The organism is Segatella maculosa DSM 19339 = JCM 15638, assembly GCF_000382385.1.
Lineage (GTDB): Bacteria > Bacteroidota > Bacteroidia > Bacteroidales > Bacteroidaceae > Prevotella > Prevotella maculosa.
Window position 1 is genome coordinate 64111 of sequence record NZ_KB908323.1, and the last position, 57671, is coordinate 121781.

Annotated in this window: 47 protein-coding genes (2 of these 47 only partly in view); 21 read left to right on the top strand and 26 right to left on the bottom strand. The window is 49.4% G+C overall.

The window, feature by feature from the left end; all coding sequences use genetic code 11:
• Positions 1-105, top strand: the end of a protein-coding gene (gene dinB / locus H164_RS0106320; RefSeq protein ID WP_019967847.1) for a DNA polymerase IV. 981 nt of this gene lie to the left of the window's left edge; the window shows 105 of its 1086 coding nt (coding positions 982-1086); its start codon lies off the left edge, out of view; its stop codon occupies positions 103-105.
• 91 nt (positions 106-196) lie between these two features.
• Here dinB and H164_RS0106325 read toward each other — a convergent pair whose 3' ends face one another.
• From H164_RS0106325 to H164_RS0106340, 4 genes are all read right to left on the bottom strand, one after another.
• The gene (locus tag H164_RS0106325; RefSeq protein ID WP_025829938.1) at positions 197-673 is read right to left on the bottom strand and encodes a porin family protein; all 477 of its coding nucleotides are present in this window, start codon (positions 671-673) and stop codon (positions 197-199) included.
• Between the two features lie 90 nt (positions 674-763).
• Positions 764-1228 (bottom strand): hypothetical protein, encoded by a 465-nt coding sequence (locus tag H164_RS0106330; RefSeq protein ID WP_238315181.1) that lies wholly within the window; start codon positions 1226-1228, stop codon positions 764-766.
• Positions 1229-1554: 326 nt separating this feature from the next.
• Positions 1555-5970 carry a pectinesterase family protein gene (locus tag H164_RS0106335; protein ID WP_019967850.1) on the bottom strand — a complete coding sequence of 1472 codons (4416 nt, stop codon included), beginning with the start codon at positions 5968-5970 and terminating at the stop codon, positions 1555-1557.
• Between the two features lie 549 nt (positions 5971-6519).
• Positions 6520-6690: a 4Fe-4S binding protein gene (locus H164_RS0106340; protein ID WP_019967851.1), complete on the bottom strand. Its 171-nt coding sequence runs from the start codon at positions 6688-6690 to the stop codon at positions 6520-6522.
• Between the two features lie 188 nt (positions 6691-6878).
• Here H164_RS0106340 and porT point away from each other — a divergent pair, with 188 nt between their 5' ends.
• Complete coding sequence (gene porT / locus H164_RS0106345) at positions 6879-7628, top strand: type IX secretion/gliding motility protein PorT/SprT (RefSeq protein ID WP_025829936.1); 750 nt, start codon at positions 6879-6881, stop codon at positions 7626-7628.
• On the opposite strand, the gene H164_RS0106350 is transcribed toward porT, so the two are convergent.
• Together H164_RS0106350 and H164_RS0106355 are read right to left on the bottom strand one after the other, a co-directional pair.
• Positions 7609-8487 carry a bifunctional metallophosphatase/5'-nucleotidase gene (locus tag H164_RS0106350; protein WP_025829934.1) on the bottom strand — a complete coding sequence of 293 codons (879 nt, stop codon included), beginning with the start codon at positions 8485-8487 and terminating at the stop codon, positions 7609-7611. The two genes, porT and H164_RS0106350, sit on opposite strands and share 20 nt — an antisense overlap.
• A gap of 21 nt (positions 8488-8508) precedes the next feature.
• Positions 8509-9270, bottom strand: coding sequence for a 5'-nucleotidase C-terminal domain-containing protein (locus tag H164_RS0106355; protein WP_019967854.1), 762 nt, complete (start codon positions 9268-9270; stop codon positions 8509-8511).
• 207 nt (positions 9271-9477) lie between these two features.
• On the opposite strand from H164_RS0106355, the gene rplS reads away from it, so the two are divergent.
• Positions 9478-9840: a 50S ribosomal protein L19 gene (gene rplS, locus H164_RS0106360; protein ID WP_019967855.1), complete on the top strand. Its 363-nt coding sequence runs from the start codon at positions 9478-9480 to the stop codon at positions 9838-9840.
• 623 nt (positions 9841-10463) lie between these two features.
• Here the strand turns inward: rplS and H164_RS0106365 are convergent.
• The 5 genes from H164_RS0106365 to H164_RS0106385 all read right to left on the bottom strand — a co-directional run bounded on the left by H164_RS0106365 (position 10464) and on the right by H164_RS0106385 (position 15182).
• Positions 10464-11315 (bottom strand): DUF4595 domain-containing protein, encoded by an 852-nt coding sequence (locus H164_RS0106365; protein ID WP_019967856.1) that lies wholly within the window; start codon positions 11313-11315, stop codon positions 10464-10466.
• A 96-nt stretch (positions 11316-11411) separates the two neighbouring features.
• A complete protein-coding gene (gene glf, locus H164_RS0106370) occupies positions 11412-12545 on the bottom strand; it encodes a UDP-galactopyranose mutase (protein WP_019967857.1) in 1134 nt (377 codons plus the stop codon).
• Positions 12546-12556: 11 nt separating this feature from the next.
• A complete protein-coding gene (locus H164_RS0106375; protein ID WP_019967858.1) occupies positions 12557-14026 on the bottom strand; it encodes a hypothetical protein in 1470 nt (489 codons plus the stop codon).
• A gap of 8 nt (positions 14027-14034) precedes the next feature.
• Entirely contained in the window at positions 14035-14757 is a 723-nt protein-coding gene (locus tag H164_RS0106380) for a glycosyltransferase family 2 protein (RefSeq protein ID WP_019967859.1), read from the bottom strand.
• Positions 14757-15182: a GtrA family protein gene (locus H164_RS0106385; RefSeq protein WP_008564739.1), complete on the bottom strand. Its 426-nt coding sequence runs from the start codon at positions 15180-15182 to the stop codon at positions 14757-14759. The genes H164_RS0106380 and H164_RS0106385 overlap by 1 nt, the downstream gene beginning before the upstream one ends.
• 223 nt (positions 15183-15405) lie before the next feature.
• Here H164_RS0106385 and H164_RS15465 point away from each other — a divergent pair, with 223 nt between their 5' ends.
• The 7 genes from H164_RS15465 to H164_RS0106425 all read left to right on the top strand — a co-directional run bounded on the left by H164_RS15465 (position 15406) and on the right by H164_RS0106425 (position 21717).
• Positions 15406-15543, top strand: coding sequence for a hypothetical protein (locus H164_RS15465; protein ID WP_019967860.1), 138 nt, complete (start codon positions 15406-15408; stop codon positions 15541-15543).
• A gap of 492 nt (positions 15544-16035) precedes the next feature.
• Positions 16036-16167, top strand: coding sequence for a hypothetical protein (locus H164_RS16060; protein ID WP_282705205.1), 132 nt, complete (start codon positions 16036-16038; stop codon positions 16165-16167).
• A 378-nt stretch (positions 16168-16545) separates the two neighbouring features.
• Positions 16546-17868, top strand: a complete 1323-nt coding sequence (locus H164_RS0106405; RefSeq protein ID WP_019967862.1) for a YihY/virulence factor BrkB family protein — start codon at positions 16546-16548, stop codon at positions 17866-17868.
• Entirely contained in the window at positions 17858-18730 is an 873-nt protein-coding gene (gene prmC, locus H164_RS0106410; protein ID WP_019967863.1) for a peptide chain release factor N(5)-glutamine methyltransferase, read from the top strand. Before H164_RS0106405 ends, prmC begins: the two co-directional genes overlap by 11 nt.
• A gap of 190 nt (positions 18731-18920) precedes the next feature.
• A complete protein-coding gene (locus H164_RS0106415) occupies positions 18921-20369 on the top strand; it encodes an RNA-binding domain-containing protein (protein WP_019967864.1) in 1449 nt (482 codons plus the stop codon).
• A gap of 159 nt (positions 20370-20528) precedes the next feature.
• The gene (locus H164_RS0106420) at positions 20529-21029 is read left to right on the top strand and encodes a regulatory protein RecX (protein WP_202898928.1); all 501 of its coding nucleotides are present in this window, start codon (positions 20529-20531) and stop codon (positions 21027-21029) included.
• Positions 21022-21717 (top strand): ComF family protein, encoded by a 696-nt coding sequence (locus H164_RS0106425; protein WP_019967866.1) that lies wholly within the window; start codon positions 21022-21024, stop codon positions 21715-21717. Before H164_RS0106420 ends, H164_RS0106425 begins: the two co-directional genes overlap by 8 nt.
• Before the next feature lie 595 nt (positions 21718-22312).
• Here H164_RS0106425 and H164_RS0106430 read toward each other — a convergent pair.
• Positions 22313-26326 (bottom strand): hybrid sensor histidine kinase/response regulator transcription factor, encoded by a 4014-nt coding sequence (locus H164_RS0106430; protein WP_025829928.1) that lies wholly within the window; start codon positions 26324-26326, stop codon positions 22313-22315.
• A gap of 337 nt (positions 26327-26663) precedes the next feature.
• Here H164_RS0106430 and H164_RS0106435 point away from each other — a divergent pair, with 337 nt between their 5' ends.
• Entirely contained in the window at positions 26664-27761 is a 1098-nt protein-coding gene (locus H164_RS0106435) for a phosphotransferase enzyme family protein (protein WP_019967868.1), read from the top strand.
• Between the two features lie 688 nt (positions 27762-28449).
• Here the strand turns inward: H164_RS0106435 and H164_RS0106440 are convergent.
• From H164_RS0106440 to H164_RS0106460, 5 genes are all read right to left on the bottom strand, one after another.
• Positions 28450-30657 (bottom strand): beta-glucosidase, encoded by a 2208-nt coding sequence (locus tag H164_RS0106440; RefSeq protein ID WP_026356266.1) that lies wholly within the window; start codon positions 30655-30657, stop codon positions 28450-28452.
• A gap of 20 nt (positions 30658-30677) precedes the next feature.
• Positions 30678-33023 carry a glycoside hydrolase family 2 TIM barrel-domain containing protein gene (locus H164_RS0106445; protein ID WP_019967870.1) on the bottom strand — a complete coding sequence of 782 codons (2346 nt, stop codon included), beginning with the start codon at positions 33021-33023 and terminating at the stop codon, positions 30678-30680.
• The gene (locus H164_RS0106450) at positions 33020-35989 is read right to left on the bottom strand and encodes a TIM-barrel domain-containing protein (RefSeq protein ID WP_019967871.1); all 2970 of its coding nucleotides are present in this window, start codon (positions 35987-35989) and stop codon (positions 33020-33022) included. Before H164_RS0106450 ends, H164_RS0106445 begins: the two co-directional genes overlap by 4 nt.
• A 645-nt stretch (positions 35990-36634) precedes the next feature.
• Complete coding sequence (locus H164_RS0106455) at positions 36635-37675, bottom strand: DUF4831 family protein (protein ID WP_019967872.1); 1041 nt, start codon at positions 37673-37675, stop codon at positions 36635-36637.
• Between the two features lie 18 nt (positions 37676-37693).
• Positions 37694-39211 carry a bifunctional ADP-dependent NAD(P)H-hydrate dehydratase/NAD(P)H-hydrate epimerase gene (locus H164_RS0106460; RefSeq protein ID WP_019967873.1) on the bottom strand — a complete coding sequence of 506 codons (1518 nt, stop codon included), beginning with the start codon at positions 39209-39211 and terminating at the stop codon, positions 37694-37696.
• Between the two features lie 105 nt (positions 39212-39316).
• Between H164_RS0106460 and hpt the strand changes: the two genes are divergently transcribed.
• The 8 genes from hpt to H164_RS0106500 all read left to right on the top strand — a co-directional run bounded on the left by hpt (position 39317) and on the right by H164_RS0106500 (position 47109).
• Complete coding sequence (hpt, locus tag H164_RS0106465) at positions 39317-39856, top strand: hypoxanthine phosphoribosyltransferase (RefSeq protein WP_008564723.1); 540 nt, start codon at positions 39317-39319, stop codon at positions 39854-39856.
• A 37-nt stretch (positions 39857-39893) separates the two neighbouring features.
• Entirely contained in the window at positions 39894-40466 is a 573-nt protein-coding gene (locus H164_RS0106470) for an adenylate kinase (RefSeq protein WP_008564721.1), read from the top strand.
• A 252-nt stretch (positions 40467-40718) separates the two neighbouring features.
• On the top strand, positions 40719-41885 hold the full coding sequence (gene obgE, locus H164_RS0106475; RefSeq protein WP_019967874.1) for a GTPase ObgE: 1167 nt from the start codon (positions 40719-40721) through the stop codon (positions 41883-41885).
• Positions 41882-42664: a peptidoglycan editing factor PgeF gene (gene pgeF / locus H164_RS0106480; RefSeq protein WP_019967875.1), complete on the top strand. Its 783-nt coding sequence runs from the start codon at positions 41882-41884 to the stop codon at positions 42662-42664. Before obgE ends, pgeF begins: the two co-directional genes overlap by 4 nt.
• A gap of 37 nt (positions 42665-42701) precedes the next feature.
• Positions 42702-43856 (top strand): M23 family metallopeptidase, encoded by a 1155-nt coding sequence (locus tag H164_RS0106485; protein ID WP_019967876.1) that lies wholly within the window; start codon positions 42702-42704, stop codon positions 43854-43856.
• 357 nt (positions 43857-44213) lie between these two features.
• Positions 44214-44519, top strand: coding sequence for a hypothetical protein (locus tag H164_RS0106490; RefSeq protein ID WP_019967877.1), 306 nt, complete (start codon positions 44214-44216; stop codon positions 44517-44519).
• Positions 44520-44618: 99 nt separating this feature from the next.
• A complete protein-coding gene (locus H164_RS0106495; RefSeq protein WP_019967878.1) occupies positions 44619-46292 on the top strand; it encodes a hypothetical protein in 1674 nt (557 codons plus the stop codon).
• A 346-nt stretch (positions 46293-46638) separates the two neighbouring features.
• Entirely contained in the window at positions 46639-47109 is a 471-nt protein-coding gene (locus H164_RS0106500; protein ID WP_019967879.1) for an HU family DNA-binding protein, read from the top strand.
• Positions 47110-47640: 531 nt separating this feature from the next.
• Here the strand turns inward: H164_RS0106500 and H164_RS0106510 are convergent.
• From H164_RS0106510 to H164_RS0106535, 6 genes are all read right to left on the bottom strand, one after another.
• The gene (locus H164_RS0106510) at positions 47641-48063 is read right to left on the bottom strand and encodes a hypothetical protein (protein WP_019967881.1); all 423 of its coding nucleotides are present in this window, start codon (positions 48061-48063) and stop codon (positions 47641-47643) included.
• 156 nt (positions 48064-48219) lie between these two features.
• Positions 48220-48453 (bottom strand): hypothetical protein, encoded by a 234-nt coding sequence (locus tag H164_RS0106515; protein ID WP_019967882.1) that lies wholly within the window; start codon positions 48451-48453, stop codon positions 48220-48222.
• Positions 48440-48928, bottom strand: coding sequence for a DUF3990 domain-containing protein (locus tag H164_RS0106520; RefSeq protein ID WP_019967883.1), 489 nt, complete (start codon positions 48926-48928; stop codon positions 48440-48442). Before H164_RS0106520 ends, H164_RS0106515 begins: the two co-directional genes overlap by 14 nt.
• A 5-nt stretch (positions 48929-48933) precedes the next feature.
• Positions 48934-49158, bottom strand: coding sequence for a DUF3791 domain-containing protein (locus H164_RS0106525; protein ID WP_019967884.1), 225 nt, complete (start codon positions 49156-49158; stop codon positions 48934-48936).
• A gap of 238 nt (positions 49159-49396) precedes the next feature.
• The gene (locus H164_RS0106530) at positions 49397-51739 is read right to left on the bottom strand and encodes a beta-galactosidase (RefSeq protein ID WP_019967885.1); all 2343 of its coding nucleotides are present in this window, start codon (positions 51737-51739) and stop codon (positions 49397-49399) included.
• 159 nt (positions 51740-51898) lie between these two features.
• Entirely contained in the window at positions 51899-52417 is a 519-nt protein-coding gene (locus H164_RS0106535) for an RNA polymerase sigma factor (protein WP_019967886.1), read from the bottom strand.
• A 241-nt stretch (positions 52418-52658) separates the two neighbouring features.
• On the opposite strand from H164_RS0106535, the gene H164_RS0106540 reads away from it, so the two are divergent.
• Entirely contained in the window at positions 52659-53081 is a 423-nt protein-coding gene (locus H164_RS0106540; protein WP_019967887.1) for a hypothetical protein, read from the top strand.
• Between the two features lie 156 nt (positions 53082-53237).
• Positions 53238-53498 carry a hypothetical protein gene (locus H164_RS0106545; RefSeq protein WP_019967888.1) on the top strand — a complete coding sequence of 87 codons (261 nt, stop codon included), beginning with the start codon at positions 53238-53240 and terminating at the stop codon, positions 53496-53498.
• Between the two features lie 302 nt (positions 53499-53800).
• Here the strand turns inward: H164_RS0106545 and H164_RS0106550 are convergent, their stop codons facing one another.
• The 3 genes from H164_RS0106550 to H164_RS0106560 form a co-directional block, all read right to left on the bottom strand.
• Positions 53801-54421, bottom strand: coding sequence for an FKBP-type peptidyl-prolyl cis-trans isomerase (locus tag H164_RS0106550; RefSeq protein ID WP_019967889.1), 621 nt, complete (start codon positions 54419-54421; stop codon positions 53801-53803).
• On the bottom strand, positions 54421-55974 hold the full coding sequence (locus H164_RS0106555) for a glycine--tRNA ligase (protein ID WP_008564696.1): 1554 nt from the start codon (positions 55972-55974) through the stop codon (positions 54421-54423). The genes H164_RS0106550 and H164_RS0106555 overlap by 1 nt, the downstream gene beginning before the upstream one ends.
• Positions 55975-56265: 291 nt before the next feature.
• Positions 56266-57671, bottom strand: the 3' portion of a protein-coding gene (locus H164_RS0106560; RefSeq protein WP_019967890.1) for an aminoacyl-histidine dipeptidase. Its footprint extends 52 nt past the window's final position; only the last 1406 of its 1458 coding nucleotides appear in the window; the start codon falls outside the window, past its right edge; its stop codon occupies positions 56266-56268.

Consider the following 57671-nt stretch of genomic DNA (forward strand, 5'->3'; position numbering starts at 1 on the left):
CATACCATCCGCCTTATGGGACTTTCAGTATCCAATCCGGGCGACGACGGAACCTCAAAGCGGCCGGAATGGATACAATTGGAGCTGGAATTCAAGGAATGGTAAACAGGACTTCTCCGTATTCTGCATGCCAAAAAGCGATAACAGGAGTGAGAAAAGTATCCCACTCCCATCATTCCGCACTCCAGCTTTGCTTTTAAAGCACGTAAACAAGGCTAACGCTCATCACACCGCGCCCGTCGTCGGAGACAAACTGATAGTAGGTCTCAGCATTGAGGTGCAGTTTGTCGGTGAGATTGAACTGCAATCCGCCGCCAAGATTAGCGCCAAGTTTGGTCGAACTCGTGCTGCCTGCGGGGCCATCATAGCTGGCTCCCATGATACCTACACCGCCTAAAGGATAGAGTTTGAAGCGGTCGGTCATGTGGAAAAGGTAATGCAGGTTTGCATTTATATCCCATGCGCTGACATCATTGCCATCTTTCGGATAGAAATTCATCGTCAGTTCCGGACGAAAGTGCTCATCGAAGTTATAACGGGCCACTGCTCCTATTCCGAAATGAGGTGCATCTGTGCCATAATTCAACTTTCCACCCACCTCAAAAGTCTTGGTCTGGGCAAATGCTCCCATGCTCATGAGCACGAGAGACAGGGTAAATAATAACTTTTTCATGTTGTTTTTAATAAGTAAGTATTCTATAATTAAACGTCTATATGTTTCTTTTTAATTCTCTATTCTTGACTTTATGGGGTTCATCTTTTGTCATATCACAAGGTCTCCACCCAACCATTGAAAGGTAAGGTTGTGAGTTTTTCCATCACTTTTCTTGAGTTGAAAGGTCATTTTCCCATCTTTTACCGTGTAAGGTGCAGTGATTTCCTGTTTATCAAAGTGCAAAGTAATCGTTCCTTTGCCTGTTGTATAGGTTCCTCTGTACTTGACATCCCAGTTCTTCCCAATCTTCTTACCACCTGAAGTCGTAGTGCCATTATAGGTATAATAGGCACAAGTGCCATCAGGCAGCAGTTGATAAACATAATAATCTGGCTCTGTTCCGTCGTAATGTCGTACGGTTGCAACGCCGGAAGCATTCAGATAGGCATCTGTCTCAATGCCCCATACGCCGAGAACAGACTGGTCTTCTTCGTCTTTGCTACAACTTGTCAATACGCCAAGTACCAACATTGTCAGCATGATCACAGACATTTTTGAAATAAACTTCTTCATTTTATAACGCTCTAACTATTGGTTTGCCCCGCTTAATGATGCGTCCTGACTTTCAATCTTACACCCATTATGTTTCTTTCCTTGCTATGGTGCATAATGGTCGCCTCATATTAATGTTGCAAAAATAAACTTTTTTATTCACTTTGCCATTCTTTATACGGTTAAAAAGCGTTATCAAGAAAAAGCGGAACAGGCTGAAACGGCTTTGAGAACATGGGGCGAAGCTGTTTTTTTTACGGTATATGACCACGAAAAAGCCCCGTCCCGGTGAGGAGACGAGGCTATAATGATTTCCTTTTACTGCAGCACAAGACTATAGCAAGCGTCTATTTCAGAATCTTTTTGCTGCTTTTCCGGCTGCCGTTTGCCATGGTTTCTACCACAAGCACCACACCTTTGGCTTGTGCATCACAGGCCGTTCCGTCGAGATAAAAGTAATGTGTGCCGACAACGTTACTCTCATTGGCGGCCAGGAGGCTAAGTCCGGTAGTGGTAGATGATGGCGTGGAGGGGCCGAAACCACCCATTTCATTGGCTACCCTTACGGTGTAGGTTGCCCCTTTTACCACCTCTTCGAGTGCATATTGTCGGGCATTGGTAATCGTAAGGAGTTCATCGTTCTTGAAAACCGCATACGATGGCGTGCCAATGCTGCCCGAGGCAGCAGTCCATGAAAGCGTTTTTCCCTTGAGTGTAACAGTAGGTGAGGTTACTTGTGCAGCCAAAACAGCGGGCTTCCAATCGGGGAATACCTTGTCGAGTGTGAACAATGAAACCGAATCAGCACTCATTGTGGTGTCGTAGGTGAAGTTTCCTGTACCGTGAACGAAAGTCACATAGTTGTGAACGGGCGTGAGATTGGCCCCTTGTTCGGTCTTCGAACCAAATTCTTTGAATTGATATGCCGCAACATTCATACCGCCGACGGTAAAGCGCTTGATGGCTTTTCCGTCGTTGAGTGGGGCATCTGTCATCGTTGTTCCTATCCATGCGACTTTCGATTTGCCTCCCCAACTGCGTCCAAGCGAGTAACCTTCTTCGTTAAGATTGGTGATTTTGCAGTCGCGCATCACGTAACCATAGTGGCAATTATCGGCCGGATAAGGGGCCGCTATCACGTCTGTTCCACCTTTATTGCTGCGTGGTTCGTTGACAAAGTTCACTTTGTTGAAGAAAACATCGCCACTTCCGCACACATAGTCAACGGTTCCATGGATTTCTCCTCCCTCAAAATAATACTGTCCGTCGCCATTACTGTAGTAAGTATCCTGATAAGAGAGCAGCCGAACGGCCTTGCAAATGGTGCGATTCCCCTTATCTTGAATGGCAACCGCACGTCCTGCAGACCCGCTATTATAGTAATCGAGTGCGTTCTGAACGGTCAAATCCTGCAGATAAGTGTTGTTTCCTGTAATCAAAAGTGTGGCAGTTGTCGCGATACCTTCATTGGCAACAAGTGGTTTGTTTCGAATGATTGTCTTCTCTGTGCTTGCACCTATGAGCGAGATATTGTTGCCGTTGATGGGTGTGAGTACCGTTTCTCCGAGGTCGTATGTGCCATTTGGAATGAAAATCTTGGTGCGTTTGGCACCTGCTTTGACGTTAGCAATGGTCAAAGTATTGAGCAAATGGTCGGCATCTCCGGCCTTGACGACATAATAACCGGCCTCGTTCTGTGCGATAGGATTGGCCTGTGTATTGGCGATTGTGACGGAATGAAGATAGCAAGCTTTGTCGAAACCGAGGCGAAGCACATCGGCTTCACCACGGTACTCATAGCAGATGAGACCGCCGTCTGTGTCAGTTTTGGCCGCAAGTGAGGCCAGTTGGGCGCCTTTACTGTTCTTGATGATGATGTTACCGGCCGAATATGCACAGCCCGATAAAAGAATATAAGCGTCTCCACCGACAAGAAGTTCAACATTATCCGATGGTCCGAAGACCCAACCATGCTGTCCGTCGTGGAACTTTGCCGTTCCTTTGCTGTTGAAAGCCTCGTGATCTTCGTCGTAGAAATAGCGGTCGGTGAGGTTGAAGACATATCTTTTCGTAGTACTCTTCACCTCTTTTTCGGTGGCAAGGGCATGGAGAGCGAGGTCGGAAGTGACCTTATCTTCGATGTTGAACTTGCGATTCCCGGAGCCCGAGGCAGCTGCAAACCAACCGCGAAAAAGGCTACCCGAAGGCACTGTCACGGCCGAAGCGGAATAGGGAAAGGCCGCAATGGGGGCGTCTTTCTCAACTTTTTGCGTGCCGATAAGGCTACCGTCGGTATTATAATAGGTGAGGGTGAAGTCGGATTTCCATTCAAAGAAAATCACATAATCAGCTGTTGTGCCACCTGCATCGACCCGAATTGTGACCTTTGTTCCTTTCGCTGTGGGTGCATAGGTAACGCCTTTTACCGTTCCGTTCTCGGCAACAACTTCAGTCAAAGGGTTGGTCTGCGACACCATTTGCTGCTTTTTTGAAATGTCAATCGTGGCTTGCAGCGTGCCATCAGCCTGTTCTTTGAAGCGGTCGGCAGCCGTGAAAGCCGTTCCATTTGCCTTGAATGAGCCCAAAACAGGCTTGGAACTCATATCCACTTTGCCATAGATGACGAGTTCAAAAAGATAGGCATTCTGGTTCGTTGTGAGGTTCGTAAAGCGCAATTGACAGTTGGTTTTATTTACATCTACGTCCACATCGGCTCCCGTAATAGGCTCGGCCGGACCGTTACTCAACGTAACCCAATCGGCATCTCCTGCACCTTTCGCCTCTAATTTCCAGCCACGTTGACTGCCCGTTGCACCGTGTTTGAAGTGTACTTTCGTGATATTTTGCAGTGCGGAAAGGGTCACCATGGGCGTCGAACGCTTTGAGGCCATGAGATAACCTCCCTTCCACGACGGAAATTTGCCGGCGTTCTTGTTCGTCGAACTCACCTCCGTATCGACGATGGTGAAGCTGAACGGCTCGTGACTATAACTTGTTTTAGCATTCACGACGCTTGCCGTTGTAGAAGCCTTTGCGTTGGTCCAGTCGCTGAAATCGGTCGTATAAAGTACCTTTTCAACCCCTTTGACGTCTCCCGAAGGGTCAGACGGATTGACAAGTTGCACCGTTCGGCCACTGTAATAGTCGAGCCCTGCGACCTTATTGCACGCAGGATAGTATTCAGAAACGGGTGTCTCGGCCTCCTCGTTCTCCTTTTTCACGAGCGCTTCCACCAAGCTGTTGGCATACACTTCAAGGTTGGTATAGTAGCCATTTGGGTCGATTGACGTTGCAAGGGCATCGTTTGCAGCGTTCGGATTCAGCCCATTTGCGGTCTCCCACACATCGGGAATGCCGTCCAAATCAGTGTCGAACGCATCGGAACGTTTGCCGGTTGGGAAGTTCTTTTCAGTGTAACCATCTACGTCACTCACGATATCTATGATGCCTGCCCGGCCCGTCCTGCTTCCCGAAAAGGTGGCCGTTCCGTCGGTAGCTTCCTTGGAATACCTCACATCTACGTTGTCGCGGAAGAGCGAAGCGCCTGCATAAGCCAGCACTTTTCGATAGGCTTTCTCTGCACTGTGCGTGGTGATGTCTCCCGAAGCGATGGGCGCAGCCAGTTTGATAGGCACATATTGCCGGCCATTATAGGTCTTGTGGGGTACGCCTTGATAGTAGTCTGCACCGTCGAGTGTGTAATGTTCACCATCAATTAGCTGCACACCTTTGTCGAAAGTGACCCCACTCCAATCATAGTTCTGCGCCTTTGTGCCCGCAGCCTCAACGAAATTGCCACGGATGTAATAGCGACTTGCCATGCCAACCATGTCGCCCGTGGTCGAATTTCCAGCCTCTCCGACACTGATTTCCGTTACTCTTCGGGTGTTTTTTGTAGCAGGTCCGGCCTTATAATAGTTGTTAATAATGTTGATTTGTCCCCCTCCGGGACCGCCATAGCAGCCGTTTCCGTTCCCCCAATTATAGAGAACACAGTTGCGAAAGTCCACATTTTCGGCCATGACCGTATTGACCCAATGATACGAAGTGAACTGAAAATTGTTCGAATATCCGTCCCATCGGTAGCGAGCTCCATTGAAACGAGGGGCCCGATTATCGACACTTCCGATGTAATTATGGTGGAAACTGGCCAGCTTTCCGCCCCAAATTCCACCGTAACCATGCGCACCTTTGTCGTGTCCGGCATTGGTTAAGGCCTCGCCAAGCATGCACCATTGCATCGTGAAATTATTATTGTCATAGAACGATGCCAGCTCATCAATGCTCCAACTCACCGAACAATGGTCGATGATAACCCCCGTGAGGTTGCAGTTCCAAAGGGCATCTGCCCCGTCATTGACATTCTTTTCCTGCCCGCGACGAAAGCGAATGAAACGGATAATGTTGTTGGAAGCAGGCCGAACCGTGTAATAGCGCAACGTGATTCCGGGATAAGGAGCCGTTTGTCCCAGTATGGTCGTGTTCTGACCAATCTTAAGTTCCGATGCCAAAGCAATGACACCACCCACGTCGAACACCACAATCTTCTTGGAATTTCCGCTTACTGCCGCCCGAAAAGAGCCCGTTCCGGCATCGTTAAGATTGGTGACATGGACGACTTTTCCGCCACGTCCGCCCGTAACATAGCGTCCGTGACCTTCTGCACCGGGGAAAGCTGGGGCCTGCGCCCATGCAGATTGAATAAAAAAAGCACCGAGAAAGCCGAGTAAAATGACACTCAGACTGCGTTTTGTCTTCTTCATTTGTCAATGATAGTTAATGGATTGTAACGGCAAATTTACGTTATAAAAGTCAAAAGCTCAAATAATCGCGGGATTAATCCTTAAGTTTCCTACGTAAACGTTTTCAGCATCAGCTGCTTTCCTCGCGTTTCCGAGCCGATAAAATGGCAGGAAAGAAGATGTAGGAACACACGGCTCGCACGTCCGCCCAAGTTGAATAGAAACGCAAATACGTGTTCGTTGAAGCGTGAAGCTCAGGCCGCGCGGCTCCACACACATTCAGATTGATAATCAACGACTTATGTCTTGCATTCCAATCTCAGCCATTTTACCGCGCAAAATGGCCCATATTACCGTGCAAAATGGCTGGAATAAGCCTGCAAAATGGCTCATATCGGAATGTTGTTTCAAGCAGTGTTGATATTAACGGGCCAGCAATACCTCGCCTGCCGTTTACACCTTATTATATAGAACCCCTTTCTCTACATTAGACTTTGCCCGCTATAAAGAGGAAAGCGGCATCTTGCAAGGTTGCAAGATACCGCTCATTTATTTTTAAAATCACTCTCCTTATCCAGGAAGGCTGATTGCCTCGTTGGGGCAAACATCAGCACATGTGCCGCATTCGGTGCACATTTCGGGGTTGATAGAATAGATGTCGCCCTCTGAAATAGCTCCCACCGGACATTCATCAATGCATGTACCGCAAGCGATACAGTCGTTACCAATTACGTAAGCCATAACTTTAAAATTTAGATTTCATAATGTTTTTGTACCATGTAGCAAATCTTGTTCCTCAATTTGTACGATGCAAAGGTATAAATAATATTCAGAAATACCTACTTTTAGGTACTGTTTTTTATTCAATTTATACAAATTCTTGATTAAAATCATGCAATATAGTGCGCGGGATGCCGTTTATGGAACAGATGAAGAAGAGATTTCAGCTGTTAATGTTCCTATTGTGGACTGCCGAAATAACGGCCGTTGCACAGCAAAGAACGGTGCAGAACCGTCCTTACACGGACTTGCGGCCCTTTCATTTGGGCATTTCCGTGGGCTTGCATGTGCAGGATTTGGAGTTTGTCAACATCGGAGAGCAAACCGTTGTGGCCGAGGATGGCACGTCAAGCAGGCAGACCCTAACGACCGATCAAGACCGTTTTGACATGGGATTCAACGTGGGTGTGCTCGCTGAAGCAAGGCTTTCGGAGCACTTCCAACTGCGTATTGCCCCCACAATGTACTTCGGTTCGCGTCATATCCTGCTGCACAATTTGAGCGTTCTTGCGCCAAACGGCAGTCCAACGGAGCGCAGACAGACCATGAAAACGGTGTATGTTACGGCCCCGATTGACTTGATTTTCGCGGCACCACGGTTCAATAACCATCGTCCTTACGTGATGGCGGGTCTCACACCGGCCGTCAATCTAAGCGGAAAGGACAACGATTACGTGAAACTGAAACGCTATGACGCCTTCGTTGAAATAGGAATGGGTTGCGATTTCTACCTGCCTTTCTTCAAAATAAGGCCCGAATTGAAGTTCATGTACAGCCTCGTCAACAGCTTAGACAGCAAGCATATCAACCGTATGGAAGACAAAGGAATGCTGCCCTACGCCCGTTCGGTGAGCGATGCACGCGCAAAGTTGATCGTACTTACCTTTTACTTCGAGTGAAACCGAGTTTCAGTTTGCCCACGAAGATCGCGTTCTTGCCCTCGTGGTCCACGGGAACTTCGCGGCCGTCAAGGTCTTTCACGTAGCGAAGTTCTTTGAAAAAGCTGTGCGAATGTCCGCCAAGTACGAGGTCGATTCCACGCGAACCGGCAATCACCATCTGGTCGCCCATGCCCGTTTCTTCCCAACCAAGGTGAGAAATGCAGATAACAAGATTACACTTTTCCTTGCCCCTAAGCACCTTTACCATGTCGTTGGCCACGCGAACGGGGTCGAGATACTTGATGTTTCCATAGTTCTTGGCAGCCACAAGTCCATCAAGTTGCGGGTCAAGAGCAAACACTCCGATGCGGATTCCCTTACGTTTCAGCACGATATATGGCTTGACAAGGCCATCAAGGGCCGTGCCCCGAAAGTCGTAATTGGAGCAAATAATGGGGAAGTTTGCCTGCTTGAAGAGGCGAACCATGTTGTCGATGCCGTAGTCGAACTCGTGGTTTCCGATGGTGCCTGCGTCATAATGCATGCGGTTCATCAGGCCAATCTCTACGTCTCCCTTGAAGAGTGTATAATAAGGTGAGCCTTGTGAGAAGTCGCCGCTGTCGAAAAGCAACAGTTCGGGGTCTTGTTTTCGCTCCTCCTCAAGCATGGCAATGCGACGAATGAAGCCTGCCCGACCGGCAAAAAGCGTGTCGGCAAGGTTCTCGTTCAGCGGGAGAATGCAGCTATGTGTGTCGCTGGTGTGAAGAATAGTGAGCTGCTTTTGAGCATAAAGCGTTAAAGGCATGCACGTCAAAAGCAGGCCGAAGCAGGCCAATCTAAAGGCGTTTCGCTTGTATCTGTATTGAAATTTCTGCATTGTTTTCAGTATTTAGCGTTGTTATTTCACGATGATGCGGCCTTCGACCTCGCGGCTTACGGCCTTTCCTTGGGCCATTTGGTCGCGGAAATAGTTCATGATGATGAAGCGGACATTGTTTTCCTGCGTCTGAGGCGAGACCACATCGGTCCCCGATTTGAAGGCTTCGAGCTTGTCGTTGCCCTGCGCCAGATAGTCGAGCGTAGCCACGCGGTAGGTCTTATTGTCGTCGATGGGCTCGCCATTGAGCCTGCAATCGAGGAGTTTCCGGCCGCTAATGACCAAGTTAACGCCATGACTGACACCCTCACCACCTGTTGATGCTATCTGCTGGAAGAGTTCCTTAACCTTTGTGCCCGTCAATGTGAGGAAGCAAATCTTGTTTTCGAACGGCGCAACGTCCACAACGTCGCCGTAGGTCACGCGGCCTTTGGCGAACGCCGCACGTATGCCACCCATGTTATAGACGGCAAAATCCACGCGCTCTCCATAGCTTTTGCCGCCCCATTGCAGTATATCGGCAAGCAAATTCGACAGCGAACTCTCCGGCTTTCCGGCCGCCATATAGGCCGAAACCTCGCCCACGACGGGGCTCATGATGCTGTCTACCTTGTGTTTGTAGGGCGCAAGGAAAGCTTGAGCCTCCGGTTCCGGACGGGCATCATAGCGTTTATCAATCAAAATACGGCTGCGGCTGACGCTCGTCAGCTCGTAATGTTGCTTGCAGGATACCAAGGCAAGCAAGGCCGAAACAATGAAACATGTGACAGGTTTCTTATACATCATCTTGTAATTTGTTGTCACAAAGTTACTTCTTTTGGGCGGAAAAAAGAAAGAATAGTGTTAAAAACGAAAAAAACAAAGCGCCGAAGCGTCATTATACCATCTTTTTTCGTAACTTTGCACCGCTTTTCGGCGTAACCGCTGGCAGCAGAAGAGTTGCTTGGCCATGTTGCGTTGGGCGCAAACAAAATTTAATTTCAAATAAAAATGGATTTAATTAAAGTTGCTGAAGAAGCATTTGCAACCGGAAAAAAGTTCCCTTCGTTCGGTCCCGGCGACACCATTAGCGTGGCTTATAAGATTGTCGAGGGCACTAAAGAACGTATCCAGCTCTACCGTGGCGTAGTCATCAAGATCTCGGGCCACGGAGACAAGAAGCGTTTCACGGTTCGCAAGATGTCGGGCACCATCGGTGTGGAGCGTATCTTCCCGATAGAGTCACCGAACATCGACTCCATCGAAGTGAACAAACGCGGTAAGGTTCGTCGCGCCAAGCTTTATTATCTTCGTGGGCTCACGGGTAAGAAGGCTCGTATCGCCGAGAAGAGAACCACCACTGCCGCAGAATAATCGGCAAATCGTTCGCAATGAAACAAAAAGAGGTTGTGCTCACGGGCATAGCCTCTTTTTATTTGGACTTTGAACATTGAAGTTTGAATTTTGAACTTTATGATGAACGCTCTTTTTTGTAAACGTGGGGCAAATCATAAAGCCGGGAAAACACGCCCTTTTCATTAGCATGAAACGTTTTTTCATCAGGAGGAACGTCCTTTCTGTAGTGAAACGACGCTTCTTTCATCAGAGAACAACATTTCTTTTACCAGATAGAAATATTTTTATATCAGAGGGAAACGTTCTTTCCATAGGCATTCCGTTCCTTTTCCTCCTATCCCTTTTGAATTATCTCCGTGGAGAAAAATATTTTTCTCTATGGAGATAAATTCTTTTCTCCACGGAGATAAGGATTTTTCTCCACGGAGATAATTCAATTCCGTCCGTATCAAAAAGTGACGCGAACCGTTGGAAATGGAAATGCCTCGCCTTTGTTTCGGGCTTCGACCAGCAATAAAATTTTTAAATACAGGGAAACGGGGTGTCCGAATAGGGACGCACGGGTCGTTCGTCCCTAATAAGTAGAAAGGAAACAGAAGAAAAAAATCGGCCGGGGAAGTGACTCGGCCGATAGAATGAACTTACCACGCGAAGCGGAGCGTGCGTTGCTGTGCGCCCGTTTCGGTGTAGATGAGCATGAGGGGATAGCCCGCGTCGCTCAACCGCCAGTCGAAGCTGCCGCGAAGTTCGTCTTTCTGCGTGACGGCCACGGGCAGATGGCTGGGGGCTTTGCCGAGTATTCCGGCGTAATAGGCGTAGCGGAGCCGGCCGATGTCTATTCCGGTGAAATCGTCGAAGAGCATCAGGCAGCCTTTGTTTGCGAGCGGTGCAGACGTGGCGGCCGTGTGATAGACGACGTGCAGCGGTTCTTCTCTGACACCGCTCGTGGAGTTGGTGATTTGAACGATGTCTCCGTCGAGGTAGTCAATGTTGATTTCTTTCTTTGCGCCGGCATAATAGGCGTAAGTGAGGCGGTCGTCTTTGTCGTAGCTGAACGCCCAGCCGTCGCTGTAGGGCTTCTCTTCTTTTCCGTCGGTGGTCTTGTAGACGGTTTCCATGCAGCGTCTGACGAACCCTTTGGCGTTGAGGAAGAGCGCATAGACGTATCGGCTGCTGCCTTCGGTGACGGTCATCATGACGCCGGGCATGCGAATGCCGCCGCGATAGTAACGCTCGCGGTATTCGAACACGGCTGTCGGGCCGTTGTCGCTTGTGATGGAAGCCACGCGGCCGTCCTTGTTGGTCTGCAATGTGAATTCGCCGACCTGCCGGGGCAGTCCTCCGGTGAACACGACGCGCGGGTTGACGTCGGTGCCTGCAGCTCCGTCGTCGTTGACTTCGTTGTTGCCGCTGCACGAGGTCAGCAGTGTTGCAACGAACATTGTGAGGGCCGTCAAAGCCCTACCTATGTTCTTCTTCTCTTGCTTATTCATTATCATTCTTGAATGTCTGTGAAGGTTCAAATTGGGTCATAAAGACCGGGTGCAAAGGTACGACAAGTTATTGAATAAGCAAAGCGTTTCGCGAGCTTAATATCCGAACAGGTTCATCACTTTTTCTATGACAGGGGCCATATCATAGTATTTATACTCGGCGAGTCGGCCGCCGAAGATAACGTTGGGCTCTTGTTCGGCAAGGCTTCTGTAGCGTTCGGCCAATGCGTTGTTCTTGTTGTCGTTGACGGGATAATAGGGTTCGATGCCCGGTTCCCATTCGGTGCTGTATTCGCGGCTGATGACCGTGTGGGGATTGTCGTAGACCGCTTGACCGAACAGCTCGAAATGCTTGTGCTCGATGATGCGGGTGTAAGGCACGGCGGCGTCGGTGTAGTTGACGACGGCGTTGCCCTGATAATTCGGCGTGGGCTTTACTTCGGTCTCGAAGCGCACCGTTCGAAAGTCGAGACGGCCGAAGCGGAAGTCGAAGAACTCGTCGAGCTGTCCCGTGTAGACAATTTTGTCGGCCACGGTTGCCCAATATGAACGTTCGCGGGCAAAGAAGTCCGTGTCGGTCTTGGTTTCTATGCCTTGAAGGAGTGCGTCGATGAGTTTGTTGTATCCGCCGATAGGAATGCCTTGATAGCTGTCGTTGAAGTAGTTGTTGTCGAAAACCATGCGGACAGGCAGGCGCTTGATGATGAAAGCCGGCAGCTCCGCACATTTCCGTCCCCATTGCTTTTCGGTGTAGCCTTTGATGAGCTTTTCGTAAATGTCGTTACCAATCAACACCTTTGCCTGCTCTTCAAGATTGCGAGGTTCGGTTGTTCCTTCGCTCTTCATCTTGGCCATGGCTTCTGCCTTTTGCTCGTTCAGTTTGGCAAGCGCCTCGTCGGGAGTGGTAACGCCCCACATCTGATAAAAGGTGTTCATGTTGAACGGCAGGTTATACAGCTTGCCCTTATAATTGGCCACGGGCGCATTGGTGTAGCGGTTGAATGGAACGATGGCGTTGACGAAGTCCCACACCTTTTTATTTGAGGTATGGAAAATATGAGCACCATATTTATGGACGTTGATGCCCTTGATGTTCTCGCAATAGACGTTTCCGCCGAGATGCTGCCGCTTGTCGATGACAAGACAACGCTTGCCTTGCTTGTGGGCGAAGTGGGCGAAAGTGGCTCCGAACAAGCCTGAGCCGACGATAAGATAATCGTAAGGTTTCATATCAGTTCTATTTATAATGCATTCAGCCGATAGACGAAATAAGGTTTCCCGTCGGCATCAAACGACACGCGTTTATATCCGTTAAAGGTCAATGTCCTATTAGATATTATGTATAAAGGCCTTTCTTTCTCTATATATTTGTTCTGAACTTCCATTTCATCACTGAGATTCAAATTAAGATGACAGAAGTTCTTGCATTCGGGAATACTGCCACAAACGGTATAAACGCCAATATCCATAATGCCATATTCTATCATGACAGGAGGAGTTTCCCTTCCTTCCATAATAATGTCTCTTATTTTGAACGTCGGGCTATCCATACCGTTAGATAGCAGTCCCCTTGTCGTGTCAAATTTAATGAATACGCCGAGGACCAAAGCTATAAATAAGAAGGCCGGATATAAGAACCTTTTATTATTGCCCGCCTGCAATAATTTGCTTCTTGAGCACCAACTTCTGACCATCAATAAGGAGAATGGCGCGAAGATTACGAGCGGTAACACGTAATATCTTATTGGGTTTCCGACAAACAGCGGCACGTATGCAGAGAGAAAACAAACGGCACAACAACAGAGCAGCCTTTTGTTCTTTTGCGAAATGAGCGCTATCAGAGAACCTATAAACATACATACCAAGACAGGATTGTATAGAATCAGTTTAACGCCGACCAATTCATTATGGACAACACGTGGCAGTGAGCCATGATATTCAGAAGTAGTACCATAATGAAAGATGTTGTCGTAGAAATATACGGTCCACATATCTGCCAAAGCATGGTTGAAGGCGAAATAACAGACAACGCCCAAGGACAACGGTATCAGTCCCATAAGGAAGAAAGCCGCGCTCCGCAACAGTCCTGCATAGTCTTTATTGCGGACATAGAAGAACAAGTAGTAAAGAGGAAGTCCGATGAACAGGCCTACGATTGTGTACTTTATCCAAAACACACACGACGCAAGAAAGCCCAAGAGGAATGCGTCCTTGCCGGCAAGGCTGCCTACCTTTTCCGACTTCAAGCCTATGTAAAGCCCCATAGAAAGGAATGGAAGACAGAACTCCTCGGCACTTGCGCCCTGCTCGAAGCTCCATGCGCTGTAGACTCCTAAGGCCAACAACGGTACATAATACAAGATTTTCCTATCCGTGAACAGCAACAATGCCTTATAACTGTATAACAGGAATACGAAACCAGCGATAAGTTCCAGCACGTATACGCCAAAGAAAGACCTGAAAGAAATCAAGGAACCGATGCCGTAAATCAGATGTAGCAGCAATCCTTTGTGGTCCATCAGGTCTCTGTAGGGCACTTTGCCGCAGAAAACAGATTTACCTACGGTGAACATGCAGTTGGCGTCCACCCATGAATTGAACGGATAAAGGAATGAAGACGTTGAGAATATCGTCACGGCAACAAAGGCGATGGCAGCAATAATGAGTATTTCTCGCTTTGTAACCTGCTGAATGGAAGAAGTTGTGAGCACGTTGTCGTCTAATCTTTTGTTTTTCTACATACTTCCCGGCTGACTTTCCAAAAGTCGCTGATGGCCTTCCAACCAATCTTCAGGATTTTCTTCGGGTTTATGGAGTTCACACCGCCTTGTCTCGGCTTGAACGTGATGTCAATGTATTTAACCCGCTCGCGGAACTTGCTGAAACATGCGGCAAGAACAGCATTAGGAAGATTGAAGTCCGACGGCATCAGGTTGATATACTTCTTTACTACAGATGCTTTCATCAGGCGGAACGGCGCATTGGCATCGGGAACCCACACATGGAAGAACAGCCACACGTAAGAACGCAGCACGTTCTCGACCATCTTTCGGTCTTTTCCGTCGCCACGGACAGGACGGCAGCCCATCACACAGTCGTAATCGCGACTCGCTTCCAAGAAAGCCGGGAATTCATCGGGATTGGTCTGGCCGTCGGAGTCAGTCTGGAAGATGAAGTCGGCACCTTGTTCTATGGCATATTTATAGAGATAAATAACCGTAGGACCATGTCCCGAGTTCGGCTTGGAAAGCGGGATAAACTGCGGATATTTGTCTTTCAGACTTTCCATGATCTCCATAGTTTTGTCTTTACTGCCATCATTGGCAATGACAAGACGGCTATCCGCACCTGCCTTCTCCACTACGGGATACCACCGACCGATAGTCTCTGCAATATTCGCCTCCTCATTGTACGCGGGAAGCACAAAGAAAATTTTACTCATTATTCCCCTTTTATTTTAGTTGGTTTGAACGTAACGTACTTATTGATTAAGAACTGGACGACAACGACCAATACTATCGACAGCAATTTGGATAGAATCTTGTTCATTGACAGTTGGCTGATGCAGACCCAAAGAATAAGACTACTCAACAACATTCCGCATAAACCGACCGTCAGGAATATCGAAAAGCGTCTCTTCGTCTTGTCCTTGACTTTGAAATTATAATTACGGTTAAGCGTAAAACTCGTGATGATACCGCCCAATACGGATATGCAGTTTGACAGGATATAATGCCAGCCGAAGACCGTAACGAAGAGCGTGTACAGCAAGAAATCAAGTCCCGACGAACAAGACCCTATGATGCCATACAAGATCAGGTCGCGGAATTTCTTATAAAATCTCTGTACGATGCTATTATAGACCATATGCAATGCTTTAATTGTGACCAACCGTTACAATGTTCGTAGCGTCAAGAACATGTTTCAGTAAACGCTTTCCCATATATGTCTTCCCACCCTTCGGACCTCTGCTGTGGCCTCAACCTTTAAAGATAGGATTGAATGGTGCAAAGTTAAGAAAAAAAACAGAATAACTGGTTAAAAGACGTGCTTTTTACCTATAAACTTACGTGAGTTCGATATAAATCCTATGAAAAAGGAGGACTTTTCCGATGCCTCGGATGAACAAAAAACAGAAAACAAACGGTCTTCCGCCGCGGCGGAAGATAAAAAATGTAAAGAGACCTCTGCAAAACCATCAACATCAAGTTCGAAAACGGGTGCGTGATGGGCGAAGACGACAATGAGCACACTATCACCATGAGCTACAGCGGCTCGATGACGGCGAAGAAGAAGAAGAAGAAGAAATAATCCCTGCCCCTGCGCCCCCGAAACAAGGAAACCGAAGGGGCGCGGGGCTTCCGCCACGGCGGAAAGGAGTTGAACCGAGAAAAAATGTCCGTCGCCCGCGGGCGAAGTTAATTAGAGTTAAGAAAATGTTTTTCGCCCACGGGCGACGAAACAAAAATTAACGGAAAACCTTTTCGCCTACGGGCGAAGTTAAAAAAGTATAAAGAAACATCCGTCGCCCACGGGCGATGATACATTTTTTAACAGTCAACTGCTTTCGCCCCCGGGCGATGACAAAAAAATAACCATTAACCTGCATGCCATTTGCACGGAGGCCAACATCGAGAAAATCAACGTGCTGCTGCCCGCCCTCAAAACCTGCATCGACAAAGAAGAGCAGGCGCTGAACTTGCCGCGCGGGAAGGAATTTATGGAGGAAATACGGGAACTCGACGCCGCGCGCGACGAAAGCTATCGTGCTCTGCAACTCTACGTAGAACTGGCCGCTCACAAACGCGCAGCCGAGGTGAAGGCTGCGGCCGACGAGGTGGAAAAAAGGTGATGACTATTTTTGACATGAACAAATCCGTGGGTGATGGCTTTGCAAAGGACTCATAAAAGGAATGTTCGTCCGCCACGGCGGACGAACAAAAAAACACGTTGGAGCAGGATAAAAGCATCTTGTCCAATAGCCCCAAAGGAACGACTGTCTGAATTTCCTTATCCCGAACTCGCGTATCAATTATAAAACAAACGGATTTACAAATTGAACGGGATTGGACTGTGGTGCAGCAAGAAGCAGGGAAAAAGTTCAGAGTAACACGTTATAGCGGCTATTCTGACAGGGATAAGAGCAGCGGTATCATCATTTTTTTCTTTTTCCACATATTTCCTGCCGCATTTCGTTGCAAACTTTGTTTTAATTGCTTACATTTGCAGCATGATGAACAAGCTTTCCCAACTGAAATACTTCCTGACCATCGGCATGTGGCAACCGCCCGGACAAGACGCCGGCCGCTGGAAACGCATGCTGTTGAACCTTTCTCGCAAGGTCTACATGGCTGTGCGGCTGTTCATCGAGCGCGGACATGTGGACTTTGCCACGCAACTTTCATTCAGTACGATACTCGCCATCGTTCCCATTTTTGCGATGATTTTCGCCATTGGGCGCGGGTTCGGACTCTCCGAATACATTGAACTGTGGCTTCGCAACACGCTGAGCAGTCAGCCAGAGGCCGCAGATTCCATTATCAACCTTGCCGGTTCGTATCTCCAACACGCCCAAACGGGCCTCTTCATCGGCATCGGTATCCTCTTTATGCTCTACAGCGTGCTGAGCCTGATTTATAATGTGGAGTACGTGTTCAACACGATTTGGCAAGTGAAAAACAAGCGACCGGTGGCCAGAATCCTTGCCGATTACACTTCGATGGTGTTCCTTGTGCCCGTCATCATCATCGTCATGTCGGGCATGAGCATCATTGCCAACACCACGACCGAGCATCTTCAGGCCTTCTTTATCCTCGGTCCGATGGCACGCATCGGCATTCGGCTGCTGCCTTTCGTCATCCTGACGCTCATCTTCACGGCCCTCTTTTCCGTAATGCCCAACACACGGGTGAAACTCACTTCGGTCATCGGCCCAGCCGTACTGGCTTCCGTCGCCATGTTGCTCGTGCAGTGGGGCTATGTGCACGGCCAGATGTTCCTCACCGGCTATAATGCCATCTATGGCTCGCTTGCCGCACTGCCGCTTTTCATGCTTTGGATGCAGTTATCGTGGTATATCTGCCTGTTTTGTGCCGAACTTTGCTACATGAACCAATACCTCGACTACTACGAATACATGATAAGTCCGTCCGACATCAGCGAAGCCAACCGCCGAAAGATAGCCCTTGTCGTGATGAAGCACATCATGCTTCGCTTCCGAAACGGCAAACCTGCGCTCACAGTACTTGAAATCAAGCAACTCACGGGCATTCCCATCCGATTGGTCGGCGACGCACTTTACCGTCTGGAACGCGTGAAACTCGTCACGACGGTGGGCAATTCCGCAGACGAAGACACACGCTATCAACCGGCACAAGCATTGGAACGGCTCCGTATGGGCCGTATCGTTGACCTGCTCGATCATGCTTGCGACAACCGATACAAGAACAATCGGTTCGACATCGCCCCTGCGCTTGACCCGAAAACCGAACGTATTATTCGCGAAGCCTACGAGGAATTCATCCGTAAACTCGACAATATTGATGACCTATAGCGAACTGTGGCGACGGCTCGTGCCACGATACGACGAGCGAGAAGCCAAGGCTGTGGCACGAACTCTACTGGAAGATGTGTTCAAACTTTCGCTGACCGACCTCTATACCGATGGGCTCGAACGACTGACCGACGCCGAAATAAGCCTCCTGAACAATCTGTTCAACCGACTCGAACAAGGCGAACCGGTGCAGTATGTCACGGGAAAAGCATCGTTCTGTGGGCGAGAGTTCAAGGTCAATCCTGCCGTACTTATTCCGCGACCTGAGACAGAATTGCTCTGCCAAACAGTCATTTCGGCTTTCAATGCGCCCTATTGTGCATTGCAACCGCCCGAACCTTTGCGTGTGCTCGACGTGGGAACGGGCAGCGGTTGCATAGCCGTCACGCTGGCACTCGACCTTTGGAACAGCGCAATCACGGCGTGGGATATCTCATCGGACGCCTTGCTCACCGCACGAGAGAACGCACATCGGCTGCAAGCACGCGTCAACTTCGAACTGCACAACGTGTTGCAGCTTGACAAAGCAGCCTTTGAAGCCGACCCGTTCGACGTCATCGTGTCGAACCCGCCCTACATCTGCGAACGCGAGCGCAGCGATATGGCACCGCATGTGCTGCAACATGAGCCTCCAAGCGCACTCTTCGTACCCGACAACGACCCGCTTATTTTCTATCGCGCCATCGCCCGTTACGCGCTCTGCAGGCTCAAACCTTCGGGTCTTCTGGCCTTTGAAATCAATCCGCTTTATGCAGAAGCGTTGAGAAAAATGCTGGAAAAAATGGGCCTTAGGGCCGTTGATGTGAAGAAAGATCCGTATGGAAGAGAGCGGATGGCACTGGCCATTAAAAGCCAAAGCTAACCATATAGGAAGTATTTTCACCCCCTTCAAAAGAGAAAACGGACATCATCTCGCGGTCCCGCCATACAGAAAGAACGGTTACAGTTTCGGTTTGCAGGCTCTTAAAAAGCGTCTATGCTTATTTGTTTCATTATTATTTAGTATAAGTAAGGAATAGTTTTTTATGAAATAAATCGTACCTTTGCCTATGATGGAGCTGAACAAAACGATAGAATACTTACGGACGAAACCGGAAGGACAGACCTTTGACCGTAAAAGTGCAAAGATTGATGCTAAATCTTTGGCGGTGATCCTCGTAGCAATGGCCAATGCTGACGGTGGAGACATTGCCATTGGTATTGAAGACAATGGTAACGTGACAGGAATTGATGGAAATGAGCAGCATATTAACGAACTCTTGCGGGCTTCTTTTGACTTCTGCGTGCCTTCTGTCGAGGTGAATGCAGAGCGATTGGCTTATACTAACGAATACGGACAGCCTAATCATATTCTCTTGATACATGTTCACCAAAGCATGAAGCTTCATACCAATCAAGCAGATGAGGCGTTTTATCGTGTAGGTGACCAATCAAAGAAACTCTCTTTCGAACAACGGTTACAATTACTCTATGCCAAAGGTGGCCGTTACTATGAAGATGAACCTGTTTATAATGCTACCATCGAAGATATCGACCTTGCTAAGGTGGAAGATTATATCAAAGTGCTGAGCTATGGCAAGGATGTCATCACCTATCTTCAGGAAAATAATGCGTTCGTAACCCATCGTGGCGGGGTAGAAAGAGTGAGCGGTGCCGCCATTCTCCTCTTCGGTAAAAACCCTCAACGGTTCTTTCCGCGTTCATATGTCCGTTTCATACGTTATAAAGGAACCGAAGCCAAGGTCGGAACAGAGATGAATGTGATAAAAGATGTGATTTTTGAAGGCACAATATTAGAAGTCATCAACAAGACAATAGCCTATGTTCAGACGCAAATCAAGGAATTTACCTTCCTTGGCCCAAAAGGTCTCTTCGTCACTATCCCCGAATACCCCGCGTTCTGCTGGCAAGAGCTGATTGTCAACGCCGTGGTTCATCGCGATTATTCCATTTATGGCACAGACATTCAGGTCAAATTGTTTGACGATCACCTTGTTGTTGAAAGCCCGGGCTTTCTTCCGGGGCTCGTGCGCACCTATAATATCCGCCATATCCACTTTTCACGCAACCCTAAGATGGCCGTCTTCCTGCGCGACTACAAAATCGTGAAAGAGTTTGGCGAGGGGGTTGACCGTATGTATCGTGAGATGAAGGAAGCAGGACAACCCGAACCAAAATACGTTCAGGACGACTTTATCTTGAAAGCAACGCTACAAGCAAAGTCATTGCCTAATGCCGAGAGGGAGACTACAGCAGAAAAAACCAAAGAAAAACCAAAGAAAAGCCAAAGAAACCACCCCAAAAAGCCAGAGAACTACCAAGAGAATATCATACAGCTCATTCAAGAAGACCCTTCAATAACAGTTATCAGGTTAGCAAAATTGCTCAAAAAGACACCAGATAGTGTAAGATATCAGTTGCGAAACCTGACAACTCATGGAATAATCAAGCATGAAGGACCGACGAAAGCCGGCAAATGGATTATTCTAAAACCAATATAAGACTAAGAAAATGAATAAAACTTTATGGAATTTAATCATCAATAACAATACAAACAACCAATAACAACAACATAAAACGGCCCGACCGGCCTCTGCATATCGATCTCCTCGCCTCGGAATGTGACCGGGAAACGAGGCGTTCTCTCTTATGATGAGAAGATGACCGAGGCCATTTGGTTTTTTACTTTTCCTATGATTACCGAACAACAAGCCCAACTTCGCCTCACTACTTTGTGCGCACAAGGCGAACACTGCACGCAAGAAATGCTCGACAAACTCGCGAAATGGGAGATTGACGAGGCTGCACAAGCCCGCATCATGGCCTATCTGACCGAACATCGCTTCATAGATGACAGCCGATATTGCGCAGCTTTCGTCAAAGACAAGATACGGTATAACGGCTGGGGACGCCGAAAAGTGGAGCAAGCTCTCTACATGAAGCGCATTCCCCGCAGTATTTCTGACCCCATTTTCGACGAGATTCCCGACGAATTGTACCTTGAAAAGCTGCGACCGCTCATCAAACAGAAGTGGCCGACCATTAAGGCTCGCAACGATTATGAGCGCTCTATGAAGCTCATTAAGTTTGCTTTGGGCCGCGGATTCGAGATGCGACTCATCAGACAATGTGTCGACGAAGCCGAACTGCCCGATGATTAACCTCTGGAACAGCCTCATCGACCTCATAGCACCGCGTGTGTGCGCCATCTGCGGCAATCGGTTGGCTGGCCCCGAGCAGGCAATTTGCGGCGCATGCAATCGTCATTTACCCCGTACCGACCATGTTCTTACACCGCTCGACAACCCACTTTGCCGCCTCTATTGGAAGCAGATGCCCGTTGGAAAGGCCGCCGCATGGTTCTATTATTCGGCCGGTTCGCCCGCCGGACGCGCCATCTATGCCCTGAAATACCATCATCAGGCCGACATCGGACGGCTGTTGGGCGAAATGATGGCCCGCGAATTCCGAACCGAAGGCTTTTTTGAAGGCATCGAACTGCTGGTTCCCGTGCCGCTGACAAGGGGAAGACAACGCCAAAGGGGCTACAATCAAAGCCTACTGATTGCCGAAGGTGTGTCGCACATCACGGGCATTCCGATTGCCGACAAGGCCCTTCGGCGCATGCGTTTCGACGGTAGTCAGACGCAAAACGACATCGAAGCGCGTCGCCAAAACGTGAAAGATGCTTTCCAGCTTCGTCATCCCGAGCACGTCAAAGGCCGTCACTTGTTGCTCATCGACGACGTCGTTACCACCGGAGCCACCACACTTTCCTGCGCCAAAGAACTGGCCAAGGCCGGCGGAGTGACCATCAGTGTGCTCTCACTCGGCTTCGTTAGGCCCTAAACATCCCACGTTTCATTCCCCCGAAAACGGCATTCCCCCACCCCACTCCCTCTCAAAAGAAAGGCAATTGAGCGTTGTAGGGACGCACGGTCTGTACGTCCGTTCGAAAAGCCGCGTGCATTGCTTCTTATTTCCCTTGAGCGGACGCACGAGCCGTGCGTCCCTACAACCGCTTTCCAACCCTATTGATACGTAAAATGGCTGATGAAATAAACTGCTCGAATGCATGTAGGGACGCACGGTCCGTGCGTCCGCCCAGATAGCTGCGCATATTGATAATCAACCACTTGCATTCCATGTTACAATCTCAGCCATTTTACCGTGCAATATGGGTGATATTACGCGACAATATGGCTCATTTTACCGCGCAATATGGCTGGAATTAAAATGCACGGTGGCTGAGATGGAAAAACGAGGACGCACAATTCGTACGTCTGTTCAAACGGAAACGCTTCCAAAAGGCTGCGAGAAGTATCAAGGAAGCTACGATTTGAGCAGACGAACGAGCCATAAATCCCAACCTATGCCTTTATGTTCCCTTCCCGTTTGCCAATGGATAAAATAGCTTTCTGGACTTTTTTCCTACCTATTTCCTTTATGTTCCTTCCCCGTTCCGATAGGTTGAAGGTTGCTGTTGATAGCGATCTTTAAAGCATTTGCAGAAATAACGCGGACTCGAAAAGCCGTTACTGTAACTGATTTCGGCGATGCTCATGTGCGGTTTTTCGCGCAACATCTTCGCAGCCTTACGCAGTCTGATGCGCATAATGAACTCGTTGGGCGTCTGACCTGTCAGGGTTTTCCACTTCGTGAACAGGCTTGTGCGCGACAATCCCATCTCTCTTGCGAACACATCTACGCTGAAATCGGAGTTCATATAGTGCTTGTCTATGATCTTCATTGCCCTATCAAGCATCTCTTTATCAAGGGGATTAGAGGCCAACATGTTGGCTTCTGTGTGCGGATGTTCGCCGAATTTGTGTTGAAGAAGGCGGCGAGAATTGACGAGATTGTTGCAACGTGAGATGAGAAACTCATTGTTGAAGGGCTTCGTTATATAGTCATCTGCACCGATTTTCAGGCCTTCTAACGCTTGTTCTGCAGCTGTTCGGGCCGTCAAAAGCACCACGGGAATGTGGCAAATGGCAAAGTCTTGCTTGATAGCCTTGCACATTTCGATGCCCGACATGTTGGGCATGAGCACGTCACTGATGATGATATCGGGCATTTCGTCCTTGATTTTCTCCAGTCCTTCCAGCCCGTCAACGGCCGTAAGTGTGCGGTAATAGGGGCTGAGAAGCGTCACAAGGAGTTGTCGGATGTCGTCGTTGTCTTCCACGATCAAGGCCGTTGCATCGAATGCTGCCGGAGTGGGAGTGTCATCAGTGCTATTTTGTGGTGCAGGAAGGGGCATCTGCGACTGCTTTTTCGGCTCTTCTGCCGTGTTTTCTGCCGTTTCTGCCATCGGAGCTACAGCAATTTGGTCGGCAGAGAAATGGCTTTTTCCGAGCGGAAGTTCCACGGTGAAGGTCGTTCCTTGGCCGACAACAGAGGTCACGGTTACCTTTCCGTGATGCTGACGAATGATGTCCTGCGTCAGATTCAGGCCTATTCCGGTTCCCATTTCGGCCAAGGATTCAATCTCATGCCCCTGATAGAAGCGGTCGAAAACATGTGAAAGGTCATCGGGGGCAATGCCGTTGCCCGTGTCGGTCACGCGGAGTCGAGCACAAGCCTCGTCACTTTCCGTTGTCACGGTGATGCTTCCGCCCTGCGGTGTGTGCTTCAATGCGTTGGAAACAAGGTTGTTAACCACCTTTCTCATCTGTCGGTTGTCGAACCAAACCGTTACATCGGTCTCCGATTTGAAGGTCAGATTGATGTCCAAACAGGCGGCATACTCCTTGAACAGACTGCAAACATCGAAGACAAACGGCGACCATTTACCCTCGTGCACACTGATTTTGGGGTGCGCTTTCTCGTGTTTCTTGAAGTCGAGCAGCTCAGATATCAACTCTCGAAGCTGATTACTGTTGCGGTAGATGCCTAAAAGTTGGTTGTAAATATCGTTGGTAAACTTGCGAGAATGCAGCAACGACTCGGCCAATCCGATGATAACTGTGAGCGGAGTCCTGATTTCATGCGACACATTCGTAAAGAAACGGATTTTCGATTGGTTGCGTTTTTCGATGTTTCTGGCGTGTATTTTCTCATATTTCAGCGATTCTGCCAGTCGAATACGCTTGCGATAACCGCGCACAAGCCACATGACAGCGATGGCAGTCAGGCAAAAATAGAGGACATAAGCCCACCATGAGCGATACCATGGCGGCAGGATTCGGATGCCGAGTCGGGCTTCCGGCACCTTTGTTCCGACGGAACGGAGTTCCAAGGTGTAGCGTCCGGGAGGCAGATTGAAGAAGTCCAGCTTCTTTTGTCCTGCGTGTATGGGGAACCATTGTTCTGAAGAACCGACCAAACGGTATTCAAGTGGCAAGGCATTGGCCTTGATATAGTTCGACGTATAGTACTCCACACCGAGGACAGACCGGTCATATCCGAGTTCGATTTCGCTGGTATAGCGCAGCGCATGCGTCAAGATTCGACTGTCATCTTCCGGAAGTATCTGTCTTCCATTGATGTAAAGACCGCAGAACCCCACTTTGTAAGGCCTGCTTTTCTTGTAAAGGTCTTGCTCTCGGAAGGCCACCATACCACGCACACCGCCCAGATATACGGTGCCATCTCGGGCCACATAGAGCGCATTCTCATTGATGGTGGCCAGCGGAAAGCCGTTTTCTTTGTTGTAATTCCTGAAGATTTTGCTCTTGATATTAAAGACCGAAAAGCCTTGGTTCGTGATAAGTAACAGTTCGTTTGCATTCAAAGAAGAAGGCTCAATGGCGTAAACACAGGCCCCAATGAGCCCATCTTTGCGTCCATAATTAATGAAACGGTCGTGCTGTTCGTCGTAAAGATCGATGCCATCGTTGGCTGTTGAGAGCCAAATACGGCCCTCGCGGTCGGTCATAATGCTGTTGATATTGTTACAACTGATGCTTCCTTCGGACGGAAGATGCCTGTAGTGGCGGAACTTCTTCGTTGAGAATGCATAGCAATACACGCCGCGTGCCTCCGTTGCAATCCACAGTCGGTCTTTCCGATCGATGCATAATCCCTGCACCATCCTTAGGTTTTCCTTGGCAAGAAGGGGCGTGAAGGTTTCCTTTTCGGGGTCCATCATGACGACACCTTCCTGCGTTGCAATGACAAGCTGGCCACGATAAGGCTTGATATCCCTCACGATGTCCGAGGGAAGCGACTGTCTGTCGCCCGCTTTGTGCCTGTAGTTGCGTAACTTTCCCGTGCTTAAAGCGATGCGATCAAGCCCACCCAAGTGGGTACCTACCCACATTGTGCGTCGCGATTTGTCGAAATAAATAGACTTGAGATTGTTATGTGAGAGTTTTGCATCAGGGTATTTGTAAACCGAGAAGGCTTGACTTCGGGGGCTAAAGATGTTCAATCCGCCCCCTTCCGTACAGATCCAAAGGTTCCCTTTGTCGTCTTCTGTCATGCGACCTACTATCTGACTGCTCAATCCTGCAGCGTTTTCGCCTTTAAATCTGTACTGTGTAAAGATCTCATATTCGGGATTGAAATAGTTCACACCGCCGAAATAAGTGCCCAACCACAGCGTTCCTTGCCTGTCTTTGATGATGCTCCAGATGCTTGCATTGGTCAAACCGTCTTCCCGACCATCAGGAATAAAGGTGCGAGACTGCCCGGTTCGCGGGTCATAACGCACCAATCCGAGATAGGTTCCAATCCACATTTTCCCCGAATTGTCCTCACAAAAGGTGCGAACGAAGTTCGAAACGAGCAGCTTTCCCTTCCGGATATTGTTGATATGTCTCTGATTATCGATGGTCCAGAAGCCGTTGTTCCAACTCCCTATCCATAGTTTTCCCCCGCGATCTTCATAGATTTGGGTGATATAACCCTCGGTAATGGGGTGCGTGAGCCTATTTCCGGCGTAGCAATAGACACCGTTTTCGCGCGTACCTATCCACATTCGGCCACGCGTGTCAATGGTCAGGCTCGTCACGTACTGTCCTTTTGGCAGCCTCACGCAGGCTTTCGATCTCCCAGTTTCATCAAGAAGCCGATGGATTTCGTTCTTTTCACTGAAGTATAATCGCCCATAATAGCATATTGCTCCAATGGTATTGCCATACTTAAGTGTCTTGAATTGGCGCGTTTGGAGGTCGAGTCGGGCAATTCCTTCAGCACAAAGTAGGAAGAGTTTTCGGTCACCATCGCCCGTAAGATAGGTCACATTATTGCAGAAAAGACTGTTGGCATCGCCGGTTTTATTGGCATATACGCGGATAGAATTACCGTCATAGCTGTTCAATCCCACACGGGTAGCAATCCAAATGACTCCATCTCGGTCGGCATAAAGGCTGTTTGCCGAGATTTGGGAAAGGCCTTCATCGGGCGTAAGATGGTTGAATTCGATGTTCTGCGCCTTGAGCAGACTCGTAAAAAGGGTGAAAATCAGTAAGAGGGAAAAGAATGCTGTCGTATGAAATCTCTTGCAGTCCATGGCTATTCCATATTGATTGAGGCACGAAGGCTGTGCCTCCCGCGCGTTAGTTTTAGGTCCATGTGGCGTATTTCCGGCCGGTTTTTGCACTATCAGTGGCATTTTGAAAGACGAAACCGGCCGTTTTCCGACACGATGGTTTTGCAATATTCGGAAAAAAAAACGAAATATGCAAGAAAAAGGCTGAGGAATTGAGGGGCAAAATGCCAAGTTTGGCCAGACAATCCCTATTTGTTAAATAAAACATATAGAACATAAAACTCTCTTTTTTGGCTTTTAAGTGATTATTTTATCCTATATTTGTGGAAATAATCTTTTACGAATCAAGACTCATTCTATGCAACAAATGACTGTAAACAAGCAGGAACAAATCCTGTCGAACTTCAAAATTGAACAGAAACCCACAGCAATTGTCCCGCTGGGAGACGGACTTATCAACGACACTTACAAGGTCGTCATGGGCGAAGGCGCCCCACATGACTACGTGCTTCAGCGCATTAATCATCACGTTTTCACTGATGTGGCATTGCTGCAACACAACATCGAGGTCGTAACCGGGCATATCCGGAAGAAGCTTTTGGCTGCAGGCGTGTCGGATATCGACCGTCGTGTGCTCCGTTTTATCCCCACTCATTCGGGCAAAACGTATCATAAAACGGCCGAAGGAGACTTCTGGCGCCTCTCTGTCTTCATTCCCCGGACACAGAGTTTCGCCCAAGTCACGCCCAAGAATGCCTATGATGCCGGGCTGGCCTTCGGCAATTTCGAATCGATGCTCACTGATGTTGACGAGACTTTGGGCGAGACCATACCCGACTTCCATAATATGGAGCTGCGAATACGCCAACTTCGTGAAGCCGTTTTGGCCGATGTGGCCGGCCGACTGACCGAAGTCCGACCGCTGGTTGACCTTCTGGAGTCCCATGCCGAGACCATGTGCCGTGCCGAAGTGCTCTATCGTGAGGGCCGATTGCCCAAACGTATCTGCCATTGCGACACGAAAGTGAACAACATGCTCTTTGATGAAGCGGGCGGAGTGCTGTGTGTCATCGACCTTGACACGGTCATGCCGAGTTTCATTTTCTCTGACTATGGCGACTTTCTTCGCACAGCTGCCAACGCAACCCGAGAGGATGACCCCGACATTGACCATGTTTCTCTGCGCTGGGATGTGGTGGAAAGCTTCACAAAAGGCTACATTGAGGGAACGCATCACTTCCTTCTTCCCATCGAACGCGAGCTGCTTCCCTTCGCTATGCAGCTGTTTCCGTATATGCAATGCGTTCGTTTCCTGACGGATTACATCAACGGTGACACCTATTACAAGACCACTTATCCTGCCCATAACCTTGACCGAGCACGCAACCAGTACCGTCTTTTCGAACTGACGCTCGCAGGACAAGACCGTCTTCAGCACTTTATCGACACCTTATAAACAGGCGTTCGTCATCGATTGCCAATGCTTCAAGCCGGCTTTTCAACTCAGTCTGCCGGCTTGAAGCAGGAGTGCGATGGCATCACGACTGCTATATTGCAGGATAAAATAGGGACGCAGGACTCGTGCCATCAACCATTTTACGCATCAATCCACCCATGATAGGTATGTAGGGACGCATGGTCCGTGCGTCCATTCAAGTGGAATAGCAAACGAATATGCAAGCTTGTTGGAGCGGACGCACGAGCCGTGCGTCCCTACATACCGTGTAACAATCAACTCGTCCACCCGTTTATTTGTCTACTGTCAACTGAAACGTGAGCGGACATACGAGCCATACATTTCTATATGCGTTTAATCGTTTTCCAATCTCACTCATTTTACCGCGCAAAATGGGTGAGATTGCAAGGTGAAATGGGTGAGATTAGCGTGCAAAATGGCTGAGATTGAAACGCAAGGTATAAGCCATTGATTATCAATTTGAATGCATGTAGGGACGCACGGCCCGTGCATCCGCTCCAACGCCTGTGCATATCCGCTCAAAAAGCCATACATTTACGTTTCATTCACCTTGAACCGGACACACGGACCATGCGTCCCTACATTGGTGGATTGGCCATGTTGCAAAAAAGGGGCACCGTGCTTCGATTGAAACATGGTGCCCCTTGGGGTGTGATATCCTGTTTTTTCAATCTTTGATATAGGCGATACGGTTCTGTTCGTCAGCAGATGAGCTGGCAAGATAGATGTTATACTTGCCTTTTCCGCGCTGCCATTGATGCGATTGTTCAGAGAAATAAGCGAACATATCGTCATTTAAGTCGAACGTAATCGTCTTCTGCTCGCCCGGATCCAGCTCTATTTTGGCGAAATCCTTCAGCTCTTTGCGCGGACGATTGCTGTTTTTATCAGCCCTACCCACGTAGAGTTGCACGATTTCCTTGCCTTTTCGGCTTCCGATGTTGGTGACGTCGATGGAAACGCGGTTGCCATTGCGTCGGAGGTTGCCGTATTTGAACGTGGTATAGCTAAGCCCGAAGCCGAAGGGGAACTGCGGTTGCACGTTGTTTTGCTCGAAACCGCGGTAGCCAACGAATATATCTTCATCGTAATAAACCTGAGAATTGGGCACTTCGCCTGCGCTGTTGGGTTCGGTTTTCACACCGGTGATGCCGGGATATGCCCTTTTTCCGAAGCGAAAGTAGGGATAGTCTTCCAAGCGTTTGGCAAAGGTGACGGGCAGTTTTCCGCTGGGATTGACCTTTCCTGTGAGGATATTGGCCAGAGAAGTGCCCGATTCGCTGCCCAAATACCAGCAATGCAGCAAGGCATCTACCTGCGGAAGCCATGGTGTGGCATAAGCATTGCCTCCGAAGGTAACGATAACAATCGGACAGTTTGATGGTTTCTGTTTGATGATATTCGCAATCAAATCGTTTTGTCCGAATGGAAGGTCATAGCTTTGACGGTCGCTATTCTCGCAATCCTGCTGATAGTTTTTGTTCAATCCGCCAACGAAGATGATAAGATCGGCGTTCTTGGCTTTCTGTAGAGCCTCTTCACGCAGCTGTTCCTGCTTGTTTGCGTCTATTTTTTCCTGCCGTTCATATATGGCTCGGCCGCTTTCATAGCCTTGGGCATAGTCGGTTGTGTGCAATTTGCGCAATGCTTCGAGCGGAGACGTGTCGCGTAGGGTCTTGAGTTCTGAAGAACCGCCGCCCTGCGTCAGTGAACGGACGGCGTTCTCACCAATAACGAGTACCCGTTTGTACTTCGTAAGGTCGAGAGGAAGTAGGGATTTGCGGTTTTTCAGCATCACAATGCCTTCTTCTCCAATGCTTCGGCACGCATCATAGTGGGCTTCGCTGCATTGACTGCCGATAGCTTTCTGCCGATTCATGCTTGTTCGGAAGATAAGTCGCAGGACACGGCTCACTTTCTCATTGAGAACAGCCATGGGTATCTGTCCTTCCTTGACGAGTTTCTCGAACTTGTCGGCCAAATAATAGTCGTTGTAACCGAATTCGGCCTCTTTTATTTTGCCATCCGTGAAGGTTCCCATCTCAATGTCAAGGCCTCCCGTCGCTGCCTGCCGCGTATCTGTGGCGCCACCCCAGTCACTGATGACGGCACCATCCCATTTCCAATCGTGCTTCAACACGCGGTTCAGCAGCTCATTGTTCTGACAACAGTGCACACCTTTATAATAATTATAGCTTGCCATGATGGCCCAAACGTGCGCTTTCTCCACAGCTCGCTTGTAAGGTGCCAGATATAGCTCGTGAAGTGCCCGCTCTGAGACGTTCACATTCACGCCGAAGCGATCTGTTTCTTGGTCATTGAGCACGAAATGTTTCAGACAACAGGCCACACCATTACGCTGTGCGGCTTGGATATAAGGCACAACCATCTCGCCAGCCAGCAGCGGGTCTTCGCCCATATACTCGAAAGCGCGACCGTTCAACGGCGTTCGAGCGATGTTGACACCGGGCCCCAGCAACACATCCTTACCGCGAAAGGCAAACTCTTCACTCAAAACATGACCGTAACGTGCCGAGAGTTCGCGGTTCCATGTAGCGGCCAAACAAGTGAGCGAGGGGAAAGCTACGATGGAATCGTTGGTCCATTGGGCCGTACCCCATGAGTTCCACGCCAGTTCTTCACGCACACCGTGTGGTCCATCGTCCATGTTTAGCTGGCGAATGCCCAACCGTGGCACGCCTGCCGAGGTGAATTTACTCTGTGCATGTAGCACTTTGAACTTCTCATGTAGCGTCATTCGGCGGAGTGCATCCTGAACACGGTCTTCCAATGGAGCCGTCGGATCGAGATAAGTCTGGGCGTTTGCCATGATCGTGCACATGAAAAGTGCTGCAAAGATTAACCGTTTTTTCATTTTTTCTTTTTGTTTTTAGTTTATTGAATGGTTATATTTTGCGGTTTGAGTCCGTAGGAACGGGCGGTTAGTGTGCCTTTTCCGCGCACCACCACCATGCATCGGCCGTGATAGGCACGGCGTTTGTCGTCCTTAAAACGTTCCATTGAAAAGGGACATCCATTGTCTACGGCCACAATTTCCAAGCCATCGGCGGCCGTGAAGAACACTTGATCGTCGGAATGCGGGCAGATAGTGCCTTGATCGTCGCAGACATCGACAAAAACAAAGCTGAGGTCACGGCCCCGATAGTCGATGTTCAGGCGCAATGTCGAGGGTTGTCCAGCGGTATGTCTCGTCTGTTCGCCCACCACTTTCCCCGCTTGGCGAGCCACTACCTTTATTTCTCCGGGCTCATAACGCACGCGCCAACCGACATGATAGGCCGAACCGGACAAGGAAGCAGTAGCCCTTGCGGTCTTGCGACGCGTCCCTTGGCTCCGACCGTTGACGAACAGTTCCACCTCGTCAGCGTTGTTGTAGTAGCACCACAGGTCTATCTCCTGTCCGTCCAGCCAATTCCAATGCGGAAACAGGTGAAGCACGGGCCTACTTGTCCATTCACTTTGATACATATAATAGATATCCTTGGGGAATCCAGCAAGATCAATGATGCCAAAGTAGCTCGAACGCGCGGGAAAATCATAGGGAGTGGGCTCGCCGATATAGTCCCAGCCCGTCCAAATGAACTGTCCTGTGACGTACGGCGTGTGTTTCACCGCCTCCCACATGGCTTCATGGGTGCAAGACCATGACGTATGCATGTTATCATAGGCAGAACACTCCATAGTTGGGTCGGTATAAGGTTCCCACCAAGCGCGTGGAGCCTGATAAATGCTGTCACTTGGCATCTTATAGCAGCCTCTGCTCTGCAGAGCTGATACGCTTTCGGTGAACAAGAAAGGCTTGTTGGGGAAATTCTTCGGCACATCTTTCGCCCATTGATGGTGATAATTGAACCCTATAATGTCAAGAGCACCGCTTCGAAACAGGTGATTGTCGGGCGAAGGTTCATTGCAACCGGCCGTAACGGGGCGTGATGTGTCGTAGCGGTGCACGATATCAACGAGCCGTTTGGTCAATAAGCTGTTGAAACTTAGCTCACCTTTCTTGGCTAACATGGAAGTATCGCGCCCAGCATTCAGAATTAAGTTGGCCTGTTCAGCCGATAACGTGTCGACTTCTGTGCCAGACCACTGTTCCAACACCTCGTTTCCAATCGACCAAATCAAGACAGAAGGGTGGTTACGGTCACGCAATACCATGTCTGAAAGGTCACGTTCGGCCCAAGTATCAAAGAAACGGGCGTAATCGTTCTTGGTTTTGCGTCGCTTCCACATGTCGAAACTCTCGTCCATGACGATGAATCCCATCGTATCACACATGGCTAACAGTTCAGGAGCAGGCGGATTGTGGCTGCAACGAATGGCATTGCAACCCATTTGCTTCAGTTTCGTCAGTTGACGGTGCAGCGCATCTTCGTTCAAAGCGGCACCCAAGCAGCCCAAATCGTGGTGCAAGCACACTCCGTTCAGCTTCATATTCTTCCCATTTAGCCAAAATCCCGTCTTCGCATCAAAGCGGAAGCGACGGAAACCCGTTACGGTTTCGACCTCGTCGACGACTTTTCCTTTGATCAATAACTGCGTACGCACCTTATAAGTCTTCGGATTGTCGGGCGACCACAGTTGCTTTCCCTTCTCGGACCAGATGTTTCGCACCGTCACTTTCTCCTTTTTGGGATTCTCATAGGCCACTTCCACCTTCCCATCACGTATATATACGCCCCAATGCCTGATATGAACGGGATAAGTTCGGGTCAACCAGACGTGACGATAGATGCCGCAACCGCTATACCAACGTGAGTTTGGCTGGTCACTGTTGTCTACACGCACCGCAATAGAGTTGTTCCCATCGTGCACAAACGGTGTAATATCATACTCAAATGAACTGTATCCGTAGGGACGGAAGCCAAGTTTGTGGCCATTTACATAGACGGTGGAGTTCATATACACGCCATCGAAACTCAAGAACAGTTTTTCATTCGTCAAGCGCCTGATGTTTACGTTTCTTCTATACCAACCTACGCCTCCGGGAAGCGCACCTCCCGAGGCTCCTGACTTGTTGTTTGCATGGAAGTCGCCCTCGATGGCCCAGTCATGTGGCACATTGAGCCGCCGCCAATGGCTGTCATTGTAGTCAGACAACGCGAAAGAAGCCGAGTCTGCCAGCGTAAATCGCCAGTCACGGTCCAAAGATACGCGCTGACGTGCGCCAACTAACAGGCTAATGCAGGCGAAAATCAGTAGGAAGGTACGCTTTTTCATAAATTGATGCTGACTTCTTTGCCCGAATAGTTTATCATCTTACCCTTGGGATTAGCCATATTCAGGGGCTTCGGCGCCTCTTTGGCAACCAAGACCACGTTAAAGCGGCGCGATTTGAGCATGCCGGGGAAACTACCTTTCCTGTTTCCGATGGTTATCTTGCGTGCGGTATCGTCGTAATGAATGTCGATTGTGGCGCATTTTCCCTTTTCATAGTTATAATTTGTGCCCTCGTCTTCATAGAGAGTGAACCATCCATCGCGGCCAGCATAGACATATAGCTGGATAAGTTCAGCCGGTTTCTCGTCGGTCCACTCCATTTCGGGGCCGAAAGGAATGATTCCGCCCGCAGGCACATAGACCGGAATGCGCTCATAGGGTGCCTCAACGGTCAAATGTTGGCCACCTGCGAGGTGTTCTCCGCTGTACAAATCATACCAACCGGTCTGTTTGGGCAGGTAAATGCTGCGGGTGCGCGCCTTATACTCGCCCACCGGACAAGCCATCAGCGATGGTCCGAACATCCATTGGTCCTTGATATCGAGCACATTCCGGTCTGTTCCGAAGTCCATAACGAGGGCTCTCATCATGGTATAGTGGTTCGTATGCACCCTGCCGGCCATGGAATAGAGGTAGGGCATCAGCTGATAACGCAGCCGATGATACCACAATATACTTTTATATGCGGGATGATTGTCGGGCGCAATGTTCCAAGGTTCTCTGTAAGGCCACTGACCATGGGCGCGGAACAGCGGTACAAAGCAGCCAAACTGGCACCAACGGGTTTGCAATTCGCGCCATTCTTTCAGGTCTTCGTTCTCAATTCCGGTCTCATTCCACACGTTTTGGGCAGCCATATAGCGACGCTCCACGGAGAAACCGCCCTGATCCATGCCCCAAAAGGGCAATCCGGCCAGCGAATAGTTCATGCCTGCCGTCATTTGGGCACGCATATCTTCCCATCGGGTGCCTATATCACCGCTCCAAGTGGCTGTGGAATAGCGTTGAAGACCGGCAAAACCGCTGCGTGTGAGCAGGAAAACACGCGGCTCGTTCGGCCTACCTTGCCACACACTGCGCTGTCCGTTGTAGATGGCATCAGCGTTAACGATGCTGTAGGCATTGAAGTATTCGGTCGAAGTGCCAAGGGCTGTGGGCCCACAAAGCGCTTTTCGATACCACATTGGGGTGCAATCGCGCACATTGGGCTCTGAAGCATCCATCCACCAAGCGTCAATTCCGGCCGTCATCGTCTTGGCGTTGTTGAACTTCGAATAGAGATTGTCGTCCATTTGTTTCCAAAATAGCTTACGGGCACCTTGGGAATAGGCGTCATAGAACGAGTTCTTGTAGCCTTTTCCCACCCAGTCGTGGATATCGTCTGCGGGACTTTGATGATACATCCAGCCGTTTTTATCAAGTTCTTTATAGTTTTCCGTGTTGCAATAGAACTTGGGCCAGACGCTGATCATAAAGCGTCCGTGCAGCCGATGCACCGAGTCGAGCATGGCTTGTGGGTCAGGATAGCGTGCAGTTTCAAAGCGATGACTGCCCCATTGGTCCTCCGGCCAGTAGTTCCAGTCTTGAACAATGTTGTCAATAGGAATGTGTCTGCGACGGAATTCGGCAAGCGTTGTTTCTATTTCCTGCGAAGTTTTGTAGCGTTCGCGGCTCTGCCAAAAGCCCAAAGCCCATTTCGGATAGACCGGTGCACGCCCTGTCAGGGTCCTATAGCCGCCGATTACCTCGTCCATCGTGCTGCCGTAGATGAAGTAATAGTCCATATCGGGCGACATTTCGCTCCAGATAGAGAGCTGATTACGCGCTTCTTGGCTGCGAGGGCGGGCCACTCGCAGGCCAATATAGCTTTCGCCGCCATCGGGACGCCACTCTATGCGCAGCTGCTGTCGCTGTCCTTGCGGCAAACGGTAGCTGAACTTGTGCGAATTAGGGTTCCAACTGGTGCGCCATATCTCTGGAACAACCTCCTTACCCCCGATGAATACGCGCACATAGCCCGCATAATAGAGCAGAAATTGATAGTCATCGTCTTTCGGAGCCTCGATAAAGCCTTCGTAAACCACCTTTGCACCGTCGAGTTTGAAGCCTTTTGGCAGGTTCTTCGTGCCTCCGTTGTCCGTTCGGTTGGCTATCTCCGACTTCGGCGGACAGGCATATTCATAGTAGATGCTGTCTTCGTCGCGCACGATTTGCTGTCCGTTGCTATCCGTATAGGTGCCCGTGAGATGTCCCTCGCGCCCATGTTTGTCGTAAAGACGGAAGACATGACCCGCTTGCAGATAGTCTTCTGCCATGCCAAAGCGGCAATAACTGTAAGTATCCCACAGGATTCCGTAGTGCTTGTTGGAGATAACAAAGGGCACACTTACCTTGGTATTGTATTGAAAAAGGTCTTCGTTCTTGCCTTTCATGTTGAGTTCGTGGGCCTGATGTTGCCCAAGTCCGTAGAAAGCCTCGTCGTCCGGACTGTCGAATACCAGCTGCCAAGAGAGCCCATTGCGCTGACTTTCGGGAACATTATTGATGTCTACGCCGATTTCGCGGTCGGGAACGCGATACGACCAAAAGCGTTTTCCGCCCGAAGACTCGTGCAACAACGTCTCGCCTTTGGCATCCTTGAACGTCACTTCGCCCGTTTGCTTGCTGACAACGGCCTGCATTCGCGCGGTTTTCACGCTCATTGTGCCGTTTGTTTCGCTGATGTGGCACTTGGGGTTCGCCGTTTGCGGCACGATGATAAGGCTCTCGCGCTTATCGGGCAGCACATTGGCAGTCGTGGCCCGCACTCTTACGATGCCATCACCCACGACTTGCAGGCAAACCACGCGGGCCTGACCGCTCGTGGGGCGCACCATGACCTTGCAATCGGTTGACAACGCCTCGCCGGCTTGGCCGAAACATAGGCATATCGTCAGTGCCAAGGATAATAAGATGAGTCTTCTCATGATTTGATTGCTGTTGCTTTTTAGTTATGTTGCAAAGATACAATATTCCTTTCATACTCATATAACGTTTTGTTAACAACAAATGTTGTTTTGTTAATGGCGCATGTCGTTTTTGTTAACAACACATACTGTTTTGTTATAACCGCTCCTTGGCGAGGCTGAAACAACGGGAAGGCGCGCCATGTTCGGGCATAAGCGTCGCAATATGCGCACAAATAAACAACGCGCGAACCCGTTTACTTGCCAACTGTCAACTAAAATGTGAGTGGGCACACGGACCTTGCTTTTTAATCTCAGCCATTTCACCGCGCAATATGGCTAAGGTTGCACGGTAAAATGGGTGAGATTGAACGGTAAAATGGCTGAGATTAAAAAGCAAGGTGTAAGTGATTGATTGTCAATATGGATAATGCGTCGAACCATTTGAATGTATGTAGGGACGCACGGCTCGTGCGTCCGCCCAAATAAACATGTGTTTAGCCTTCTATTCTGCTTGAGCGGACGCACGAACCGTGCGTTCCTACATGCTCGCGATGGCCATATTGATGCGCAACACGGCATTAATTATCCCTCATCATGGGCTACATCAAGTGATAGGAATATTCGGATTAAAGAAGAGAAACGGCGGAATTTCGAGCAAACGGACTATTGCAAGGGCACCACTTCGAGCCTTTGAGCATTGCCCGTCACGGGGTCGAGCACGATATGCGTGGTGAATTTCTTGCCGAAAAGCTCGCCACTCAGCGATTCGGAACGGCCGAATTGCGCCACATAATGCTCGAACTTGCCAAGAAGTTGGGTGCCATCGAAAAGCGAAAGGCGGATTTTGCCCGGCAAGTTCACGTAGATGCCGCTCTCTTCCTTGCTTTTCTTGCCCACATCGGGCAGGTTGAGCGTTGGAAGATAGTGCAAATCCTCAACAGTTACATAGAACGGACGGCCGCTCAAGTCGTCATTGTCGACCATTCCCAGCTTGGAAGAAAAGCGAAACAGTAGCTGTCGGCTTGTTTCTTTATTGGGCATGAACGTGAGAATACGCTCCGTCGTGTCTTTCTCCACCGTACCTGTGAACTCCTGCAGCAAAGCTCGCTCCTGTTTGTCTAGGTTTGCCATCATAATACGCAGCTGTTCGCCGTCTTTCGGCATGTTATCGGCTTCTCCACGCGTCAATTGATTGCGGCTTTCACGTATTTCATAGATCTCAGAAGCAATCAGTTCGGCCATCTTGGGCCTTGTTCCTGCCGCCAGAATATCTGCATTCATAAAGTCATGCGGGTTAAGTGGGGCCGGTTTGGCGGCCGAAACGAACGGCTTGGGCGCCTCGGTTCGGCGCCCGATGGTGTTCACAGCCAGCAAAACGCCGTTGTCATCGCGGCTCAGACTGATGATACTGTGCTTCTTATCTATCAAAGCCATGTGCTGTTTCGCCGTGTCGGGCACACCGACCGACCGTGTCTCAACGCTGATGATGCGATAAGAGGTGCGCGGCTCCATTGAAACATTTTTCAGTTTCAGGTATTTCTCACTGTAAAGTGCCAGTTCTCCCGGCTCATAAACCGTTTTTTCTACGCGTATATGGAACTGTATGGCCGTTTTCGGCAAGAAGTAAGTGCTGCCTTCCACAGGTTGCTGCGCATGAACTGCAAGCGCAATGAAACCCAACAACAGCATTGTTATTTTCTTCATAAGCTATATTGATATTTTTTATTCTCTGATACGTGCGAAAGCCTTGGGAAGATAGTGAATCAAATCGCCTGCAATGAGACTTTCCTGACCCAAATCTCGTACTGCCAAATCGCCTGCCAAGCCGTGCAGGTACATTCCTATCACGGCCGCATCTTGCTGATTGTAGCCCTGTGCCAACAGTCCTGCGATGATGCCCGTCAGCACATCGCCGCTACCGGCAGTCGCCATGCCGGCGTTTCCCGTTGGATTAAAGAACCCTTTTCCATCAGGTGTGCACAAAACGGAGTAGTGTCCTTTGAGCAAAACATAGGCGTGAAGCCGCTCGGCCAAGGCAATTGCCCGCGCCAAACGGTCGTAACAACCGTTCGAAATGCTGCCTTCAAGACGGTCGAATTCAGCTGCATGCGGTGTCATGACAATGCCTTCAGGCAGTTGTTGCAGCCATGCACGGTGGTTACCCAAGATGTTCAAGGCATCGGCATCAAGCACCATAGGGCATTGTGTGTGTCGGATTTGGGCGATTAATGCGATGGCCGTGGTTTCATTCCGACCCATTCCGGGTCCCATGGCCACAGCCTTAAAGTCCTCTGTATCGACAGGTTCGGAGAAAATCTTCTCGTCTTTGTCTATCAAAAGCACTGCCTCGGGCACACTGACTTGCATGATATTGCAGTTTCGTTTGGGTGTGCAGGCAATCACTTTGCCTGCCCCGGCCCGCAAACATGCCCGCGTGGCCAACACAGCCGCACCCGCCATGCCATACGATCCGGCTATCATCAACGCCGTACCCATGGTTCCTTTATGGGCAAAAGCACTGCGCGAACGCAACTTACTGCGGACATGATGCTCTTCAAGCAGGCAGAACTGGCAGTCAGCAGCAGCTATGAAATCGGGCGAAAGACGAATGTCAAGCACGCGTACTTCGCCAAGATATTGCTGATTGTCGGCCATGAGCATGCTCAACTTCAACTGCTGAATGGTCAAGGTGAGGTCGGCCCGAATGATATTCTGCCTGACATTATACGTGTTGTCTTCGGTCATTAGCCCCGAAGGCAGGTCAATGCTGACCACCTTGCACGGGCTTTGATTGATGTATCTCACCAATGAAGCGAAGCCACCCGCCAAGGGTTTGTTGAGCCCGCTGCTGAAAAAGCCGTCAATGACCACCGTTTCGGCATCCAAACGTGGTGGTTCGAAGTTCACGACCACCTCGGTGAAGGCCTTCAACGCCCTGCAATCGGTCAGTCGTTGCTTGTTTTTTGCACAGTCATCCGACAGGCGATTGTGGATATTGAAGAGGAAAACCGTGACCGCATAGCCCGCTTCGGCCATCAATCGAGCCACAGCCAAGGCATCACCCCCGTTGTTTCCCGGGCCAGCAAAGACCACAATAGGCGTCGCTGTCGCCCATCGTTGCATGACAACTCGCGCGATTGCCTTGGCAGCACGCTCCATCAAGTCGAGCGAAGTGATGGCTTCATGCCTGATGGTATAGTCATCGAGCTCACGAATTTGAGCACTATTGAATATCTTCATGCATTATTATATAATGCTGCAAAAATACAAAATTAATGCTAATCGGTAGATGTCGTTTCCCATATTTTTAGTAATTTTGCCACAAATTATTTTATTTCGCCTCCTATGAGCATCGTCAAAATCAAGGATTTAACGTTCAAAACGTTCATTCCCGAAGCCGAAATCCAACAACGTGTGAAGGCCGTTGCCGAGAAAATCAACCGCGATTTAGACGGAAAGAACCCGTTGTTGCTGGCCGTGCTTAACGGTTCGTTCATCTTTGCGGCCGACTTGATACGCCATATCACGATACCTTGCGAGATTTCGTTCGTGAAGTTAGCCTCCTATCAAGGCACTACTTCGACCGGAGAAATCAAGGAAGTCATCGGATTGAACGAAGACTTGGCCGGCAGAACGGTCGTTATTGTTGAAGATATCATCGACACCGGGCTCACCATGAAGCGCATGATAGAGAGTCTCGGCACCCGCAATCCGGCGTCAATTCACATCTGTTCGCTGCTCGTCAAGCCCGACAAGCTTCAGGTTCCACTGAACATTGAATACGTAGCCATGGAAATTCCCAACGATTTCATCGTGGGTTACGGACTCGACTACGACCAACAAGGCCGCCAACTCCGCGACATCTACACGGTCATCGACCCATAATAACGAACAAGAACATCATTATATACACAAAGAAACAATGAAGAATATCGTAATTTTCGGTGCTCCCGGTGCAGGAAAAGGCACACAGAGCGACAAGATGATAGCGAAGTATGGCTTCGGACACATCTCTACGGGCGACGTATTGCGCCGTGAAATCAAGAATGAAACAGCACTCGGAAAGACCGCAAAGGGCTATATTGACAACGGACAGCTCATACCTGACGAGCTGATGATAGACATCCTTGCCAACGTTTACGACAGTTTTGGCAAAGACCACAAGGGAATCATCTTCGACGGCTTCCCACGTACCACGCCACAAGCAGAGGCATTGAAGAAGATGCTCCATGAACGTGGCCACAAGATAGCGGCTATGATCGAGCTATCCGTGCCGGAAGAGGAGCTGATGTTGCGGCTTATCAATCGCGGAAAGGAAAGCGGACGCAGCGACGACAATGAAGCAACCATCAAGAAACGCCTCAATGTTTATCACACTCAGACTGCTCCGCTCATCGATTGGTATAAGAAAGAGGGCATACACCATCATGTGGAAGGCCTTGGCACAGTGGATGACATCTTTGAACGCATCGCTTCGGTCGTTGACAAGGTGTGAAGTTTGAACATTGAACATTGAACCGTAAGTCAACACAGCCCACACTATGAACTAAAATGACCGATATTACACGGTAAAATGGCTGAGATTGCACGCTAATATGGCCCATATTGCACGGTAAAATGGCTGATATTAGAAGCCTATATCTAATGGATTGATAGCCAAGATGATATTTCGCGTCGCCCACTCTTGCTCATCATAAAGTTCAAAGTAAAAGAGGTCAATGTTCAAAAAGATAAAGAAGAATAAGGAATGGAATCTAACTTCGTTGACTACGTAAAGATTTATTGCCGTTCGGGAAAGGGCGGAAGAGGCTCCATGCACTTGCGTCACGTGAAATATCAACCCAACGGAGGACCTGACGGAGGCGACGGAGGACGCGGAGGAAGTATTTATCTAAGAGGAAACCACAACTATTGGACCCTACTCCACCTGAAATATCAACGCCACATCTACGCCGAACACGGCGGAAACGGCGGGCGTGACAAATGTCATGGCACAAATGGGAAAGATACCTACATCGATGTGCCCTGCGGAACCGTGGTCTACAATGCCGAAACAGGCAAGTATGTGTGCGATGTCACCTATGATGGGCAAGAAGTATTGCTGCTGAAAGGAGGCCGCGGAGGCTTGGGTAACTTCCAGTTCCGCTCGGCCACCAACCAAACGCCACGCTATGCGCAGCCCGGTGAGCCCATGGAGGAGATGACGGTCATCATGGAGTTGAAGCTCTTGGCCGATGTTGGCCTCGTAGGTTTCCCAAATGCCGGGAAATCCACGCTGCTCTCGACCCTTTCGAGCGCACGTCCGAAGATTGCCAACTATCCTTTTACCACGCTCGAGCCCTCATTGGGCATCGTGGGCTACCGTGACAGCAAATCGTTCGTCATGGCCGACATTCCGGGAATCATCGAAGGTGCGAGCGAGGGCAAGGGCTTAGGCCTGCGTTTTCTGCGCCATATCGAGCGCAACTCGCTGTTGTTGTTCATGGTTCCGGGTGACACCGATGACATCAAAAAGGAATATGAGGTGCTGCTCAACGAGCTTCAAAGGTTCAATCCCGAGATGTTAGACAAGCATCGCGTGTTGGCTGTGACGAAAAGTGACCTGCTCGACGAGGAACTCATTGCGATGTTGAAAGACACTTTACCCACGGATCTGCCCGTGGTGTTCATCTCTTCGGTTACAGGTATGGGCCTTGAGCCGCTCAAAGACACGTTGTGGAAAGAACTCAACAGCGAGAGCAACAAGCTGCAAGACATCATTGCCGAAGACACGCTCGTGCATCGCGACAAAGATATGCGCCTTTTTGCGGCCGAGATTCAGGCCGAAGGGGTCGATGATGAAGACATTGTACTCATCGACGAGGCCGATATCGAGGACTTAGAAGACTTTGAATACGACGACATTCAAGCATGATCAGGCCCGAACTAAACGAATATAGCATCGCAAAAGGTGTACGTGCTTTCAGCTCAACCCGCAGGGGAGGCGTCAGCAAGGGCCCCTTTCGTGCGTTCAACATCAATGCCTTCTGCGGCGACGACTCTGCGAGTGTTGCCGAAAACCGCAAGGCTTTGGCCGCAGAATTAGGCATATCGGCCGACCATATCGTCATGCCCCATCAGATACATGGCACGGAATGCCTGCAAATAGACGAGACATGGCTTGCCTATACTGCAGCACAACGCTGCCAAAAGGCCGAAGGTTATGATGCCATTATGACCCGACTGCGGGGCGTTTGCATCGGTGTTTCGACGGCCGATTGCATACCTTTGCTGCTCTATGATGCCGAACACGATGCCATAGCAGCCGTCCATGCGGGCTGGCGGGGCACGGTGAAGCGCATTGCGGAGCACACTATCCGCCGCATGCAACAGGCTTATGGCACCCAGCCTTCTGGTCTTCAGGCCGTCATCGGGCCGGGCATCTCGCTCGAAGCCTTTGAGGTGGGCGACGAGGTCTACGAGGCTTTCCGTGCCGAAGGCTTCGAGATGGAGGCTATCGCCTGCCGTTTCAGCAAATGGCATATCGACCTTCCGACCTGTAACCGACTGCAACTCTTGGCCGCAGGCCTGCAGACCGACCGCATACAAATGGCAGATTGCTGCACGTTCTCACATGCCGACGAATACTTCTCAGCCCGGAAACTGGGCTTGAAGTCTGGCAGAATATTCACAGGAATCATGCAAACCGAATAATAACAGCTAACTTTTACAACCCTTTAACAACACGGAGATGAAACTAAATTTGAAATACAACCTCTTCGGAGTACTGTTCGTCATGACGACATCGGCCTTTGCACCGGCCAACAACGCCTTTACCACCGCCGAACAACAACAAATCAGCATTGCAACGCCCGACCTTTTCAGTCGCTCGAACACCATCAGTATCGACCTCGGCATACTCAACGACAACGAATACTCCTTTCCGTTGCCCGTGGGAAAGGCCGAATTGACCGACAACCGTCAAGCTTTGAACATCAAGACCAAGGAGGGCGACGTCGTCAAAGCTATGTTCACGGGTGTCGTAAGGCTCTCACGCAACGTCAACGGCTATGGGAACGTCATCGTTATCCGCCACGACAACGGGCTTGAAACAGTCTATGCGAACAATGCACAGAACCTTGTAAAGGTGGGACAAAAGGTCAGTGCCGGTCGTTCGATAGCCATTGTGGGAAGCGAAGGAGGCAAGACTTACTGCAAGTTCTCTATCATGGTGAACGGCGGATACATCAATCCAGAGACCGTTCTCGAGGTGCGCAGCCACAAACTGCGCAAGCAAACGTTGCTATGCACCAAGAACGGCCGTTATGTAGACGTGGCCGTGAAAGACGGAAACAAGGCAAACAAAAACAAAAAGAGCAAAAAGAACGATATAGATCCGGAGAACCCGTTTGAGAATGCCAATACTTTCAAGCTTAACCTTGCCGACATGGAGAAAGAACAATGGGCCTATCCGTTGCCCGGAAGTCATGTCATCAGCCCCTATGGTGGGGCACGTCACCACTCGGGAGTGGACATCAAGACCAAGCCCAACGACAATATTCTGGCCGTATTCGACGGCGTTGTCACCATGAGCGGCCCTTTCTCAGGCTACGGGAACTGCATTCGTATCAAGCATAAATACGGCTTTGAGACCCTTTACAGCCATCAGTCAAAGAACTTTGTCAAGCCGGGTGACCGGGTGAAAGCAGGGCAAGTGATTGGCTTGACGGGCCGAACGGGACGCGCAACCACCGAACATCTCCACTTTGAAGTGTTCTTTCAGGGCCGTCGCATGAACCCCGCTGTGGTCTTCGACCATGCCAACAAGTCGCTCCAGCAGGTAACGTTGACGCTCAGCAAGAACGGAAGTGTGAAGTCGGAACGTAACTACTACGCCCGAAAATAATAGGCATAGCCACCTTAAGGTAGAATTGTAACAAGACAAAAAAGTCGTGAAAAGTTTGGCTGTTTGCAGAATTAGCCTTACCTTTGCCGCCAAGATGATATTTTCAATCAACGATAATAAGATGTGTACGCTGATGCAAAGAAACTTTGATTTCTCTGCATCTTTTAACGCTTATTATTTGGTTAATCCAAATAATTTGCTAACACACACACACACACACACACACACACACACTTAGCGCACCTGGCGTTTCAACGTCTTCACGTACGCGCGCGCGAGGAGCGCGTAATCCCTATAAACAAAGGGCTTCTCGGAGTTCCCTTTGTTCACATTTTCGTGTCCCTTTATGAGCAAAAAATGAACGAAATAAGGGAGCAAAATGTAGGGACGCACGGCTCCATGCAAAACAGCACAATCAACAAGATAACAACAATAAATATGAAGAAAATGGAGAGTAAGAAAAGGGCATACACAACGCCCGAGATCAAGGTTTATCCGATGCGGAGTGAACCATTCATGTCCCCTAGCGTAACACCGAACGGAAGTGCATCGGGCACATCGAATTGGGATGCCGATGAAGCCCATGAAGGAGGAACCTTCTATATAGGTGACAAAAGCAGTGTAGCCCCGGCCAAAGACTGGGGGAATGTGTGGGAGGAATGACCCTCTATAGAAGTCTCCCCCAGCCCCTCCGAAGGAAGGGGAGACCGAACTTACGAGTTAATAATGAAATAAAGTGATGAATTAAAAGGAGAAAGAACAATGAAAAGACAGATATTCTTAAAAGCAAGTCTGTTGCTCGTGGCCGGAATGCTGGCGGCTTGCAGCAGCAACGATAATGAGAACAACGGAACAAAAGACGGCAAGGTAGACGTAGCCAAGGCCGTGGAATTCCGAGTAGACTTTGCCGACTATAATGCTGATGAGGAAACGAAAGCAACACGGGCTACCGATGATCAAAAGAATGACACCATCGCCAAGCAATACGTAGACCTCGGGAACAACCTCTTGGCCGAAGTGACTGTGCAACGCGACACGGCTAAGACCCCGTCCTTGACCAACACCCGTGCCTTGGAAAACGGCACCTACACGATGTTGGCTTATCAAGGCAGTACGTACAAGGGCGAAGTTACGGGAACAATAACGGGCGGTGTATTCCACTACTCGAGCGATAAGGTCATCGACTTGGAACCCGGAACATATGATTTCGTGCTCTTGAACGACAAGCTGACGCGCAACGGCAACAACTTTACCGTGGCAGAAGCCGATGCCCAAACAGCCCTGATAGGAAGAACGACTTACACTGTGACCGCAACACCTACCCATCAGAAAGTGACGTTCCAGATGAAGCACGTCAGTTCGCGTATCCGTCTCAAGTGGACAAGCTACACGTCCATTGTCAACCCGGTGGGAGATTTCTGGGCAAACGGCATAATACCGCACACTTCGGTTTATCACCCGGAAACGAACACTTGGACTGTAGCAACAACCGATAGCGGACCTTACGGCCCAATGACCTATACCGGTGGCAATACAGCCGATGAAAATGACATCTACAGCACCATCAGTAACTATTTGTATTTCCTTGCTCCGGCAGAGAAATCAGACATGCACTTCAACTTGGGCAATACACAAAGTAAGACTTACAACGGTCAAATTATAAACTTCATCCTTTCGTTCCTCAACCTGCCTAACGCCTCTTCGATTGACTTGAAACCCAACAGTTCCTACCTCATCACCTACAAACTGATGTACAATTTCCTCTACCTGATGAGTGACGGCTCGACAGGTTTTCTCAATGAAACTATTTATGGAAGTGGCTCTAAGACGCCAATAGCTATCGTATTAAGTCAAAGTAAACACATGGCGATAGCACTAAAAGATGTCAACGGAGGTGATCTAGAGTGGGGGCCATATTTTGTACAGAGCAATACGCACATGGTAATGAATTTGGCTGATGCATTAAATAGTTCGGCCACGAGTGGGTATGATGAGACATGGGATGCGAGTTACTCAACCCATGCCGTAACCGGCGAAAAGATTAAAGGGAAAAATCCTGATTTCCCTGCTTTTTATGCAGCAGCTCATTACGATCCGGGGATAGCTTACACTGGAACTCCCGCACTGCAATGGTATTTGCCTTCAGCGAGTGATTGGACGTGGGTGTACTCCGTTTTAGGCTTTAGTGACAAAACGAAAATAACTGACATAGGATATTTTCCTTGTCACAGTAGGTTGATTGATATTGCTTTTACACAGGTAGGTGGCAAATTTCTAAAAGATTTTGGTGGCGCTCTCTTGGCCCCAAATTATTGGTCGAGTACGGAGTATCATACTTCTAGAGCTTTTAAATGTAGCGGAGCTATAGATTACATGAATTGGCTTGAGGAATCAAAAGATATACATTTATCTGTTCGTGCTTTTGTGAAATATTAAATACAAGGCTATAAGCAATTTTTATCAATATAATTTTTAACCCGCTTATGAATGAAAAAGAGGCAAAGACGGAGGGCGTAGAGAGGAACGTGGACAGGCAATCGTAAGGCTGGCGATGCCAACTCCGAGGACAGGTTTTGTCTACTCCTACTTTAGACGAGATGTAGTCCTACTTTAGATGGCATGTAGTCCTACTTTACATCATGTGTAGTCCTACTTTAGACAAAGCCTCGTCATGGAAGCCCACCCCAGCCCCTCCCGAGGGGAGGGGGTTCGCCACTCGGCAGACGCTATATCCCTCTGTCGGCGCCTCGGCTTCAGACGTAAGCACAAAACAATTCTAATTATGGCTTTTTGGAAGAAAATCCAGATGAAAATCAACAAGAAGTGGTATCCCAAATCTGTGCTGGTGGGAACCCCCGTGAGTACCGAACAACTGTGTAAGCGCATCGGCGCCGAGTCGACGGTCAGTCCGGCCGACGTGCGTGCCGTGTTCACCGCGTTGGCTCCAATCATGGCCGACTATATGTCGCAGGGTCGCTCGGTGAAGCTTGACGGCATTGGCTCGTTCTACTTCACGGCCGTGTCGGCCAAGGGCGGTGTGGACGCGGCCGAAAAAGTGTCGGCCAATCAAATCGTTGGCGTACGTGTGCGCTTCAATCCCGAGACGCGCTTCACCAAGAACGGTTCGGGCACCGGCAAGCACGCCACCCGCGGCCTGACCGACACGCCGATTGAGTGGGAAGAATGGAAAGGCGAGGAGAAAAAGAAGAAGAAGAAAAAAGAGGAAGGAGGAATTGGGCAGCACGGGAATTAGGAGCCCACAAACCCACCCCCGACCCCTCCCGAAGGGAGGGGAGGAGAGCCTCCCCCCCAGCCCCCTCCAAAGGAGGGGGAGCTGCGAGCTTGAGAGGAATTAGGTTGCACGCTGTTTGTGCTCCCCTCCTTCGGAGGGGTTGGGGGAGGTTCCCTGGGGTTTTAGATTTTAGGAGGTCTTCCAGCGGGAAGTCTCTTGGGGAGGGCGCACGACTTACCAGCATTTAATCAAACTCAAAATCAAAATCCAATTTTATGATTAACTCGCTTGTCGGTGTTGCCCTCCCCGTTTTAATACACACCCGGGAAGGCCTCACCCAAAAACCTCCCCCCAACCCCCTCCGAAGGAGGGGGAGGCTAAGCTTGCAGGCAATGATGAAAAATGCATGATAAACAAAATAGACCTTGTGAACTAAAGTGTTCGCAAGGTCTATTTGCATTTTACTCCCCTCTCCTTGGGAGAGGGGCTGGGGGAGAGGCTTCTTCTCCCCTCCCTCGGGAGGGGTTAGGGGTGGGCTCCCGGGGGTGGGCTTCACTTCCTTCCCTTTGAAGGGGCTGGGGTGTTTTTCTTAGGTTTAGTGGGCTTCCTGTACGTCTCATTATCCACCACGATGGACTTTTCTTTAAGGTCCATTGCCACGCTCACCGTGACGGGGTGGTCGAGTCCCTCGCGAGAAAGCGCGATATAGGCAGTGGTGCTGTCCTTTTCGAGCAGACGCCATGTGGTGTAGTTGCTGTTGAGTTTCACGCATTTCACGCTGCCGTCTGCACCCAAGATGATTTTCTGTGAACCGTCATAGCTTCGGTATTCGCCCGCATTGGCTTTCAGGAAAGCCGTGTCGACAGGCTGTTCTTCAACTTTAACGGCAGGCTGTTGTGCCGTGTTCTTGCTTTGGTTGTTGCACGCCGTGAGCCCCGTTGCGAGTACGATGGCGAGGATAAGGATTTTCTTCATGTGATTATCGTTTATAGTGTTACAGTCGCAAAAGTATGAAATTACACGCGTTTCTGCAAGCATTTAAGCTTTTTTGCGAGTTCGTTACAGCCTTATTGAGAAACAAATCAGTCTTCATAGGGCACAAATAGGGGTGACATTGCCATGTTAAACGGGCTATTGGCGATAGTCTCCCATGGTCAATTCCTGTTGGAGAAAAGAATAAACATATCCTGCACTTTGATAATACCACCCGGTGCGCTTATCTTGTAGTCTGTCAAAAGTGTCCGAGTTGTAGAGCACTTCCAAAGCTTCGATCTGCGAATAGTGCCAGTCTTTCATGAGCAACTCAATGAGTTCGGCACTCAAGTCTTCTTTCATCATCTCAATCTGTTCGTCAGTCAGTGCCATGCTTCTTTAATTTTGATATTGCCAATTCGGTTCCAAAGAAATACTGAAAGGTTATACCGCGTGCGTATTGCAATTCTTTAATAAGTTGTGTTATGGACAAGAACCCTGCTTTGTAACGGCGCAACTGAAAAGTAACACCATCATCGGCTATCGGTCCAACGACTACATCGTAGTTATGGCAAGGTTGTGGGACGCTAATGTCTCTGTTCTTAAGCACGAACTCTGCCCATTCTGCACTATAGCCCCCAAAAGAAAGGACCTTTAAGCTGCCGTCTTTTAATCGTGACTCGTCAAAATCATATTCATTAAGGGTAGGTTTTCCTTCAAGTAGAATGGATGTTCGCTGCTCTGCCATTCTGATTGCTTGTGATTTATCAGCCGACAGATAAAAACCTCTACCGAAATCTTTATAAGGTTTTGATTTTGCAAGGTCGATTTCTGTTATTTCTATGTTTGAACCGTGGTATAGGATCATTGCTTCTATTGTAGTCCTCCGCCGTTGCGTTGACAGATGATGGATATGTCGTGTAGGCTTTCTTCGAACGATTTGGTGTGCAACACGTCATAGAATGCCTGCAAATAATCGAGTCCCTTATAGCGTTTGAGATAGTTCAAAGCTTGTCGTTGACCAAGGTTGAATTTCTTGGCAAACTCGGCTATCAATGCAATGGTGTATTTTAGTTTGTTCAGTTCTTCTCTTGCCATATCCTATTATGTTAATATAGGGCAAATATAATGGTTCTTTTTCATATTTACAAACATTTAAGACGAAAAGCGTTGCTTTGATTTCAGATGCGTTCGTGTTATTTTGATTGTATGTACCTTGCGAAGACAATACTTATAAGTTTACACATTGAACTTTATGCCATGTGACATTGCTGAGATACGTGGACAAGCATAAAAGTTCAATGTCCAAAATCCAATGCTCAAAACCGAGAAAAGCCTACTCGTACACGAAAATCTTATAGGCTTTCAGGGCTCCGGGCGTCTCTTTCTCAGTGCGTGAGAGGTGTTGCAGGCCGGTGACGGTTTGCACTTTGCCGAGGTCGATAACCAGAAGATGAGGGAAAGGCGTGCCCTTTACGGTTTGCCAATAGGTGGATTCCTGAAGGTCGAAGGCCTTGTCTCCGGTGTGATTGCCGTCTTCGTCTTCGCTGTCGGCATACTTCGTGGTCCACGAATCGCGCGGAATACGACTTCCGTTTGCGTCGAGTGCGTCGAGTTCGGCTATGGCCACGTAAGGCTTTGTGCCGTGAACGCTCTCACATTCGAGGGCGATGTAGCGTCCTTTGGCAGGCTTGTCGAACATAATCGTCTGCCAGTTTCCGCTGCCCGAAAGCTCGCCTTGTGCCACAGGGTGGGCCGAGTTGAGGTCGGGACGGTCGCCGGGATTGTTGTGCTTGTTGGTCTTTTCGAGTTGCAGTTTATTCAGTTCGGGTTCGCTTTGTCCCCAAACAACGGGCTGTTTTGGCCCGACAACGTCCAAGACGATGATTTCATTGCGTCCTTTCTTCAACCAACAACCCGGCAGATAGAGCGTCTGTTGAGGGCCGATATGCCAGAAACGACCCAGCGCATGACCGTTCACATAGACCTGACCTTTGCCCCATTGCTCAAGGTTAAGGAATGTATCGCCCGTCTTTTTCAAGTCGAAATAACCGCGATAGTAGCCGATGTTTTGCTTAGGAAGACGCACAGGAGCGAAGCAGTGAGTCTCATCCAGTTTGTCGAATGCACGTCGTGCGTCTTGATAGCCATCGGGAATAGGCATAATGGCCCAGTTCTTGAGGTTATAAGTTACCTCGTGTCCGTCAATCTCTGCATCAATGGTCACGCTTTCGGTGATGCCTTTGAAATCCTTAATGGCCCGTCCGAAGTTGATACGGCCCATAGCTTCGACGAGTATCGTGAGGTGTTGGCCCTTTTTTACGGGTGGAAGCATCAGCGTCTTCTCATTCTTCACCCGGTCGATAACGCCGATTGGTTTGTCGTCGATGAAGATTTGGGCATAGTCGTGACCGTCGTTGAGTGACAACCTGCTGCGCGTAGCAATCTCGGGGAGGATTGTTGCATAGACCATCACGCCCCACCCCATGTCCATTTCCTCAAAGGTCTTCGTGTCACGGCTTAGCGTAGGAATGGTGAGGCTGTAGATAAGGGGCGAGAATTCGGCGAGCGTCAGCTTCGGAATCGTGATGACAGGCGCGGCCGGCTTAGGCACATCGGGCAGCTTGTCGCTGTACTTCGCCATCGTATTGCGCAGTGCAAAGAACTTGGGGGTAGGCATACCGTATTCGTTGATGGGTGCATCGTAGTCATAAGACGTCACATCGGGAGCGAAGCCCGGACTATTGGCACCGGCCCAATGGCCGAATGACGTTCCACCGTGGGTCATGTAAAGCGAAAAGGAAATGCCCTTGCGCAACATCTCGTCGATACCTTCCACCATATCCTTTGCCGGTCGTGTCTCGTGACGTGCACCCCACTTATCGAACCAGCCACTCCAAAACTCCGAACACATCAATGGAGCCTCGGGGCGCAGTTGCTTGAGCCGCCTGAACTGCTCGTCGATGTTCGCCCCCGTACCGAAGTTCATCGTCCAAACGAGGTCATCAAGTCCGTTATGTTCGAAGTTGCTGGCCCAATCACATTGGAACAATGTCACCTTATCAAAGCCCGAAGCCTTCACGATATCCCGTATTTCTGACACATATTTCTTATTGATGCCGTAAGAACCGTATTCGTTCTCCACCTGTACCATGATGATGGGACCGCCGTTCTGAATAGTCAAAGGGGCCAATTGTCGCCCCACTTCAGCCTCGAAAGCCTTCACTCGCGCCATGAAGTAGGGGTCGTCTTCACGCAAACGGACGTCTTTCCTCTTCAAAAGCCACCAAGGCAGGCCGCCCATTTCCCACTCGGCACACACATAAGGACCGGGACGCACGATGACATACATGCCGTTCTTGCGGGCCAACCGGCAGAATGCCGCCACATCATTGTTGCCTGTGAAGTCGAACTGCCCCTCCCTTTGCTCGTGAATGTTCCAAAACACGTAAAGACAAAGCGTGTTCATGCCCAAAGCCTTGCACATTTTGATGCGTTGTTCCCAATAAGGTCGCGGAATACGTGGGTAATGTAGCTCGGCCGCCTTGATGACGAACGGCCGTCCGTTCAGCAGGAAAGTGTTCTTGCCCACAGTGAAGTCGCCTCCACGGGCTGATGGCACGGCAAAACTCAGCAGCAATGCTGCAGCAATGGTCCTGATGTATGAAAAGATGTTCATGCTTATGGTTTTTAATCAATTAATCCTTTTCGCTCCTCTATCATGGGCTCACTGTCGGTTTCCTTAGATAAAGCTCAATGATACAAGTGCAAAGATACGGATTTTTGGGGAAATAAGCATGCCCGAACTCCCCGGATATCCACACCAGTCGCCCCAAAACTACGCCAACGCTCTCTTCACAAACGCCCTCACTTCCCGCCTTGCAATGCCCAATCGGTGCTCCGTGCTCTTGTATCTCATGTCCAACGCCTTGGAAATCTCGCCAACCTTCATACCTTTATATATATGGAGGCGATACACCTGCCGCTGTTTTTCCGTCAAACGGGCGATGCCTCGCTCCAGAATCTCAAGCGTCTCAGCAGCCGAATAGACTGACATCGGGTCGCAATCCAAGCCATCCTGTCCACCTTTTATATAATGTTCGTATTCCGTGATGCACTGATGATGCCGCCAATCGTCGCAAATCAGGTTCCGGACCATCGTATATACCAAGCAAGGAAGGGTAACCGGCGTAATCATTCTGCCCATAGTCATCAGCCGCAGGAAGACATTCTGCACGATATCTTCAGCCTCTTGTCCTCTCTGTTTCAGCTGTTTGGCCACGAAAAGCTGCACTTCTTCATAGTGCTTTTTATAATAATCAGCAATCACACTGAAGTTGGTCTCCCTGTCTTTCATGCTTCGTTCGAGTTTGTTATGGGTTATCGCTCTCGCAAAGATAAGGCTTTTTGAGTTGTTTGAAGACATAAACGGCATCATTTTTACAGCAAAATGCCCAATCCGACCATTTTGTTACATCATGAAAACTTTATGATTACACATGCAAAGAAACATGATCCCGACCGCAACAACTCTCCACTTTATTTCCTACCTTTGTAGCATCAGACACGCCGTTTGTCGTTTATTTATTTATTACACGATGGAAAAAGAAATAAAAACACAGTCTCTTGCGCATCGAAATTTCATGCGTATAAACCTCTTGGGCAGCCTTTTGATTGTCGCATTCGACGTCGCACTCACCGTGTATGGGTGGGGTTGCGACAGAATCCGGTGGGGATATCTGGTGATTTACTCCCTCATTATCTGCCTATCCTATTTCTTTGGCGGCGTAATCGCCTGGAAATCATTCACCGAGAAGCATTGGCGCAACATGGTCGGCCGCCAACTTTTCGTCGGCAACGCACTCGTTTTGATTTTCTGTCTGACCGTCACGGGCTTCAGCATCAGCATGTTATGCATCACTTTCATATTCACTTACTTCGTTCTCGGTGGCCTATTCTCTGTGTTCGTCCTGTCACTTTGCTACTTTGTTTTCAGGAAATCGTATAACGATAGAAACTAAGACGAAACATAATATAAGCCTCCTCCGTTCCCTCCAAGGGAGAGGAAACCAAGCCATTCAAGGAAAACAACTCCGAAAAAACGCTCTTACAAACTTGCATATCCGCGTAAATTCCGTATTTTTGCACTTCATAAACCCGAAAAGACGATAGAAACAATGAACAAATGGACGAAGATTGCCCTGCTCATAGCCTTTCACGGACTCATGATGACCGATTATTATTATTGGGAAAAAGCCCGCAATGAGTTGGCAATCTACAAGACCGCGGAGGCCAATTTGCCTGCTTTCCGCGCGTTTGCCCTTAGCGAACTCGACACGTTGGGCTATGTGTTGCTGGCCAACGTGACCATGATAGCCCTCCTCGTCGTGTGGCTCTGCTTTGCAAGAAAAAGGAAGCCGAAAGACAAGACCACTTGAAACGGTTTTTAATTTCAGCCACATTGCGATGCAATCCCAGCCATATTACACGCTAATCTCAGCCATATTGCACGGTAATATGGCTGATATTGCAAAACAAGGTATAAGTCGTTGATTTTCAATACGAATACATGTAGGGACGCACGGCTCGTGCGTCCGCTCCAACAACCATGCATATATGCCTACCATTCAACTTGAACGGGCGCACGAACCATACCGATTTGTGCGCCCGTCTCCTATACCTTATATTATATATATACCGGTTATTCCGATGAAACTCACCTTGATTGCGAGCCGACAGGTCAGTTTTTCTTCTTGTTTTCCTTTGTTGTCGTCTTCGGATGATAGCTTCCTGCGAGGGTCACATCAAACACCAAGGTTGAGTAAGCGGGTATGCCATTATTGCCTTTTGGCCCATAACCCAGTTGATAAGGAATGTAAATCAGCCACCGGTCGCCTGCTTTCATGTTCTGTAATGCTGTGGCGAAGCCATCGACCACAGTGCTTATGGCAAACTTCCTCGGCGCGTTTGTGCTTGGATTGAACTCGGTCGTCGTCCAACTTTGGTCGAAAATCCTTCCTTTGGGAAAGGTTGTCGAGGGGAGAAGACGGCCTTGATAGTGCACAAGTGCAGTGTCTGTGTAGAGTGGAAGCTGCGTTCCTGTGCCCTGTTTCAGCACTTTTACCACGATGAAGTCCTCGGGGTTCTTGCGCGTTTCGGGGAGAGACCACTTGCGAATCACCTTCACTTTCGGATTGGTTCCGGCCTCACTGACGGCTTCTTTATAGAGGTTGTTGAAGTAAGCCTCGTTCTTTGCCTGCCAATCGGGGTATTCCTCTACCGTGTTGTCGTCTTCCTTGCATGACGAAAGGCCTGCGACGGCCAGCAGGAACACGAGGATATGGAATGCATTTCTCTTCATTATTCGTCGATATTGAGTTTTTTCAACAAGCTTGTGATGCTGACACGGTCTTCCATGATGGGGCGAAGTGCGTCGATGTCAACGCGTTCTTGCTTCATCGTGTCGCGATAACGCAACGTCACCTTATGGTCGTTGGGCGTGTCGTGGTCCACAGTGACGCAGAACGGCGTGCCCACTGCGTCCTGACGACGGTAGCGTTTGCCGATGGAATCCTTCGGATCGCCATAGTGGGTGTTGAAGTGGAACTTCAAATCATTGACGATTTGCTCAGCCAACTCGGGCAGTCCGTCTTTCTTGTCCAATGGGAACACGGCGCACTTCACAGGAGCCAAGGGCTCGGGGAGCCTCAATACGACGCGTGTTTCGCCGTTTTCGAGTTGCTCTTCGGTATAACTATGGCACATCACCGAAAGGAACATGCGGTCAACACCAATGGAAGTCTCTACGTCATACGGCGTATAATTCTCGTTTTTCTCAGGGTCGAAGTACTTAATAGAGCGGCCGCTGAACTTCTCATGCTGGCTGAGATCGAAGTCGGTACGCGAATGTATGCCTTCAACTTCCTTGAAACCGAACGGCATACGGAACTCGATGTCGGTAGCGGCATTGGCATAGTGAGCCAATTTCTCGTGGTCATGGAAGCGATAGTTCTCATTTCCCATGCCAAGTGCCTCATGCCACGCCAAACGGTGGCGTTTCCAATACTCGAACCACTTCATTTCGGTGCCCGGCTGACAGAAGAATTGCATCTCCATCTGCTCAAATTCGCGCATACGGAAGACAAATTGGCGGGCAACTATCTCGTTGCGGAACGCCTTTCCTATCTGACATATACCGAAAGGTAGCTTCATTCGGCCCGTCTTCTGCACGTTGAGGTAGTTCACAAAGATACCTTGTGCGGTCTCGGGTCGCAGATAAATCTTGTTGGTTTGGTCGCTTAGGGACCCCATTTCGGTAGAAAACATCAGGTTGAACTGGCGCACGTCGGTCCAGTTCTTCGTACCGCTGATGGGATCCACAATGCCTTCGTCGAGGATAATCTGCTTCAATGCCTCCAAATCCGGGCCTTGCATGGCCTCAGTATAGCGGGCATGCAGTGCGTCGCGCTTCTTTTGGTAGTCCAACACACGCGGATTGGTCTCGCGGAACTTGCCTTCTTCGAAGCTGTTGCCATATTTCTTGGCAGCCTTGGCCACCTCTTTTTCAATCTTTTCGTCGTACTTTGCCATCTGGTCTTCAATGAGAACATCAGCCCGATAGCGTTTCTTTGAGTCGCGGTTGTCAATCAACGGGTCGTTGAAAGCATCGACATGACCGCTGGCTTTCCACACGGTTGGGTGCATAAATATGCCGGCATCGATGCCAACGATATTGCTATGGAGCAGCACCATGCTCTTCCACCAGTATTCTTTGATGTTGTTTTTCAACTCAACACCATTCTGACCGTAGTCATAAACGGCTGCGAGTCCGTCGTAAATCTCACTGCTCGGGAAGACAAAGCCGTATTCCTTGCAGTGGCTCACTATCTTTTTGAAAACATCTTCTTGTGCCATAATCGTATATTCTTCAAAGTTTTGTGCAAAGATACAATAAATATCGCGAAACAGGGTGGGTTTTATTATTTTTTATAGAAGCGGGAGGAAAGGGGTGAGCTCCATGTCATTTGGCGTTACTTTTGCTCCATTCGCCCCATGACAGCATTGACATGGCATGCCAACATTGTCCGCTAAACAACGAAACCGCGATGCGGTTTAAACGGAAACAAACGAAAACCTCACTCTCAATGCGCCCAGCAGACGTCGTCGAAAGTGAGGTTTGTGATGTATAACCGTTCTGGCAGGAACTTATTCCTGCGGGATATGTTTCAGAATTTCAAGCAGATGGTCCCACACCATTTGCACGGTCGGAATCAAAAGTGCCTCGTCTGGTGTGTGAACATTGCGCAAAGTGGGACCGAAACTCACCATGTCAAGCTCGGGATATTTCTCAGAAAAGAGGCCACATTCAAGTCCGGCGTGAATGCCTTTCACGACAGGTTCCTTGCCAAAAAGCCTCTTATAAGCGTCCACTGTGACCTTAACAAGCTTGCTGTTCGGGTTCATTTTCCACGCTGGATAGCCGTCGTTCTGGACAACATTGCCGCCGCTCAATTCGAAAACGGCTTTCACTGTGTCGGCCATATTGCGAAGATTACTCATCACATTGCTGCGTTGGCTGGCCACGACCACCACCTTGTCGGCCTCGGTCTGCACGCTGGCCACGTTACTCGAGGTCTCTACCATGGTAGCGATGGCCTCATCCTGACAGAAAGTCAGCGGTCCGTTGTCGAGAGCCTGCAAAGAAAGGATCAGTCCGCGCGAGGTTTCCCGCGGCAATACAGGCCTTGCTTCGACGCTTTCCATGCTCCAATGCATTGTCGGATCGGTCACATGGAACTCATCTTCCACTCCTTTCGTGAACATATTCCAGTCGGCCATCACCTCTTCCTTACGGTCTTCGGGCACAGCAAAGACCACTTTTCCGTCGCGCGGAATGGCATTATGCATCTTACCGGAGTTCCAATCGGCCAGCCGAAGCACCATTTTCGTCTGCTCCATATAGAGGAAACGCGCCATAATCTTGATGGCATTGGCCCGCTTCTTGTTGATATCATCGCCCGAATGTCCGCCATTTAGGCCTTTCAATGCGGCCTGCATAAAGAAGTAACCTGAGGGAGCTTGCTCGCGAGAAAAGCTGTAGGTGACGGTCGTATTGATGCCTCCTGCGCACGAAACAAATATCTGTCCCTCGTCTTCGGAGTCGAGATTGATGAGGTATTTGCCTGACATGAAGCCCGGTTTCAGGCCAAATGCGCCCGTAAGACCAGTCTCTTCGTCACGCGTGAAAAGGCATTCTATCGGGCCATGTTCAATGTCGTTGCTGTCAAGAATGGCCAGTTCTATGGCACAACCGATGCCATCATCGGCCCCCAAAGTAGTGCCTTTGGCATGCAACCACTCCCCGTCGACGTAGGTTTGAATGGCATCTTTGTGGAAATCGAAGTCCACATCGACCAGCTTATCGCATACCATATCCATGTGACTCTGCAGGATTGTCGTTGCCAAATGCTCCAAACCCTTAGTCGCCGGCTTTCGGATTAGGACGTTACCCGTCTCATCTTCCTTCACTTCGAGGCCGCGGTCGGCGGCGAACTTCTTCAAATAAGCGGCCATTTTCTCCTCATGTTTCGATGGACGAGGGATTTTGTTGA

What these genes read in the sequence shown, in the direction of transcription:
- H164_RS0106500 (WP_019967879.1), top strand. Translation starts at nt 46,639, where the DNA reads ATGGCTTTTTGGAAGAAAATCCAGATGAAAATCAACAAGAAGTGGTAT.
- H164_RS0106325 (WP_025829938.1), bottom strand. Translation starts at nt 673, where the DNA reads ATGAAAAAGTTATTATTTACCCTGTCTCTCGTGCTCATGAGCATGGGA.
- H164_RS0106495 (WP_019967878.1), top strand. Translation starts at nt 44,619, where the DNA reads ATGAAAAGACAGATATTCTTAAAAGCAAGTCTGTTGCTCGTGGCCGGA.
- H164_RS0106535 (WP_019967886.1), bottom strand. Translation starts at nt 52,417, where the DNA reads ATGAAAGACAGGGAGACCAACTTCAGTGTGATTGCTGATTATTATAAA.
- H164_RS0106445 (WP_019967870.1), bottom strand. Translation starts at nt 33,023, where the DNA reads ATGAAAAAGCGTACCTTCCTACTGATTTTCGCCTGCATTAGCCTGTTA.
- H164_RS0106340 (WP_019967851.1), bottom strand. Translation starts at nt 6,690, where the DNA reads ATGGCTTACGTAATTGGTAACGACTGTATCGCTTGCGGTACATGCATT.
- H164_RS0106460 (WP_019967873.1), bottom strand. Translation starts at nt 39,211, where the DNA reads ATGAAGATATTCAATAGTGCTCAAATTCGTGAGCTCGATGACTATACC.
- H164_RS0106380 (WP_019967859.1), bottom strand. Translation starts at nt 14,757, where the DNA reads ATGAGTAAAATTTTCTTTGTGCTTCCCGCGTACAATGAGGAGGCGAAT.
- H164_RS0106335 (WP_019967850.1), bottom strand. Translation starts at nt 5,970, where the DNA reads ATGAAGAAGACAAAACGCAGTCTGAGTGTCATTTTACTCGGCTTTCTC.
- H164_RS0106485 (WP_019967876.1), top strand. Translation starts at nt 42,702, where the DNA reads ATGAAACTAAATTTGAAATACAACCTCTTCGGAGTACTGTTCGTCATG.
- H164_RS0106455 (WP_019967872.1), bottom strand. Translation starts at nt 37,675, where the DNA reads ATGAAGAAAATAACAATGCTGTTGTTGGGTTTCATTGCGCTTGCAGTT.
- H164_RS0106415 (WP_019967864.1), top strand. Translation starts at nt 18,921, where the DNA reads ATGGAGCTGAACAAAACGATAGAATACTTACGGACGAAACCGGAAGGA.
- porT (WP_025829936.1), top strand. Translation starts at nt 6,879, where the DNA reads ATGAAGAAGAGATTTCAGCTGTTAATGTTCCTATTGTGGACTGCCGAA.
- H164_RS0106490 (WP_019967877.1), top strand. Translation starts at nt 44,214, where the DNA reads ATGAACGAAATAAGGGAGCAAAATGTAGGGACGCACGGCTCCATGCAA.
- H164_RS0106385 (WP_008564739.1), bottom strand. Translation starts at nt 15,182, where the DNA reads ATGGTCTATAATAGCATCGTACAGAGATTTTATAAGAAATTCCGCGAC.
- H164_RS0106550 (WP_019967889.1), bottom strand. Translation starts at nt 54,421, where the DNA reads ATGAAGAGAAATGCATTCCATATCCTCGTGTTCCTGCTGGCCGTCGCA.
- H164_RS0106435 (WP_019967868.1), top strand. Translation starts at nt 26,664, where the DNA reads ATGCAACAAATGACTGTAAACAAGCAGGAACAAATCCTGTCGAACTTC.
- H164_RS0106515 (WP_019967882.1), bottom strand. Translation starts at nt 48,453, where the DNA reads ATGGCACTGACTGACGAACAGATTGAGATGATGAAAGAAGACTTGAGT.
- rplS (WP_019967855.1), top strand. Translation starts at nt 9,478, where the DNA reads ATGGATTTAATTAAAGTTGCTGAAGAAGCATTTGCAACCGGAAAAAAG.
- H164_RS0106355 (WP_019967854.1), bottom strand. Translation starts at nt 9,270, where the DNA reads ATGTATAAGAAACCTGTCACATGTTTCATTGTTTCGGCCTTGCTTGCC.
- H164_RS0106440 (WP_026356266.1), bottom strand. Translation starts at nt 30,657, where the DNA reads ATGAAAAAACGGTTAATCTTTGCAGCACTTTTCATGTGCACGATCATG.
- H164_RS0106405 (WP_019967862.1), top strand. Translation starts at nt 16,546, where the DNA reads ATGATGAACAAGCTTTCCCAACTGAAATACTTCCTGACCATCGGCATG.
- pgeF (WP_019967875.1), top strand. Translation starts at nt 41,882, where the DNA reads ATGATCAGGCCCGAACTAAACGAATATAGCATCGCAAAAGGTGTACGT.
- H164_RS0106425 (WP_019967866.1), top strand. Translation starts at nt 21,022, where the DNA reads ATGATTAACCTCTGGAACAGCCTCATCGACCTCATAGCACCGCGTGTG.
- H164_RS0106450 (WP_019967871.1), bottom strand. Translation starts at nt 35,989, where the DNA reads ATGAGAAGACTCATCTTATTATCCTTGGCACTGACGATATGCCTATGT.
- H164_RS0106525 (WP_019967884.1), bottom strand. Translation starts at nt 49,158, where the DNA reads ATGGCAAGAGAAGAACTGAACAAACTAAAATACACCATTGCATTGATA.
- H164_RS0106470 (WP_008564721.1), top strand. Translation starts at nt 39,894, where the DNA reads ATGAAGAATATCGTAATTTTCGGTGCTCCCGGTGCAGGAAAAGGCACA.
- H164_RS0106365 (WP_019967856.1), bottom strand. Translation starts at nt 11,315, where the DNA reads ATGAATAAGCAAGAGAAGAAGAACATAGGTAGGGCTTTGACGGCCCTC.
- hpt (WP_008564723.1), top strand. Translation starts at nt 39,317, where the DNA reads ATGAGCATCGTCAAAATCAAGGATTTAACGTTCAAAACGTTCATTCCC.
- glf (WP_019967857.1), bottom strand. Translation starts at nt 12,545, where the DNA reads ATGAAACCTTACGATTATCTTATCGTCGGCTCAGGCTTGTTCGGAGCC.
- H164_RS0106555 (WP_008564696.1), bottom strand. Translation starts at nt 55,974, where the DNA reads ATGGCACAAGAAGATGTTTTCAAAAAGATAGTGAGCCACTGCAAGGAA.
- H164_RS0106540 (WP_019967887.1), top strand. Translation starts at nt 52,659, where the DNA reads ATGGAAAAAGAAATAAAAACACAGTCTCTTGCGCATCGAAATTTCATG.
- H164_RS16060 (WP_282705205.1), top strand. Translation starts at nt 16,036, where the DNA reads ATGGAGGAAATACGGGAACTCGACGCCGCGCGCGACGAAAGCTATCGT.
- prmC (WP_019967863.1), top strand. Translation starts at nt 17,858, where the DNA reads ATGACCTATAGCGAACTGTGGCGACGGCTCGTGCCACGATACGACGAG.
- obgE (WP_019967874.1), top strand. Translation starts at nt 40,719, where the DNA reads ATGGAATCTAACTTCGTTGACTACGTAAAGATTTATTGCCGTTCGGGA.
- H164_RS0106510 (WP_019967881.1), bottom strand. Translation starts at nt 48,063, where the DNA reads ATGAAGAAAATCCTTATCCTCGCCATCGTACTCGCAACGGGGCTCACG.
- H164_RS0106350 (WP_025829934.1), bottom strand. Translation starts at nt 8,487, where the DNA reads ATGCAGAAATTTCAATACAGATACAAGCGAAACGCCTTTAGATTGGCC.
- H164_RS0106430 (WP_025829928.1), bottom strand. Translation starts at nt 26,326, where the DNA reads ATGGACTGCAAGAGATTTCATACGACAGCATTCTTTTCCCTCTTACTG.
- H164_RS0106520 (WP_019967883.1), bottom strand. Translation starts at nt 48,928, where the DNA reads ATGATCCTATACCACGGTTCAAACATAGAAATAACAGAAATCGACCTT.
- H164_RS0106545 (WP_019967888.1), top strand. Translation starts at nt 53,238, where the DNA reads ATGAACAAATGGACGAAGATTGCCCTGCTCATAGCCTTTCACGGACTC.
- H164_RS0106530 (WP_019967885.1), bottom strand. Translation starts at nt 51,739, where the DNA reads ATGAACATCTTTTCATACATCAGGACCATTGCTGCAGCATTGCTGCTG.
- H164_RS0106330 (WP_238315181.1), bottom strand. Translation starts at nt 1,228, where the DNA reads ATGAAGAAGTTTATTTCAAAAATGTCTGTGATCATGCTGACAATGTTG.
- H164_RS0106420 (WP_202898928.1), top strand. Translation starts at nt 20,529, where the DNA reads ATGACCGAGGCCATTTGGTTTTTTACTTTTCCTATGATTACCGAACAA.
- H164_RS15465 (WP_019967860.1), top strand. Translation starts at nt 15,406, where the DNA reads ATGAAAAAGGAGGACTTTTCCGATGCCTCGGATGAACAAAAAACAGAA.